We start from the raw sequence: 56,092 nt of genomic DNA, 5'->3' as shown, positions 1-56,092 counted from the left end.
CGGCCGCGATTCATGGACCCGGCCGGGCTGCTTCCAGTCCCTCACGGGGTAGCGAAAATACGGGTTGTATTGAACGGCCGGCGCGGCTTCGTCGGCCGGGGCCTCGCCCTTCTCGCGGATTACCAGTGCCGCTTCCAGGTAACCCAGGCCCAGTTCCTCGAGCACCCGGTTCATGTCGTCGAGGCTCGGTACCCGGCGCTTGCCCAGCCAATGGGCAACACCGCCCTGGGACATGCCCAGGCGCGTGGCCAGTTGGTTTTGCGTGACCTGGCGGGCCTTCATGTTGGCTTTGACCAACGCTATCCATTTATCCATGGGGCATGACAATACCGGGTGTATTCGCGGCGACAATAAACAGTTTGTAGTAATCAATCAAATGACATAAATACAGATCGTATTATTATCAGCTCCACCTGTTCACCTTCCCACCCAGAGCACCGACCACATGACCACAACCCCGGATCACCTGCCTGGTACACCTGATGACGATGAAATTAAGTGCTTGCAGGGCAGCGACGCAGCCCGGCGCGCCTTGGACTACTACTTCAAAGAAGACGCCGAGCCCACATCGGACGATGTGGCCTGGTTCGAGGCCAGCCCCACTGTCAGCCATGAAGAAGCCCTGGTCCACGCTTCGGACCTGCTACGCAGCGCCGCCGCCATCGCGTATGAGCTGGCGAACAACAAGCTGGGGGGCACCCGGGACCTGGCGTTTTCGGTGGTGTATCTGATTGATATGGCCAAGGCCATGCTGGAGCGTCCACTGCAACTGGTCGGCGGGAAAACCCCTTGACCCGGTAGGCGTGCAGGAACAGAAGGAAAAATATTTCTATCTGGCAGATAAAAACATTTGACTTGCAAATGATAATGATTATTATTGCATGCAGCTGGTCGCGAGATCAGTCGATAGACCAAGGGACCTTAGGTCGGACTCTTGGAATATCTCCTCATCAGGCTAATCACGGTTTTTGACCCGGCTCTTTGGCCGGGTCTTTTTTTTGCCAGTTATTCTGGCGTGGCTTCAGGCTAATGAAGACTGTGTGTTGCTTGATGGCGCGCATGGTAGCAAAAGACCATCGCCGAAAGAAAGCCGATAAAGCGCTCTAGCCCGGATCTTTCCAAATTAGCACTTGAGAATCAATCTCATAGACTCTAAGCTGCTGCAGCGTCAAGGATGACGCCCCCTTCTTTTTCGCATTAATTTGCGTCCAGATTTTACCCCGCGCCTGTGTAAACTGCCCGCCACACCATTTAAATTCAGGCAAGCAGACTATGACCGTGGCCTTGACCTCCATCAAAATCAGCAGCGACTTCGACAGCGGCAATATCCAGGTGCTCGACACCAGCGATGCCCATCAGTTGCTGCTGGCAATCAAGCCGGATACCCGCAGCCAGCACTTCCAATGGTTCCACTTCAAGGCCGAAGGGATGCACATTGGTCATACCCATACCTTCCGCCTGAGCAACGCTGGCCAGTCTTCCTACAAACATGCCTGGAGCGGCTACAACGCCGTGGCGTCCTATGACCATATCAACTGGTTCCGGGTGCCGACGCGCTTTGATGGCGAAACCTTGCACATCGAATTGCAAACCGAGCAAAAACACGCCTGGCTCGCCTACTTCGAGCCCTACAGCCGCGCGCGCCACGCCTGGTTGATCGACCAGGCGCTGAACCGCGCCGGTACGCAACTGCTGGCCACCGGCAAGAGTGTCGAGGGCCGTGATATCCCCCTGCTCCGCCGTGGCAAGGGGGACGCGGGGCAGCGCAAAGTGTGGATCATTGCCCAGCAGCACCCCGGCGAGCACATGGCCGAGTGGTTTATGGAAGGCATCATCGAACGCCTGCAACAGGACGGTGATGATGAGCTGAAAAAACTCCTGGCCACCGCCGACCTGTACCTGGTACCGAACATGAACCCGGATGGCGCGTTCCATGGCCATCTGCGCACCAACGCCATGGGCCAGGACCTCAACCGCGCCTGGCAGAGCGCAAGCCAGGAACTGAGCCCGGAAGTGCTGTTCGTCCAGCAGCAGATGGAGAAGTACGGCGTAGACCTGTTCCTGGATATCCATGGCGACGAGGAAATCCCCTACGTGTTCGCCGCAGCGTGCGAAGGCAACCCCGGCTACACCCCGCGTATCGAAGGCCTGGAAAAACACTTTCGCAGCCACTTGAGCGAGCTGACCCGCGACTTCCAGACCACCCATGGCTACACCCGCGACCTGCCTGGCCAGGCCAATATGACCCTGGCTTGCAACAGCGTGGGCGAGAAATTCGACTGCCTGTCCCTGACCCTCGAAATGCCCTTCAAGGACAACGACGATGCGCCCGATCCGCGTACCGGCTGGTCTGGCAAACGCTCCCGGCAACTGGGCAAGGACGTGTTGAGCACCGTGGCGGACATAGTCAACGTACTGCGCTGACCCTGCCCCAATAAGTATCGCTAACCCTAAGCCTCGGACTGCGCCGCCACCCGCAGGCAGTCCTGAGGTCCGAGCACCCGGCCATCCGCCGCATGCACCTGCAAAGCCTGCAGCGGCTGACCGTGCTCACGGTCCAACAGCACCGAATGGGCCTCGCCTTCGGCGTAGAAAAACCCCTCGCCCCATTGCCGCAACCCAATGATCACCGCAAACAGCCCCCTGCCCTTTTCCGTCAACACGTACTCCTGATAAGCGCTGCCATCCGAGGCCGGGACAATCTCGAAAATTCCGTGACCGACCAGGCTGCGCAAGCGCGTGGCCAGTATGTTCTTGGCCATGCCCAGGCTGCGCTGGAACTCGCCAAAGCGGCGGATGCCATCGAATGCATCGCGAATGATCAGCAGCGCCCAACCATCGCCAATCGCCTCCAGTGAGCGCGCCACCGGGCATTCGGCAGTTTCAAAGCGGGTGAGTCTGACCATGGGTAACGCCTGCCTGACAAAAAATGTAGTTGCAATATAAAACCGCAATACCTACCGTACAACCAGTTTCATTTAGCAACCACATTGAGAATTGAGCATGCCCCCATCATCGTTAAGCGCCGCCGTGGTGCTGCTGTTTGCCATTGCCTGTGGCCTGTCGGTGGCGAATGTCTATTACGCCCAACCCCTGCTCGATGCCATGGCCATGACGTTCGCCATGGACCCCGCCACCGTCGGCATCGTGATCAGCCTGACCCAGGTTGGCTATGGCGTTGGCCTGTTACTGCTGGTGCCGCTGGGCGATCTGCTCAATCGCCGGCATTTGATCGTCGGGCAGTTACTGCTGTCCACCGGTGCGGTGTTGCTGGTCGGCCTCTCCAACAGCCTCGTCGGGTTTCTGGCCGGCCTGCTGCTGACGGGCCTGCTCGCCGTGGTGGCCCAGGTGTTGGTGGCCTACGCCGCCAACCTGGCGCGGCCCGAGCAACGGGGGCATGTGGTGGGCCTGGTGACCAGTGGCATCGTGGTTGGCCTGCTGCTGGCGCGCACGGTGTCCGGGATCATGGCGGACCTGGCCGGCTGGCGTTCGGTGTATCTGCTGTCGGCGGGCTTGACCCTGTTGATGGCACTGCTGCTCTGGCGTGTCTTGCCCACCACCGAGCAGCCTCGGGCGTCAGGCTCCTATCGCCAGTTGCTGGTTTCAGTGTTCAGCCTGTTACGTGAGGAAAAAGTGCTACGCGACCGCGCAGTGCTGGCGTTTCTGATTTTTGCCGCGGGTACCGTGCTCTGGACCCCGCTGGTGCTGCCCTTGAGCGCCCCACCCCTGTCGTTGTCCCACACCCAGATCGGCCTGTTCGGCCTCGCCGGTGCCGCCGGCGCATTGGGCGCGGCCCATGCCGGGCGCCTGGCAGACCGCGGCCTCGCCCAGTGGACCAGCGGCGCGGCCCTGGTGCTGATGCTGCTGTCATGGCTGGCCATCGCCTTGACCCAGTCTTCGTTGTGGGCTCTGCTGCTTGGGGTGATTACCTTCGACCTCGGCCTGCAAGCCGTGCATGTCACCAGCCAAAGCCTGATCTACAGCGTACGCCCCGAAGCCCAAAGCCGCCTGGCAGCCGGCTACATGCTGTTCTACTCGGCGGGCAGCGCCCTGGGCTCGCTCGGCGCGACCCTGATGTACGCCTGGGCCGGCTGGCTCGGCGTGTGTGCCTTGGGCGCCGCCATCAACCTGCTGGCGCTGGTGTACTGGCGGGCGACCCTGGGGCCTCAGTCCTTGCCGAGCATGCTTTGCAGCACGCCATCCCGGCGAACCCAACCATGGAACAACGCCGCCGCCAAATGCAGCAGCACCGTGAGGAACAGCAAATAAGCGAGATACCCATGGGCCTTGCGCAGCACCGCGAACAACTGCGCGTTGGCCGGCACCCACGAAGGCAACTGCAGCGCGCTGGACAGCATCACCGGGTCACCCGCCGCCGAAATCATCGCCCAGCCCAGTAGCGGCAGCACCAGCATCAAGCCGTACAGCAGCAGATGCGACGCCTTGGCCGCCAACACCTGCCACGCCGGTAAATCGGCAGGCAACGCTGGCTGACGGGTAGAAAAACGCACCGCCAGGCGCACGATCACCAACAGCAGAATCGCAATGCCCAACGGCTTGTGCAGGTGCAACAACCATTCATGGCGCTGGGACACCGAAGCCACCATGCCAGCACCGATAAACAGCATGGCGATGACCATCAGCGCCATCAGCCAGTGCAGCAGGCGCGCCAGCGGGGCGAAAAACCGCGGTTGGGCATTCATGGCCGGGACTCCTGAGGGGGGTTGGGCAACTGGCTGACTTCACCGGTACGGCGCAGGTATGAACTGGCATAGGCAGCGGAACGTGCCGCCAGCAGCGGGTCATTGGAGGCTTCGATACCGCTGGGCAGGATCAGCGGGTCAAAGTTGATATCGCGGCAATCGCCGTCCAACTGCGGCTGGCTACGTTCGAGCACCAGGGTGCCGGCGTTCAACACCGTGTGCGCGCCGGCCCAGGCCTTGCTGGCGTCATCCACCGGGTCCGCGGGGTTGGCCAGGGTGATCTGCAATTGCCAGCGCAAGGGTCCGGCCGCCAACCGCTGCTCCAGGTCGGCCTGGAGAAAATCCGCCCCTCCTGGCGCAACGGCGCCACTGACGTCCTGGCTCATCGGCACCACGCCCCAGCGCACGGCCTGGCGTTGCCCGTTGGCGCTGACCAGGTAAAACGCATTGATGCCGTTGTAACTTTCGCTGGCATAGCTGGCCGAAGGCCTGGCGGTCTTGACCCAGGCCAGGAACGGCGCGGTCTCGGGATGACTGGCAAAAAACGCCGGCAGACTGGCCGGGTTGGGCTTGCCGGTCGCAGGGTCCGCAGCCCCCGCCTTGAGCATCTGGTAGAAGGCCTCGGGGGTGCCCACCGGGAACACCGGCATGCTGTTCATCCCGCTGCGCCATTGCTGGCCGTTGGCCTGGTTGAACTGCACGGCCAGGCTGCGGATCGGCACGCTGCTGTCCGGGGCATAGGGGTTGCCGCTGGGTAGGGCGAAACGCCCGATCACCGGGGTGCGCGCTTCACTGAATACCTGCGCGCTGGAATAGGCACGCGCCGCAGGGCTGCTTTCGAAATAACCCGCCACGCATACGCCCTTGGCATGGTTGCGCCGGTAGCCAGGGTGCAGGCCGTTGTTGGTTTCCAGGGCATTGACCAGGGTCTTGGGGCGCAACCGCTGTGGGTCGAGGGTACCGTTAACGTAGGCAAAGGCCCCGGCAACGACGCCGACGACCACGCCGATAGCGGCCAGGCGCAGCACCAGGCTGGCGCGCCCCAACGGCGTGCGGGGTGGCGATGGATGATCTGGCATGAAGTGCTCCGAGGCCAACGGCCACAGGTGGAAGGTGCAATGAGACGCCGCTCACGCAGGCTTATTCCACCAAGGCCGTAGGCTTTTTCGCAGCGGGTGATTCAGGAGTCCCAGATCGCGCCATAGGCCGGGATCCCCCGCGCCTCCATTTGCGCCACCACCCGGCGCGTCAACGCCTGGTTGGCGATACAGATCACCGCTTCGGCACCAAAATCCTGCACCGCCGCGTACGCCAACTGCACCAGGTCTGGCTTGCCGCGCACGTCGGTGTCCCAAATCACTGCGTGCGGTTGCGCCCGCAGGATTTCGGCGACCAGCTCTTCACCATAGGTCTTTGCCGGGCTGCGGGTGGACCACACCAACTGGATCGGCACCTGCCCGGCCAGCAAGTGCGGCATCACCGGGCCAATCCCGCTGCCGGTGGCGATATACACCACCGACTTGAACAACGTCTCGATATTCGCCACGCCCGCCGTGGTAATGCCCTTGACCCAGACATGGGCTGGCATGTGCTCGATAAAACGCCCCGTCCAGTCCCCGGCCCTGGAAATAATCAGGCGAAAGCCCGGCTGGCCCGGGGTCGGGATATTGGCAAACGAGTGCCACTCCAGCAGCGGCTGCAGGCTGATCGCCGTCGACGAGCCGGCAAAGGGCGTGGTGTGGCGCAATGTGGTGATCACCGCATGAGCGCAAGGCCGCTGATGACTGACTGCCACTTTGCGCAAGCGCAACCAAGGCAGGGCAATGCTCAAGGTCAGCACCAACAGCATCCCGAATGCAACCGGATGAGCCTCGGCCAGCAGTGCCTGCACCCAGAACAACAGCAAGGCCCCCACCCCGCAAAGCGGTGCACGCGCTCAAAGCCATTGTGAAAACGCCTGCGAATCCCCGGCTGCGCCATGACCACCATCAACAGCAACACTCCCAACAGCGCCGCACTGACCAACAACCACGGCGCAGAAACACTCTGCGGCTGTTGCAGGTAACGCCAGCCCTGGCTGGCGACCAACAGCGCGAACCACAGCGTCGCCGCCAGCGCACCGCCGCTGTGCAGCCCGCCCAGGTGATAGACCTTGGCAGCATGGCGACGCAGGTACAGCGGCCAGCTCAGCGGGATGCGCGTGGCCAGCCAAAACAGCCCGTTGATCACGTACTGCTGGCGCACCAGGATCGCCAGGGACAGGTTGATCATCACCAGCATCGACAGTTGCTGCGCATCGATCACGGGCAGCTTCAAGCCAGACAGTGCAAACCACCCGTTGCCCAGCAGCACCAACGCCACCAGCCGGTTGTAATGGGAAAATATCGGCAAGCCACGCCACCGCCGCCACCCGCCAGGCAGGGCGGGCACTACCGTCGCCATCCACCGCTCAATCATGCTCGGCCCCCTGCTTTGAGGGCGAGTTGGCGACCCTCCTCGCTGTCACAGGCCCATTGCCGCAGCAGGGTCTTGTCGATCTTGCCGCGTGCCGTCAGGGGCAAGTGCTCCAAGGCAAAAATCACCGCCGGCACACAGTAGTAGGCCAGCCGCTGCGCGCAGAACTGCCTGGCTGCCGCAATGTCCGCCGTGGCCGGTGTGACGAATGCCACCAGGTGCTGACTGTCGAACTTCAACGCCACCGCCCGGCTACAGGCGCCACTGGCCTCCAGCGTGCTGGCCAGCGCGTCCAACTCCACGCGAAAACCGCGCACCTTGACCTGATCGTCGACCCGCCCCAGATGCTCCAGGGCCCCATCATCCGTCCAGCGCCCCAGGTCGCGGGTACGGAACATCATCCGCCCCGCCCCCAGGAACGGATCAGGCCGATAGCGCTGCGCAGTCAACAACGGGTCATGCAGATAGCCCGCCGTCACCCCGTCGCCCCCGGCCCACATCTCGCCCACTTCCCCCGGCGCGCAGGCCTGGCCGTGTTCATCCAGCACATACACGGTGTTGTTGGGCGTCGGTTGGCCGATGGTCAACGGCGCCCCTGGTACATGCCGGTGCAAGGTGTTGACGATGGTGGTTTCCGTGGGTCCGCAACCGTTATAGAAGGTGCAATGGGCCGCCCAGCGATCCGCCAGGGCCTGCGGGCATGGCTCGCCCGCCACTGCGACCACCTCAAGCGTGGCGCACTGTCGTGGGTCCAGGGTGGCGAGAATCGACGGGGTGGCGATCAGCACTTGGCAATGGCGGGCCGTTTCGCCGATATCTTGCTGACGGATATACAACGTCGCCCCGTGGGCCAGGCAGCCGAGGATTTCCCAGGCGGCCATGTCAAACGCGATATTGAGGATTTGCCCAACCCTCATGCCCGGCTTGATGCCCAGGTTGCCCGGTGCCGTCAGCACGATGTTGCACACATTGCGGTGCGTCACCCGCACCCCATTGGGCCGCCCTGTGGTGCCGGAGGTGAACAGCACAAAACACAGGCTGGCGGGGTCTGGCGCGGCGACATTCAGCTCGCAGGCCTGCGCCACCCACGGCTGTTGCGCCAGGAACTCGTCCAGGCACACGCACAAATGCCCCGCTGCCAGCGGCAATTGGTCCTTGAACCCCGACAAGGTCAGCACCACTGCACTCGACAGCGCCTCAAGGATCATCGCCAACTGCGCCGGCGGAGTGATCCTGGCATCCTGCGGCACATAGGCCGCGCCGATCTTCAACACCGCGAGCATCCCCACCAGCATGGGGATCGACCGCTCGACAAACAACGCCACCGTATCGCCCGCCATCACCCCCTGCGCGAGCAGGTGCCGGGCCAGCCGATCGGCCTGGCGGTTCAACTGCTCATAGCTGATGCTCTGGCCCGAGCAGAGCGCGGCGATCCCATGGGGGGTTGCCGCGGCGTGCGCCTCGAATGCCTGGTGGATACACGCGTACGGCAGCGCCCGCGCCGGCCCGCAGCCCCAGGTTTGAAGGGTATGACGTTGGATGATGGGCAAATGGCCCAGTGCCTTGGTGCAAGCAAAACCGCTATCCGCTGCTGTCGTCGATATCATGGGTCAACTCCTCAACTGGCCCCTGCCTCACACTGTTCGGGCAGGCAGGGGCCTTGACTGAGGACCATTCACGGCATTACAGGGCTGCGAGAGCCCACAAAAGACAGAGACCAAGGCTATCTACAGCGCTTATTTTTCCCACAGATGGAATAACCTTTGCCCCTAGGCGTCTTCCTCAACACCGCCCACGACACGCAGGCCCTCCATGCACGAACTCGACGACCAGTTGCGTGAACTCCTCCCCAGGCTGCGGCGCTTTGCCCTGTCCCTGACGCGCAACCCCAGCAGCGCCGACGACCTGGTGCAGGCCAGCCTGGAGCGCGCCATCGTCAGCTGGCGCCACAAGCGCGTCGACGGGGATTTGCGCGCCTGGCTGTTTTCGATCCTCTACCGGCAGTTCCTCGACGCGCACCGGCGTTCGCGGCGCTATGCGCGGATGCTGGAGTTCTTTACCGGCCGCGATGACGCGCAACCGTCAGTCGAACGCACGGTGATCGCGCAATCGACCCTGCAGGCCTTCGACCAGTTGAGCAGCGAGCAACGCGCCCTGCTGCTATGGGTCTCGGTGGAAGGCTTGAGCTACAAGGAAGTCGCCCATATCCTCGACGTGCCCATTGGCACCGTGATGTCACGCCTGTCCCGCGCCCGCCAGGCCTTGCGCCAGCTCAGCGACGGCGATATCACCCGCCCTACCCTGCGGATACTCAAATGATCAGCCTGCCCCCCAATGAACGCGACCTGCACGCGTACGTCGATCACCAGCTCAGCGAGCCGGATCGCCGCCAATTGCAGATCTGGCTCGCCGCCCACCCCGAGGTCGCGGCCCAGGTCCACGCCTGGCAACAGGATGCCCAGCACCTGCGCGCGGCCATCGGTGCGCCGCCAGCGGTCAACCCCGAGCTGGATCCGGCGCTGCTTCGCCAGCGCCTCAAGCGCCAGTCGCGCCGCCACCTGGCCACTGCCGCCATGTTGCTGGTCGCCATCGGCCTGGGCGGCCTGGGTGGCTGGCAAGCGCGGCAGGCCACCCTGCTCGCCAGCAGCCTGCCGATGACCGACGCCATGCAGGCCTATCGCCTGTTTGCCCAGAACCCGATCATGCCCGCCGACTACCAGGTGCAGGGCAATGGCGATATGCAAGCCTGGCTCGACCGCTACTTCGCCCAGGCCCATCGCCTGCCAGACCTCAGCCAGGCCGGCTTCAGCCCAGTCAGCGCGCGCCTGCTCAGCACCGACCAAGGCGCGGCGGCGATGGTGCTCTACGAGAACCCACAAGGCCGGCGCATCAGTTTCTACATTCGCCCGCCGGGCCCGCAGAACACCCTGCTGCCAAGGGGCAGCCGCAGCGCCGAGGGGCTCCAGGCCGAGTACTGGTCCAGCCCCGGCTACAACTATGCGATGGTCAGCCAAGAGGACGAGCCGACCACCCCATTGCTCAAGCAAACCACTCGGTTCTAGGACTCCACCGCCATGCCTTTTCGAGATAGCCGCCCGCGTCGCCTGCCCTTGCTCAGACGCCTGTTCGGCAAAACAACCGCCAGTGACAGCGCGCCAGCCATTCAGCGGTTCTTCGCGGACAAGGCCCGGCAACAGGGCTACACCCTCAGCCCCAGCCAATTACAGGTGATCGACGCCATGGCCCGGCAGACCGCGTACCTGCTGGACCGGCGCCCGACCCGCAGCCTGTACCTGCACGGCGCCGTCGGCCGGGGCAAAAGCTGGCTGCTGGACGGGTTTTTCCAGGCCCTGCCATTGCCTGACAAGCAGCGGGTGCATTTCCACGACTTTTTCGCCCGCCTGCACCGTGGCATGTTTGCCCACCGCCAACAGGCCGATGCCCTGGGCGCCACCCTGGCCCAGTTGCTCGACGGCTGCCGGGTGCTGTGTTTCGACGAATTCCATGTGCATGACATTGGCGATGCGATGTTGATCACTCGTCTGTTCAAGGCCCTGTTCCAACGGGGCATCCTGGTGCTGGTCACCTCCAATTACCCGCCCCAGGGCTTGCTGCCCAACCCGCTGTATCACCAGCGTTTCAAGCCGGTGATCGACTTGATCGGCGCGCACATGGACGTCATGCAAGTCAGCGCGCCCCAGGACTACCGGGGCCTGGCGCAGAACCACCAGCAGCAGCGTTTCACCCACGGCCAATACGTGTGGCCCGGCACCCCGGCCCAGCGCCGCGAACTGGCGCTGCCCGCCACCGCTGGCCCGCCCCTGGCGCTGGCGGTCGGCTCGCGGCAACTGCAAGTGCGCTGGCACCAGGCGCGCAGCCTGGCCTTGACCTTCAACGACCTGTGCGAACAGCCCACCGCTGTGATGGACTACCTGTTGCTGTGCGAGGATTTCGACCACTGGATCATCGACGATCTGCCGCTGCTCGGCGAATGCCCGATTGCCGTGCAACAGCGCTTTATCAACCTGATCGACGTGCTGTACGACCAGGACAAGCACCTGACCCTGCTTGGCCAACAACCCCTGGATACTGCCCTGCAAGGCCAGGCAATTGACCTGGCGCGTACCCGCAGCCGCCTGGGGCAGTTGCAACAAGTCAGCCCGCTGGCGCTCAAGTCGCTATCATGAGCGCCTTTGACCTTGTCGAGTGACCTAAGCTGTTCATGGATACCCTTGCCCAACTCAAGGCCGGCCAACTGGCTGGCATCAAGCGCCTGGACCTGTCCTGCGGCCTGACGCAGTTCCCCCGGGAAATCTTCGACCTGGCCGACTCCCTGGAAATCCTCAACCTGAGCGGCAATGCCCTGCGCAGCCTGCCGGACGACCTGCACCGCCTGCCCCACCTGCGCGTGCTGTTTTGTTCGGACAACGCCTTTACCGAGCTGCCCTCGTGCCTGGGCCTGTGCCCGCAGTTGAGCATGGTCGGCTTCAAGGCCAACCAGATCGAGCAGGTGCCCGCCGCCGCGCTGCCACCGCAGTTACGCTGGCTGATCCTCACCGATAACCGCATCCGCCAGTTGCCGGACGCCCTCGGTGAGCGGCCACTGCTGCAAAAACTCATGCTGGCCGGCAACCGTCTGGAGCAACTGCCCGCGAGCCTGGCCCAGTGCCATAACCTCGAACTGCTGCGCATCGCTTCCAACCGCCTGACTCAGTTACCCCACTGGCTGCTGACACTGCCGCGCCTGACCTGGCTGGCCTATGCCGGCAACCCGGTGGAAAGCGCGGTGGACGTGGCAACTGATGACGCGACGCCGAACATTCCCTGGGCCGAACTGGAACTGGGCCAGGTGCTGGGCGAAGGCGCCTCGGGGGTGATTCGCAAGGCACTGCGCAAACCGTCGAACGAGCCAGTCGCGGTCAAACTCTACAAGGGCACCATCACCAGCGACGGCTCGCCGCTGCACGAAATGCAGGCCTGCATTGCCGCCGGGTTGCATCCCAACCTGATCAAAGTGCAAGGCCGCGTGGTCGGCCACCCCGATGACCAGGCCGCGCTGGTGATGGACCTGATCGACCCGAGCTACCGCAACCTCGCCGGCCTGCCCAGCCTGGCGTCCTGCACCCGGGACATCTACGACCCCGCCACCCGTTTCAGCGTGGAGGTAGCGTTGCGCATGGCGCGCGGCATCGCCTCCGTGGCCGCGCACCTGCACCGGCACGGCATCACCCATGGCGACCTGTATGGCCACAATATTTTGTGCAATGCCCAGGGTGATTGTTTGCTTGGGGACTTTGGCGCCGCGTCGTTCCATGCCACGGCCGACACCCTGGAGACCAGGGCATTGCAGCGCATTGAAGTGCGGGCGTTCGGGGTGTTGCTGGGGGAGTTGCTGGAGCGGATTGACGCGGGTTTGAGCGCTGAACAGCGCCAGGTGCTGGAGACACTGGGTGACAGTTGCTGCCAGCCGCAGGTGCTGGCGCGTCCGGCGTTCGAAGAGATCGAGGCACTGCTGTCCTCACTCTGAAACGCCCTGTAAATGTGGGAGCGGGCTTGCCCGCGATAGCAGTGGGTCAGCCAGCTGATGTGCCATCTGATACACCGCTATCGCGGGCAAGCCCGCTCCCACACAAGTCTGCGCCCATAATTCCAGGCCGGGTTTAGCCCGCCAGGCCGACGAACATATCCTGCACGTCGTCATGGTTGTCCAGGCCTTCGAGGAAGGCTTCGACTTCAGCCATCTGCTCATCGCTCAAGCCGCTGACCGGGTTTTTCGCAAGGTAGCCCAACTTGGCCGACAACACGGTAAAACCCTGCTCCGGCAAAGCCTTCTGCACCGCGTCCAGGTCGGTGGTCTCGGTGATGAACAGGGTCGTGCCCTCTTCTTCACCTTCTTCAAAGTCCTGGGCGCCGGCTTCGATGGCGGCCATTTCCGGGTCGGCGTCCGGGGTATCCGGCGAGGCTTCGATCAGCCCTACGTGGTTGAAGTCCCAGGCCACGGAGCCCGAAGCCCCCAGTTGCCCCTTGCGGAACGCCACGCGGATTTCCGCTACGGTGCGGTTGATGTTGTCGGTCACGCACTCAACGATCAACGGCACCTGGTGCGGGGCAAACCCTTCGTAGGTCACGCGATGATACTGCACGGTCTCGCCCAGCAGGCCCGCGCCTTTCTTGATCGCGCGCTCGAGGGTTTCCTTGGGCATCGAGGCCTTCTTGGCCTGCTCGACCACCAGACGCAGGTGGGCGTTGGTCGCGGTGTCCGCACCGTTACGGGCGGCAATGGTGATTTCCTTCACCAGCTTGCCGAAAATCTTGCCCTTGGCATTGGATGCCGCTTCTTTATGTTTAACCTTCCACTGTGCGCCCATGACTCACTCTCTTGATATCCGTGGCGCCGAGACGTCTACTGGCCGGCGCTTTGGCCGCAGAGTTTATAGGGCAAGAACCCATCGTTCCACCAAAAAACCGGCCAGCGTTGCAGGGGCCTCAGGTGCGCAGGGGTTTGATCGCGACGGAACGATCCGGCACAAAGTCACCCACTTGCGCCAGAACCGCAGGCCGCGCGTTCCAATAGGGCATCAGCACCAGCGCCGAAAACAACGCGGCGCCGGCGAACACGATAAACACCGTCACCGTGTCGAAGTAGCCCGGCAGCAGGCCACCGAGGATCGCCCCCACCGAACCGCAGCCGTTGACGAAGCCCGCTGCCGTGGCGCCCGCCTTGGCCGTACCGAAGTCAATCGCCGCCGTGCTGCTGATCATCGAGTCCGGCCCGTACAGGGTCAGGCCCATCACAAACAGCAAGGCCATCACCAACAGCACGCTACCGGTATGCAAGGCCCCCATGAACAGCGCCAGCGACACCGTCAGCGCCAGCAGGCTGAGGACACAGGCCGGCATGCGCCGGGCGCCGAACAGTTTGTCGGACGCCAGGCCAATCATGATCGGCCCCAACAACCCCGCCAGCTCGAACGCCGTCGGCACAATCGCTGCGCCGACCTTGCCCACCGAGGGCATCTGCTCATAGACAATCACCGGGCCCCACAACAGGATCGCGTAGCGCGCCGGTTTCAACAGGAAGTACGCCAGGCCCAGGGTCAGCACCGTGCGGTTGCGCAAGATCTCGCGCAACGGCTCAAGGATGCTGATTTTTTTCGCCGCTGCCTGCTCTTCAGCGCTCATTGCCGGCTCGGGTTCCACTTGCGGCAGGCCGACGTCCTGTGGCGTGTTGCGCTGGAAGATAAAGAACAGCACCGCCACCACCGCCACCACCGCGGCACTGGAGATAAATGCCGCGTGCCAGCTGCCAATCAGGGTGTAGGCCCACCAGCCGGCAAATGGCGATGCCACCAGCCCGCCAAACGCGTAACACGAGCTCCACAACCCCAACACCCGCCCGCGCTGCTGCGCCGGGAAGAAACTGCCAAGGTTCTTGCACAGCCCCGACCAGCCGGTGGACTGCGCCAGCCCCTGGATCAACATGCAGGTGACAAAGATCGGCAAAGTGGCAAACGTGCCCATGACAAGGGCGGCGGCCGCCGAAATCACCAGCCCGCCCAACACCACCACCCGTGGGCCGAAACGGTCGGCAAGCATGCCCCAGGTGAACTGGCCAACGGCATAGGCCGCCAGGTACAGGCCATCCAGGTTGGCCATCATCATCTTGTCCAGCGGGAAACTGGGGTCGTCGACGAGCCCCAACTTGGCCACGGAAAACGCTTTGCGGGTGAAATAGAAGGCGGCATATGCCAGCCAGGTGATGGCGAAAATCTGCATGCGCCAACGCTTGATGCTACCCATAGGGATATTCATGGTGGTTCTGACCTCAGGTGTGAGTGTGCCGGCAGAATCGAGAAGCAATTGCCTGTGTTTTTATTGTTTTGCACTGCAGTACCGGGGCGCAGGGCGCTGGGTACTGGTCAGATGAGTCCTGCAAGGGTGCACGCAAGGGCCCATGATCGCCGAAGTTGTAGGACTCAACCTACGGCGACTGAGCGCTATCAAAGCAATGGCTGACTAATAGGTAAAATCGATTTATCGTATTTCAAATATAAGCTTAGCTTGTAAGAGGTCGTGCCATGTCGGTTTCCCATGCCCAACTCAAAGCCTTCCATGCCGTGGCCGTCCACGGCAGCTTTACCGCGGCGGCGCAGCGGCTGTTCCTCACCCAGCCGGCCATTTCCGATCAGGTGCGCAAGCTTGAAGAGCGTTTTGGCGTGCTGCTGTTCCATCGCAACAAGCGTTCGGTACGCCTTACCGACCTGGGGGAGCGCCTGCTGAGTATCACCCAGCGCCTGTTCGTGATTGCCGCCGAAGCCGAGGAACTGCTGCAAGACTCCAAGGCCCTGCAGACCGGCAGCCTGACCCTGGCCGTGGACGCGCCAGTGCATGTGCTGCCGCAGATCGCGCGGTTTTGCGAACGCTATCCGGGGATCACCGTAAGGATCGAGACCGGCAACACCGATGATGCGCTGTATCGCCTGCACAACTATCAGGCTGACCTGGCGCTGGTGGGGCGCGATGTCGACGATGAGCGCCTGCTCTCGATCCCCCTGCGCGATGACCCGATGCTGGCGTTTGTCGCACGTAACCACCCATGGGCCGGGCGCGAGTCCATCGACCTGGCGGACCTGGACGACACGCCCCTGGTGCTGCGGGAAATCGGCTCGGTGACCCGTCAGACCCTGGAGCGCGAGATGCATCAGGCCGGGCTGCGCATCCGCCCGGCGATCCAGGTGGAAGGCCGCGAAGCCGCGCGTGAGGCGGTGGTGGTGGGGATTGGCGTGGGGGTGGTCTCGGCGTCGGAGTTCGGCGCGGATTCACGGGTATATGCCATGCCCATCCGCGACTGCACCCAGCGCATGAAGGAAACGCTGGTGTGCCTCAAGGAGCAGAGTTCGCGGCGGGTAGTGGCGACTTTCCTGGAGATTGTCCGGGAAAGCCTGCGCGACGATTAGCTGAGTAATTGCATTGAGTTGACCCGTGCACAGGCTGTCGATGGCTGGCCAGACTCGACCCAACCTCGTTCCTGAGCCTGCACGCCATCATGAGCGTGACTAATACTCTTTTGAAATCAATTCGTTTTTGTTCATGTAGCCTCCTTGCTTAAAATACGTGCAGCTCTTCACGCTGGCCGATCTACAAGCCGTCGAGTGAAGAAACAGCATGTTGATCAAATCTGAAAGAGGCCAGGCGCCATTTCAGGTTTGTCCAAAATACGGGTGCAGGTCACGATGAACAACGAATTCACATTTGCTATCAAGAGCATTTGTTTTGATGAGAATTACTTTCCTTCAGACAATACGCGCATCACGACCAACTTTGCCAATCTGGCGAGGGGGGAGAGTCGTCAGGAGAATCTGCGCAACACGTTGAAGATGATTGATAATCGCTTTAATGCGTTGGCGCACTGGGACAATCCTACGGGTGATCGTTACACGGTCGAGTTGGACATTATCTCCGCTGAAATGAAAATTGATACTGAAGGTCGCGGCCACGCTATTCCTTTGATTGAGATTTTGAAGACCACGATTGTTGATCGAGAAACCAATCAACGCATCAGTGGCATAGTGGGAAATAACTTCTCATCCTACGTACGAGACTATGACTTCAGTGTGCGGCTGCTGGAGCACAACAAGAACCAGTCACAATTCAGCACCCCACACGACTTTGGCGATTTGCACGGCAAACTATTCAAGTGCTTCGTCAACTCCAGCGCTTACAACGAGCACTTCGACAAGCCACCGGTCATCTGCCTGAGCGTATCCAGTACCCGGACATACCTGCGAACCGAGAACCAGCACCCTGTGTTGGGCTTTGAGTACCAACAAGATGCCTACTCTTTGACAGATGAGTACTTCAGGAAAATGGGCTTGAAGGTTCGCTATTTCATGCCGCCGAACAGTGCCGCGCCACTGGCTTTCTACTTCTCGGGGAATTTGCTCGGTGATTACACCGATCTTGAGTTGATTGGCACCATTAGCACCATGGATACGTTCCAGAAAATCTACCGCCCTGAGATTTACAATGCAAACTCCGTAGCTGGAAAGTCCTACCAGCCTAGTTTGAAGCATCAGGACTATTCATTGACTCGAATTATTTATGATCGAGAAGAGCGAAGCCGACTGGCTACTGAACAGGGCAAGTTTGCCGAAGAGCAATTCATCAAGCCCTACAAGGTCATTCTTGATCAATGGTCTATTAGCTGCGCGCTTTAATTAATTTCAAATCAAGGTCTTCTTTAATGAAAAAGCTGTTGCCTACTTCGACCGCTGGGAGCTTGCCTAAACCTTCCTGGCTTGCACAACCTGAAACGCTTTGGTCGCCCTGGAAATTGCAGGATGAAGAACTGGTTGAAGGTAAACAGGACGCTTTGCGCCTCGCCTTGCAGGAGCAGCAGTTGGCCGGCATTGATATCGTCAGTGATGGCGAACAGACCCGTCAGCATTTTGTGACGACCTTCATCGAGCATCTCGAAGGGGTCGATTTCGAGAATCGTGAAACCGTCCGGATTCGTGATCGCTACGATGCCAGCGTGCCGACGGTTGTGGGTGCCGTTTCTCGGAAAAAGCCGGTGTTCGTGGAAGATGCCAAATTCTTGCGCCAGCAGACGAAGCAGCCAATTAAATGGGCCCTGCCCGGCCCCATGACGATGATTGACACCCTCTACGATGCTCACTACAAAAGCCGTGAAAAACTGGCCTGGGAATTCGCGAAGATTCTCAATCAGGAGGCCAGAGAGTTGGAGGCTGCCGGGGTAGATATCATCCAGTTCGATGAGCCTGCATTCAACGTGTTTTTTGACGAGGTAAATGACTGGGGTGTGGCCACCTTGGAGCGAGCAATCGAAGGGCTCAAATGCGAAACCGCCGTGCATATTTGCTATGGCTATGGCATCAAGGCCAACACCGACTGGAAGAAGACGCTGGGTTCGGAGTGGCGCCAGTATGAAGAAGCGTTCCCCAAGTTGCAGAAATCCAGCATCGATATCGTCTCGCTCGAATGTCACAACTCTCACGTCCCGATGGATCTGATCGAGCTCATCCGGGGTAAAAAAGTGATGGTGGGCGCCATTGATGTGGCAAACCATGCCATCGAGACGCCCGAGGAAGTCGCCAATACCCTACGCAAGGCACTTCAGTTCGTAGATGCCGACAAGCTCTATCCTTGCACCAACTGCGGCATGGCTCCGTTGCCTCGCCAGGTGGCAAGGGGCAAGTTGAATGCGTTGAGCGCAGGCGCAGAGATCATTCGAAAAGAGCTGTCGAACTAGGAACCGCGATGTCACTCACTGCCACTACCACTGCTACTTCCATCGAGCCCCTGAGCTTTCGTCAGGCGCTCGGGCACTACGCTTGCGGTATCACGGTGATTACATCGCACACCGGTGATGAGCCGATTGGCTTTACTTGCCAGTCGTTTTATAGCGTATCGATGAACCCGCCACTGGTCTCGTTCAGCGTCATGTGCAGCTCGGCCAGCTATCCGAAGATTCGTGAGGCAGGTCGATTCGCAGTCAATATTCTGTCCGGTGAACAGGTTGGGATTTCCAACCAGTTCGCTCGCCGAGGCACGGATAAGTGGCATGGAATCGAATGGCAGGAATCACCGCTAGGTAATCCCGTCATTGCCGACAGCCTGCACTGGCTCGACTGTGAAATCCACGCTGAGCACGTCGCAGGCGATCACGTGATAGTGATTGGTGAGGTGAAAGCCATGGATCTGCAAAAGGCCGATACCGCACAGCCATTGCTGTATTTCAAAGGGCAGTATCGCAACCTGGCGGCGCATGGCGCAGTTTGAGCGACGAGGGTTTTCCTGCGTAAACGCACTGGCCACAAGCCACTGCGTTATGTTGCGTTAACGCACACTAGACACCTACAGCCCTGCGAGAGGGGTACGGGGCCAACTCGAAGTCGAATGCAAACGACTGGTCAAACGGGGTGCAACGTCCCAATCAGCTTGAGGCCAACTCGAAAAACGCCTGAATCAAGCGCAACTCGCGGCGTCGTTCCATGCAGCCGAGCATGTGCTGGTTCAGCAGCCCATCGCCACGGATCGCAATCGCATGCACCCGCGGGTCCCGGCTGACTTCCATGGAGGACACCACCCCCACCCCCAATTCGGCGGCCACCGCTTCCGCCACCGCTTCGCGGCTATCGAGTTCCAGCAACACCTTGGGCTGCACGCCGGCCTTGGCACACGCCTCGTCGAAAGTGCGGCGGGTGATGGAACTGGGCTCGCGCAGCACCATGATCACCTGATCCAACTGCTCCAGGCGAATACCCGCCGGGTCCGCCAGCCACGGATGGCCAGCCGGTACCAACGCGCAGATACGTGACTCGTTCAACGGCTGCAGGTGCACGCCCTTGCGCGGCTCGACTTCGGTCAACACCGCCACATCCGCATGCTCGGAGAGCAGCGCCGCCAGGGTTTCCTGGGCATTGCCCAGGCGCAGGTTGACGGTGATCCCCGGGTAACGGGCACGCAGCTTTGCCAACATCGGCATGACCATATGCGGGCCATCCGCCGCCACCTCCAGGCGTCCGGTGAGCAATTGGCGGTTGGCTTCGAGCAGGGTCTGCGCTTCATCCACCAGGCCGAAGATGCTGCGGGTGATGGCCGCCAGCTTGATGCCCTGCTCCGTCAACTCCACGCGCCGCGCGGTACGCCGCAGCAGGGTGATCTGGTAGTGCTCTTCCAGCGCCTTGATATGCCCGGTCACGGCTGGCTGGCTGATAAACAGGCGCGCGGCGGCACGGGTAAAACTGCCGTCCCGGGCCACGGCGTCAAATGCACGGAGTTGGAAAAGATTCATAGCTATCGGCCTCACTGATGGCTGGCATAACAACAAACAATTTGATTGATGACAAGCCAAACTGCAATTTATGTCCCGTAGCGTCATCCCACTGCTTTGCGAGGACAAGAGAATGAGTACTGCCGCGCCGATCCTGCTCACACCTGGGCCCCTGACCACCTCTGCCCGCACCCGCCAGGCGATGATGGTTGACTGGGGTTCGTGGGATGACCGCTTCAACCAACTGACCGCCAGCCTCTGCGAGCAACTGCTGGTGATCATTAACGGTGGCGACAGCCATCACTGCGTGCCCTTGCAGGGCAGCGGCACGTTCGCCGTCGAAGCCGCCATCGGTACCCTGGTGCCCCGCGATGGCAAAGTGCTGGTGCTGATCAACGGCGCCTACGGCAAGCGCCTGGCGAAGATCTGCGAAGTACTGGGCCGCCCGTTCAGCACCTTCGAGACCGCTGAGGACCAGCCCACCACCGCCGCCGATGTCGACCGTCTGTTGCAGGCTGACAGCAGCATCACCCATATCGCGCTGATCCACTGCGAAACCAGCACTGGCATCCTCAACCCGCTGCCGGAGATCGCCCAGGTCATCCAGCGCCATGGCAAGCGCCTGATCATCGACGCCATGAGCTCCTTTGGCGCGCTGCCCATCGACGCCGCCCAAGTGCCGTTTGACGCCCTGATCGCTGCCTCCGGCAAATGCCTGGAAGGCGTGCCCGGCATGGGTTTTGTCTTTGCCAAAAAAGACGCACTGGCCGCCGCCCAGGGCAACAGCCATTCCCTGGCCATGGATTTGTTCGACCAGCACGCCTACATGGCCAAGACCGGGCAATGGCGCTTTACCCCGCCGACCCACGTGGTAGCCGCCCTGCATGAAGCGCTGCTGCAATACAACGAAGAAGGCGGCCTGCCAGCCCGTCATCAGCGCTATGCCGCCAACTGCCAGACGCTGCTGGACGGCATGGCCGACCTGGGTCTGCGCAGCTTCCTGCCGGCCGCGATCCAGGCGCCGATCATCGTCACCTTCCACGCGCCAAACGATCCGCGCTATCAGTTCAAGGAATTCTACGAGCGGGTCAAGGCCAAGGGTTTCATTCTGTATCCGGGCAAATTGACCCAGGTAGAAACCTTCCGCGTGGGCTGCATCGGTCACGTCAACCAGGCCGAGATGCAAGCGGCGGTGGCGGCGATTGCCCAGGCGCTGCAAGAGATGGAAGTGCTCGAAATCTGACTCCCTTCGGCGATGGGGCCTTCAGGGCCGCTATCGCCGGCAAGCCGGTTCCTACACATTATTTACAGGATTTGAACCATGAACTATCAGAACCCCAACACCCTGCAGGCCGCCATCCTTGATTGGGCCGGTACCGTGGTCGACTTTGGCTCGTTTGCCCCCACGCAGATTTTTGTCGAGGCGTTTGCCGAGTTCGACGTGCAGGTTTCCATCGAAGAAGCCCGTGGCCCGATGGGCATGGGCAAGTGGGACCACATCCGCACCCTGTGTGATCAGCCGCAAGTGGCCGAGCGCTATCGCAAGGCCTTCGGCCGCACGCCGACCGATGATGACGTGACCGCCATCTACGAGCGCTTCATGCCGTTGCAGATCGAGAAGATCGCCGAACACTCGACGCTGATTCCCGGCGCCCTGGAGACCATCGCCGCGCTGCGTGCGCAAGGGATCAAGATCGGCTCCTGCTCCGGCTACCCCAAGCAAGTGATGGACAAGGTGGTCGAACTGGCGGCTACCAACGGCTACATCGCCGACCATGTCGTGGCCACCGACGAAGTGCCCAATGGCCGCCCATGGCCGGCCCAGGCCTTGGCCAACGTGATCGCCCTGGGCATCGATGACGTGGCGGCCTGCGTGAAGATCGACGACACCGTGCCGGGCATCCTCGAAGGCCGCCGCGCCGGGATGTGGACCGTGGCGCTGACCTGCTCGGGCAACGCCCTGGGCCTGACCTACGAGCAGTTCCGCGCCCTGGACCCGGCGACCCTGGCCAGCGAACGCAAGCGTATCGAAACGATGTTCGCCGGCTCGCGCCCGCACTACCTGATCGACACGATCACCGACCTGCCCGGCGTGATCGCCGACATCAATCAGCGCCTGGCACGTGGTGAAATGCCGCAAAGCGCCTGATCGAGATCAATACATCGCCCCTCACTCGGGCAAACCTTGCATAACAGGTTTAGGCTTTAGGGACTCCGTCGCCAAAGAACGGAGGTTTGCCCCTGATGAGTGAGGAAAGACGCGATGCCGTGGAAAAACAGCGAGTCCCGTTACAGTACGATGTCCATCGCCTTGCACTGGCTGATGCTAGTGCTGCTGGTGGCGGTCTACGTCACCATTGAATTTCGCGGGATTTTCCCCAAAGGCAGTGGCGGACGCACGTTAATCAAGGAACTGCACTTCATGTTCGGCCTGACCGTATTCGTACTGGTCTGGCTGCGCCTGTTTGCCCGCAGCCTTGGCGTGGCGCCGAAGATTTTGCCCGCGCCGCCGCAATGGCAAGCGCTACTGGCGACCTTGATGCACGTGGCGCTGTATGTGTTCATGATCGGCATGCCGATCTTTGGCTGGCTGATTGTCAGTGCCGAAGGGCATTCGGTGTGGTTCTACGGGATCGAGTTGCCACCGCTGATCGGTGAAAACAAGGACCTGGCCAAGCAGATCGAAGGCTGGCACGTATTGGGCGGCACCATCGGCTACTGGCTGATCGGCCTGCATGCGGCGGCGGGTCTGTACCACCACTACTTCATGCGGGATAACACCGTGTTGCGCATGTTGCCCAAGCGTTAATCCACAAAACCCCGGCGGCCCTGCAAGCCGCCGGTGTGCACAAAGACCAGGCGAGTGCCGGGGGCAAAGCGCCCGGCCTCGATCTGCTGCTTGAGCGCCAGCAGCGCCTTGCCGGTATAGAGCGGCTCCAGGGGCAAGCCACTGGCCTGCTGCGTGGCGTCGATGAAGGCCAGCAATGGCGGGTCGACTTTCGCAAAACCGCCACGACTGGCGTTCAACAGTTCATACCCGCCCTGCACGATGGCCCGCACGTTCTGCACGACACCGTGGTCATCCGACACCGCCATGGCCCCGTAAACAGGATGCGCGCCCGCCTCCGCCAGCACCAAACCCGCCAGGGTGGTACCGGTGCCGGCTGCCAGCCACCAGGCGTCGTAGTCGGCCCACCCCAGGGCGGGCAACTGCCTGCGCACCTGCTCGACCAACACGCCACAGCCCAACGCCCCGGTCATGGCGCCGCCGCCCTCGGGTACGGGATGAAGGTGCGGATACCGCTCGCGCCAGGGCAACCAGAAGTCCGGCGCATGACGCGCACGGTAACCGCCGTAGCCCAGCCAGTGCAGTTGCATGCCGAAGGCTTGCAGGTCGAGGACCGTCGGGGTGTCTTGCGGGTGCCCGCGCAACAGGCCGACGGTGGCAAAACCGAAGCGTTTGCCGGCCGCCGCCAGGGCATGCAGATGGTTGGAGTAGGCGCCGCCCAGGCTGATGATGCCGCTGGCACCCGCCTGTCGCGCCTGGGCCAGGTGCCCGGTGAGCTTGAACCACTTGTTGCCGCTGATCAGCGGGTCGATGCGGTCCAGGCGCAGCACGGCCACCTCGACCCCGTTCAGCCAATCCAACTGCAAGGGTTCAAGGGGCGCGTGGGGAAGCCAATCGAAAGGACCCATCAGGGCATGTCTGCATGAAAAAAGGGGCGGTAGTCTAACACCGCCCCTGCGCGGCCCTTACAACTCGGCGGCCAGGCGCGAGCCCTGGTTGATGGCGCGCTTGGCATCCAGCTCGGCGGCCACGTCGGCACCGCCGATCAGGTGCACGTTCTGGCCAGCGGCGACCAGGCCGTCCTGCAGTTCGCGCAGCGGGTCCTGGCCGGCGCAGATCACAATGTTGTCCACCGCCAGCACCTGCGGCTCGCCCTCGGCACCAATACGGATATGCAGGCCCTCATCGTCGATCTTCAGGTATTCAACGCTATTGAGCATCTGCACCTGCTTGTTCTTCAGGCCGGTACGGTGGATCCAGCCGGTGGTCTTGCCCAGGCCGTCGCCAACCTTGGAAGCTTTGCGCTGCAACAGGTAAACCTCGCGCGCCGGGGCGTGGGGCTGGGGTTTGATCCCGGCCACGCCGCCGCGGGCCTGCAACAGGGTGTCGATGCCCCACTCCTTCCAGAACGCTTCGCGGTCCAGGCTGGTGGACACGCCCTGGTGCACGAGGAACTCCGACACGTCAAAGCCGATACCACCGGCACCGATCACGGCAACGCGCTTGCCCACCGGCTTGCGCTGCAGGAGCACGTCCAGGTAGCTGAGCACCTTGGGGTTTTCCACGCCAGGAATCGCCGGGGTACGTGGCGCGATACCCGTGGCGAGGATGATCTCGTCATAACCGCCAGCCACCAGTTGCGCCACATCCACCCGGGTGTTGAGGCACAGCTCGACATGGGTGGTCTGCAGCTTGCGCTTGAAGTACCGCAGGGTTTCAAAAAACTCTTCCTTGCCCGGCACGCGCTTGGCCACATTGAACTGGCCGCCGATCTCGCTGGCCGAATCGAACAGGGTCACCTGGTGCCCGCGCTCCGCCGCCACGGTGGCAGCGGCCAGTCCGGCTGGGCCGGCGCCGACTACGGCGATTTTCTTGATCTGCTGGACCGGCAGGTAATTGAGCTCGGTCTCGTAGCAGGCGCGCGGGTTGACCAGGCAGGTGGTCAACTTGCCGCCGAAGGTGTGGTCCAGGCAGGCCTGGTTGCAGCCGATGCAGGTATTGATCTCATCGGCGCGCCCAGCGGCGGCCTTGTTGACGAACTCCGGGTCGGCGAGGAACGGCCGGGCCATGGACACCATGTCGGCATCGCCCTCGGCGAGGATCTGCTCGGCCACTTCCGGGGTGTTGATACGGTTGGTGGTGATCAACGGGATCTGCACCGCGCCACGCAGCTTGGCCGTGACTTTACTGAACGCACCGCGCGGCACCTTGGTGGCGATGGTCGGGATGCGCGCTTCGTGCCAGCCGATACCGGTATTGATAATCGTCGCGCCCGCCTGTTCGATGGCCTTGGCCAACTGGACGATTTCTTCCCAGGTGCTGCCGCCCTCCACCAGGTCGAGCATCGACAGGCGGAAGATGATGATGAAATTCGGCCCCACGGCTTCGCGCACCCGGCGCACGATTTCCACCGGCAGGCGCATGCGGTTCTCGTAGGCGCCGCCCCAGCGGTCGGTGCGGTGGTTGGTGTGGGCGGCGAGGAACTGGTTAATGAAATAACCTTCGGACCCCATGATTTCGACGCCGTCGTACTCGGCGACCTGGGCCAATACCGAGCAGGTGACAAAGTCGCTGATCTGCTTCTCGATGCCTTCCTCGTCCAGCTCCTTGGGCTTGAACGGATTGATCGGCGCCTGGATCGCGCTGGGGGCGACCTGCTTGGGGCTGTAGGCATAACGCCCCGCGTGGAGGATCTGCATGCAGATCTTGCCACCGGCCTCATGCACGGCCTGGGTGACGATCTTGTGCTTGAGCGCCTCGGCTTCGGTGGTCAGCTTGGCGGCCCCGGAGTACACCCCGCCTTCATCGTTCGGGCCAATACCGCCGGTGACCATCAGGCCCACGCCGCCACGGGCGCGCTCGGCAAAATACGCCGCCATGCGCTCGAAGCCGCCAGGTTTTTCTTCAAGGCCGGTGTGCATCGAACCCATCAGGGTGCGATTGCGCAAGGTGGTAAAACCCAGGTCCAACGGGGCCAGCAGGTGCGGGTAGGCAGCAGCGGTCATGGTACAGCTCCACAACGGATCATCACGGGACGTGACAGGCTCGAATGGCCGGCCATCGGTTTATGTTCCACAGACTAAGAGCCACGCCGTTAGCGCTCAATGACTGAAACTGACAACTTATTGATCCAAATGCGCAACGCCCCTTGGCAAGCGTGGCGACGCGCCCTACCCTAGGGGCGAACCCTGCACACGGCCTGTTGTCTGTTCCCCCATGCGTAAATTACTTGCTTTGACCCTCACCATGGCCCTGGTCGCCGCCGTTTCCGCCTATCTGGTCTGGACCCAGGAGCGCCCCGTGGGGCATTACCTGTCGGACCTGCGGATCAACCTGGCTGTAAACGAGGGCACTCCCGCCGATCACGGCAACCTGCTGGGCATCCAGCCGGAGCTGTTCCCCGCTGACTACCAGAGCCTGGAACGCTTGCACCTCAAGCTCTCGGCCTACCTGCGCAATGCCCAGGAACTGGGCCTGCTCAATGATAAAACCATCGTGGTCCTGCCCGAACATGTCGGCACCTGGCTGATGGTCAGTGGCGAAAAAAACGAGCTGTATCAGGCGACTAACTTCAAGGAGGCGATGAACTGGCTGTCGGCGAGCAACCCTTTGCTGTTCCTGCGCGCATTGATCAGCGCCCAGGGCGATAACCGCCTGGACGATGCCTACCTGCGCATGAAGGCGCCGGCCATGGCCCGCGATTACCAGGTGCTGTTTGGTGGCCTGGCCAAGGAGTTCGGGGTGACCCTGGTTGCCGGCTCCATCGCCCTGCCCAACCCCAGTATCAGCCAGGGTCAACTGCAGGTCGGCCATGGCGCGCTGTACAACACCAGCCTGGTGTTCGACCGCGATGGCCTGCCGCTGGGCCAACCCCAGCGCCAGCTCTACCCGATCTTCGATGAGCGCGGTTTTATCGCCCCGGGCGACGAAAACGCGGTCAGCGTGATCGACACCCCGGCCGGGCGCCTGGGCATCCTGATCGGCAGCGACAGTTGGTACCCCGACAACTACCGCAAGCTCAACGAACAAGGCGCGCAGCTGGTGGCCGTGCCGGCACTGGTGATTGGCCGAGACACCTGGGACAAGCCATGGCGCGGCTTCAAAAGTGTGTCCACGCCCCCGGAAGTCAGCCTCAAGCCCGAAGAGCTCAGTGAAGGCGAAGCCTGGCATCGCCTGAGCCTGATCAGCCAGGCCCCCATCAGCCTGGCCGGTGCCGGCATGAGCGTATTCATGCGCGGGCAGTTCTGGGACCAGGGCACCAGCGGCCAGAGCTTTCTCAGTGCCAACGGTCAAGTCTTCGCCGACGGCAACGCACGTGGTGCGCGCCTGCTGAACGTGTGGCTATAAACCCATGAAGCCGGCACCGATGCGCCTCGGGGACTTATCGGTGGGCATCGTGCACACCCTGGCCGACGCCATCCTCAGCCATGGCCTGGACCCGCAGCCGTTGCTGTTGCAATACGGCCTGGACCCGGCGCGCTTGAGTGAACCCGGCGCGCGCCTGTCGATCCCGCGCTATATGCGCCTGGGCCATGCGGCCATCCAACTGACCGGCGACCCCGGCCTGGGCCTGCGCATGGGCCAGTTGAGCCGTATGAATCAACTTGGCCTGGCCGGCGTCACCGCCGCCCAGGCTCCCAACGTGCGCGAAGCGGCACGCACCCTGACGCGCTTCGAAGCCTTGTACGGCGCCAACTATCGTGGCCAGTCGAGCTTTCATGAAGACGCCCAGGGCGCTTGGCTGCGCTTCTATTCCATCAGCCCGTACAACGCTTATAACCGCTTCGTGGTGGACTCGATTCTGGCCGGCTGGCTGCATCAGATGGCGAACTTGTGCCAGCAGCCGGTGCTGGCCGAGCGCATCGAAATCGAATTCGCCGCACCGGACTACAGCGCCAGCTACAGCGTGCTGGGCGAGTGCCCGGTGCAGTTCGGCGCCGAGCTCAACCAACTGCGGCTGAGCCAGTACAGCCTGGGCCTGCGCAACCCGCAGCACTGCCCAAGTACCTGGCACTTGCTGGTGCAATTGTGTGAACGGGAGTTGGAACAACTGACCCGCACCCGCAGCCTGCGCGAGCGCATCATTCGTTTGCTGGGGCCGATGCTCAATGGCGGCCGGGAACCCGACCTGGAAGAAGTGGCGGCGCGCCTGAAGCTGCCAACCTGGACCTTGCGCCGCAAGCTGGCCGAGGAAGGCACGCAGTTTCGCGCGATTCTCAACGACACCCGCCGCGACCTGGCCATGACCTACATTCGCGACACGGAACTGGCGTTTGGTGAAATTGCCTACTTGCTCGGTTTTGCCTCAGCGGAGGCCTTTCAACGGGCCTTCAAGCGCTGGAACAGCCAGACCCCAGGGGAATTTCGCCGCAGTCAGCGGCATTCCGCCTGACGCCTGCCTACAGCTCGGTGGCGTCGTCGGCCGGGTGCGAAGGGTCCAGTTCAAATGCCTGGTATTCCAGCAGCTCTTCTTGATAATCGTCCATCGTCGACTCCTTGTGTCATCAAAGCAGGTTGTTCAAGTGACCTGCATCACCAGCCTAAAGTGCCGTGGTGACGAAAAAAAGACAGGGTCATGACATTCCTGCGCTCCAAGATTAAACGTAGCGACGGGCAACGGATTTAATTCATCAAACTTGACCTTCTCGGCCCGCGCGTAATTATTCGCCGGTAGCCGGCAGCGGTGGAATCACCTCTGTCGGTGCCGGCAGCACAGGCGTAGTCGGCACTTCTGCTGGAGCTTGCGGGGTAATGGGCACGGCCTCTACCGGCGGTGCAAGCGGTTCCGAGACCGCTGGCGCGACAGGTACCGGCGGCACTTCTTTCGGCGCTTCTACCTTGTCCACCGCCGGCGCGGGCTTGGGCTCCGGTACGCCGAGATCGGCCTTTGGCGCTTCGGGAATGTGCTCGGCGGCTTTCACTTCCTGGGGCAGGAACACATCCACCAAGGAAAAGTAGCGGTCATAGAACTTGGGCGAGGTGACCGTCTCGCTGGCCACCTTGACCATGGAGTCGTCGGTGGAGCCGATCGGCATCGACACCGAACCGAGCACGCCCACCCCCAGGCTGGCGGAGTTGTTGACTTTCTTCAGCGCGTAGCGATCCTGCAGGGCGTTAGCAAACATGGTGGCATGATGCTCGGCGCTGCCATCTTCGGCACACACCACGTTGAAACTGATCTGTAGATGGGTCTCACCGGTCTGCTGGAAACTTTTGTTACCGCTCACCAGCTTCGGGTCGCTGCTGGTGATGATGTAGCCCTGGCTTAGCAACGCCCGGCGTGCCGCTTCGCAGGCCGCGATATCGCTGACCGGGTAATTGCGCGAAAACGTACCGGAGTCGTCGAAGTTCTCATGTTCGTAGATAGCGGTCTTGGGCGACGAGCAGCCCGTGGCGCCTGCCAGCACCAGCGCGAGCGCGAGGCCACGCAAGTGAAATGAAGTCGACATTGATCATCCTGAGGAAAACGGTCAGGGCGGTATTGTGCAACAGATCACCGGCTGCGCGCGCGGATTCCTGTCGGTAAAACGTCACCAGCCGGCTCGACGCGCGGTGCAGGAAAAAGCCTGGCGCTCATATGATCGATAAACACCCGCAGTTTGGCCGAGGCATGTCGGCTCGACGGCCAGAGCATCCAGAAGCTGCCACTGTGCTCCAGGTAATCGTCCAGCACCCGCTGCAGGCGGCCCTGCTCGACGGATTCGCGGACCATGAAGTCCGGCAGGCAGGCAATCCCAAGGCCTTCGTGCACTACGTGCTTTAGCGACTCGATGGTCGTGCTGACCAACGGTGCACGCAGCACCGGCTCGGGTTCGCCCGGTAAATGGCGCAGGGGCCAGCTCTCCAGCTTGCCGGTGGCGCAAAACTTGTGAAGTAGGCATGCATGATGGTTGAGATCCGTAGGACAGGTCGGTACGCCGTGTAAAACGAAGTACTGCGGCGCTCCCACCAGCACCAACCGATAGTGCCCCAGCAGCCGCGCCGACAGCCGCGAGTCCTCGGGCTTGCCGGTGCGCACCACAGCGTCGAAGCCTTCCTCGATCACATCCACCATGCGGTCGGAAAAATCCACGTCCAGCTCAATCTCTGGATAGGACCGCATAAACTCGGTCAGCACCGGCATCAACAGGCCCCTGACCTGGGGCAAACTGATGCGCAATTTGCCACGGGGGGTGGTCGCTGCTTCAATCAACTCCTGCTCGGCCGCTTCAACCTCGGCCAGGATCCGCCGTGAACGCTCGAGAAACAGCGCGCCCTCGGCCGTCAGCGTGATACTGCGGGTACTGCGATGGAACAGCCGCACCCCCAGACGCTGCTCCATGCGCGCAATGCTTTTGCCCACAGCCGAGGACGACACCCCCAGCAGCCGACCGGCCTGGGTAAAGCTGCGGGTCTCCGCGACCTGCACAAACACCGACATACTGCCCAGACTGTCCATTGTCACTTCCTGCGAATTGCGGACATAAACGTCCGATAAGTTCGGAACCTTAGCCCATTTTTCCAAGCGGTTCAGCCCCCTACTCTGCCCCGATGTCCTGATGCCTTGAATACGGAGCCGAGCCACATGAATGACTGCAGTACACCGCAATGCCTGCCCAGCCAGCGCGAACGCCTGCCCATGGCGGGCTTGCTGGCGCTGGCCACCGCCGGCTTCATCACCATCCTCACCGAGGCGATGCCCGCAGGTCTGCTGCCCCAGATGAGCGCCGGCCTCGGGGTGAGCGAGGCGCTGGTCGGCCAGCTCGTCACGCTGTATGCCCTCGGCTCGTTGCTGGCCGCCATCCCCCTGACCATCGCCACCCGTGGCTGGCGCCGCCGCCCCTTGCTGATGCTAGCCATTGGTGGCTTCGCGCTAGTCAACAGTGTCACGGCACTATCAAGCGTGTATTGGCTGACCCTGGTTGCACGGCTGTTGGCCGGGGTGTTCGCGGGTTTGCTCTGGGCACTGCTGGCAGGATATGCCAGCCGCATGGTGGCCCCGCACCTACAGGGCCGGGCGATTGCCGTGGCAATGCTGGGCGCGCCCCTGGCGTTATCCCTTGGAGTGCCTGCCGGAACGTTTCTGGGCACTGCAGTGGGTTGGCGCTTGAGCTTTGCGATCATGAGCGGGCTGACAGTGCTGCTACTGGCGTGGGTACGCTGGCAGGTGCCGGACTTTGCCGGGCAACGTGCGCAACAGCGCCTGGGCTTGCGCCAGGTCCTGCGTTTGCCGGGGGTGCGACCGGTGCTGTGGGTGACCTTTACCTACGTGCTGGCGCATAACATTCTGTACACCTATATCGCGCCGTTCCTGGCGCCCGCCGGGCTTACCGCCGACATCGACCGGGTGTTGCTGGTATTTGGCCTGGCCGCGCTGATGGGGATCTGGATCGTCGGCCTGTTGATTGACCGCCTGCTGCAGGTCCTACTGGTGAGCAGCTGCACCCTGTTTGCCGCTGCAGCATTGGCCCTGGGGCTGTGGATCGCCTCTACCGAGGTCGTCTACCTGTCAGTCGCCATCTGGGGCCTGGCGTTTGGCGGCTTGCCTGCCTTGCTGCAAACCGCGCTGGCCAAATCGGCCGGTGACTCGGCGGATGCAGCCCAGTCGATGCTGGTGACGGTGTGGAACCTGGGGATTGCCGGCGGTGGGCTCCTGGGCGGCGTACTACTTCAGGGATGGGGCGTCATGTGGTTTCCCTGGGTCGTTGCCGCCTTGGCTACGCTGGCATTGATCACCACCCTGCAGCCTCGCCGCACCTGACAAACAGGCAAAAAAAGACCCCGGTTTCAGGCCGGGGTGTTTTTTTGAAACGGTATTAGTACATCAGAACCGCTTGATGTCAGCCTTGGTTTCCAGCTCCTTGCGGAACGCAGCGAAGTCCTGCTGACCGACCCGCGAAGCGAGGAAGCGACGATATTGCTCCTTCTCTTCATCGGTTGGCGCAGCGCCTTCGTTGACGTTGTTCAAGCGCAGGATCATCAAGCTGCCATCCGGCAGGGTCACGTCGGTGAAGGTCGGTTTGTCCTTCGCCGCCGGCTTGGCCATGCGGAACAGCGCTTGCAGCACGGCAGGCTCGACGCCTTCCTGGCCACGGGTAGCAGCTTCGGTGACTTTCCAGGCCTGGCCATCAACCGCCTGGTCCAATGCCAGCTTGCCGTCGCGCAGGTTAGCGATCAGCTCGTCAGCATGGGTCTTCGCCGCAGCGCTTGCACGCTCCTTTGTCAACTGGGCACGGATGGCGGTCGCCACGCTTTCCAGCGGCAGTTGCTCCGGCTTGCGGTGCTCCTTGGCGCGCAGGACCACGATGGTTTCCGGATCCAGCTCGATGGCGGTGCTGTTGGCACCCTCATCCAGCACTTCAGGGCTGAAAGCCGCCTGGATCACAGCACGGTTGGCCGCGATGCCTTCGCCACCTTCACGGCCAAACGGCGCCGAAGTGTGTACGGTCAGCTTCAGGTCCGAAGCTGGCTGGGCCAGGTCGGAGGCTTCGAATGCCGCATCTTCCAGTTGCTTGGTTGCCTCGACGAAGCGCTGTTCTACTTGCTGGGTCTTCAGCTCGCGGGTCAGCTTGTCTTTCAGGCTGGCGAACGAAGGCACTTCTGGCGCTTCAACACCCAGCAGCTTGATCAGGTGCCAGCCGAAGCTGGAACGTACCGGTGCCGAGACCTGGTCCTTGTTCAAGGCGTACAGGGCACTTTCGAACTCAGGATCGTAGACGCCAGGGCCTGCAAAACCCAGGTCGCCGCCGCTGTTGGCCGAACCCGGATCCTGGGAGAACTCCTTGGCCAGGGCCTCGAAGCTTTCGCCCTTGGCCAGGCGCGCCTGGACTTCCTCGATCTTGGCCTTGGCCTGGGCCTCGGTGACCTTGTCGTTGACTTCGATCAGAATGTGCGCGGCACGACGCTGTTCAGCGAGGTTGGCGGTTTCTTTCTCGTACAGGGCCTGCAGCTCATCGTCCTTGACCGCTACCTGGTCAAAGAACGAAGACTTCTTCAGCTCCAGGTAGTCGATGACGACCTGGTCTGGAGTCATGAACTCTTTGGCGTGTTGGTCGTAGTAAGCCTTGACCTCGTCGTCGGTGAGTTTCACGGCTGCCGGGTCGGCCTTGATGCTGACGGTGGCGAAATCACGGGTCTGTTTTTCCAGACGCGCAAAGTTCAGCACTTCCTGGTCGGTGACAAAACCGCTGCCGGCAATGCCTGCGCGCAGTTGGCCGATCAGCATTTCCTGGGTCAGCATCTGCCGGAACTGCATACGGCTGTAGCCCAGTTGACGGATCACCTGGTCGAAGCGTTCAGCGCTGAACTTGCCGTCTTCCTGAAACTCCGGGGTCTGCAGGATCACTTGGTCCAGTGCAGCTTCCGAGAAGGAGAACTTCGAATCGGCCGCGCCTTGCAGCAGTAGCTTGCGATCGATCAGGCCTTTGAGGGCCGCCTCGCGCAGCATTTTTTCATCCAGCAAGGACGCGTCGAAGTCCTTGCCCAGTTGTTGCATCAGCTGCCGACGTTGCATGTCGACGGCCTGGCTCAGCTCGTTTTGAGTGATTTCTTCACCATTGACCTTGGCCGCGTCCTGGCTGTTGGTCGTGGCCTGGAAAATGGCCTCGATACCGGTGAAGGCCATCAATACAACGATGAGCCCGATAATGGTCTTGGCAATCCAGCCTTGTGAATTGTCCCTGATATTCTGCAGCATGCGTCCCCCAGAAACGGTTGAACTTCAAAAATTAGGCAACCGTGGAGCGTGGGTAGAATCCGGATAGAAGAAAGGCGCATCCGAGGATGCGCCTTCTCGTAACTGGCGGAACGGACGGGTGTTGAACCCGCCCCCCGGCGTCGCGACCCAATGGATACTCAGGTCAGTTGCCGCTCCGCTGCCAGGCCAGACCTGCGTCCAGCCCGGATAGGCAAAGGCTTGAACGAAGCTTAGTTGACGGCTTCTTTCAGGGCTTTACCGGCTTTGAAACCTGGTTTCTTGGCAGCAGCGATTTGCAGTGCTTTGCCAGTCTGTGGGTTACGGCCAGTGCGGGCTGGACGATCGGTCACAGAGAAAGTACCGAAACCTACCAGTACCACGGAGTCGCCGGCCTTGAGAGCGCCAGTGACGGATTCGATTACTGCGTCCAGCGCACGGCCAGCAGCGGCTTTCGGGATATCAGCAGATGCGGCGATAGCATCAATCAGTTCCGACTTGTTCACTCTAAGTCCCCTTATATCTATTGAGTATGATTCTAAGTTTTTTGGTGAAAGCAAAAACCAGTGCTGAATGGCCTACAGGCACTTATAAGAGCCGCTTTATAACAAGGGCTCTAAAAAGCTGTCAAGGAAGCCACCAAGCTTAAACGTATTAATGCGTGCTAATTCTTTCCTTAGAGTCAGTCTCGCGTTTTTCGTCCTTCGCGACTATCTCGGGAGCCACATCCGGCAAGGGCTCCGGCGCGTATTGCAGCGCAATTTGCAGGACCTCGTCAATCCATTTAACCGGTTTAATCTGCAGATCCTGCTTAATATTGTCAGGAATTTCCTTCAAGTCGCGAACATTCTCTTCAGGAATGATCACCGTCTTGATACCACCACGGTGTGCAGCCAACAGTTTTTCCTTCAGGCCACCAATGGCCAGTACCTGACCACGCAGGGTGATTTCCCCGGTCATGGCCACATCGGCGCGCACGGGGATGCCGGTCAGGGCCGATACCAGGGCCGTGCACATGCCTACGCCAGCGCTAGGGCCGTCTTTGGGGGTCGCCCCTTCCGGCATATGGATGTGGGTGTCGTGCTTCTCGTGGAAGTCCAGGGGGATCCCCAGGCTGCGGGCGCGGCTGCGCACCACGGTCTGCGCGGCCGTGATGGACTCGACCATCACGTCACCCAGGGAACCGGTCTTGATCAGTTGCCCCTTGCCCGGGATCACCGCGGCCTCGATGGTCAGCAATTCGCCGCCCACCTGGGTCCACGCCAGACCAGTCACCTGCCCGACCTGATCCTGCTGCTCGGCCAGGCCATAGCGGAATTTGCGCACACCCAGGAAGTGCTCCAGCGCATCGGCCGTAACCTTCACGGAGAAGCGTTTCTCCAGGGCATGTTCTTTGACTGCCTTACGGCAGATCTTCGCCAATTGACGCTCAAGGCCCCGTACACCTGCCTCGCGGGTGTAGTAGCGAATGATGTCGCGGATCGACTCGACATCAAATTCGATCTCGCCCTTCTTCAACCCGTTGGCCGCAATCTGCTTGGGCGCGAGGTACTTGACGGCGATATTGATCTTCTCGTCTTCGGTGTAACCCGGCAGACGAATCACCTCCATCCGGTCCAGCAGGGCTGGCGGGATGTTCATCGAGTTGGAGGTGCACAGGAACATTACGTCGGACAGGTCGTAGTCGACTTCCAGGTAATGGTCGTTGAAATTGTGGTTCTGCTCGGGGTCGAGCACTTCGAGCAAGGCTGATGCAGGATCGCCCCGCATGTCGCTGCCCATTTTGTCGATTTCATCGAGCAGGAACAGCGGATTGCGCACGCCAACCTTTGTCATCTTTTGAATCAATCTTCCCGGCATCGAACCGATGTAAGTCCGGCGATGTCCACGGATTTCCGCTTCATCACGCACGCCACCGAGGGCCATGCGCACGAATTTTCGGTTGGTGGCGTTGGCAATCGACTCGGCCAGCGAGGTTTTACCCACGCCCGGAGGACCGACCAGGCACAACACCGGGCCACGAATCTTCTTCACGCGCTTTTGCACGGCGAGGTATTCGAGGATGCGTTCCTTGACCTCTTCCAGGCCGTAGTGATCGGCGTCGAGGATATCTTCGGCACGCGCCAGGTCCAGGCGCACCTTGGTCTGGGCTTTCCACGGCACCTGCACCAGCCAGTCGATGTAGGAGCGAACCACGGTGGCTTCGGCCGACATCGGCGACATTTGCTTGAGTTTGTTCAACTCGGCGGTGGCTTTGGTCAACGCATCTTTTGGCAGGCCTGCGGCATCGATGCGCTTTTTCAGCTCTTCGATTTCGTTGTGACCTTCCTCGCTGTCGCCGAGCTCTTTCTGAATGGCCTTCATCTGCTCATTCAGGTAGTACTCGCGCTGGCTGCGCTCCATCTGCTTCTTGACGCGACCGCGAATGCGCTTCTCGACCTGCAGCAGATCGATCTCGGCATCCAGCAGGGCCAGGACGTGCTCGACCCGGGTCGACAGGTCGATGATTTCGAGGATGTCTTGCTTCTGCTCGATCTTCAGCGCCATGTGCGCGGCCATGGTGTCGACCAGGCGGCTTGGCTCATCAATGCTGTTGAGGGAGGACAGGACTTCAGCCGGGACTTTCTTGCCCAGTTGCACGTATTGCTCGAACTGGGACAGCAGGCTGCGTACAAACACTTCGGATTCGCGCTCAGGCGCATCGACTTCGTCGATCAACGCCACTTCTGCACGCAGGTGGCCATCCACCTCCATGAAGCGCTCGACCGCACCGCGCTGCTCACCCTCGACCAGCACCTTGACGGTGCCATCCGGCAGCTTGAGCAATTGCAGAACGGTGGCAATGGTGCCGACGCGATACAGGGCGTCTTCGCCTGGATCGTCGTCAGCCGGATTTCTCTGGGCCAACAGCAGGATCTGCTTGTCGCCCGTCATCGCGGCCTCGAGGGCTTCGATAGACTTCTCGCGCCCCACGAACAGCGGGATAACCATGTGCGGATACACAACCACATCACGCAATGGCAAGAGAGGCAATTCAATGGTTGTCTTCATGATTTCGCCTCTATGACAGATGAAAGTAAGCTTGAAACAAAGATGGGGGCTGCGTGTAAAAAAAACAAGCTCAATGCTGGCAGTTACACACAGTAAAAATCCCTATGAAAAACAAAGGGGCCCCTAGAGGCCCCTTGTTTGTACCGAAACTGCGAAACGCTTACGCGTCTGGCGCAGCCTTGGCAGCCGGCTCACTGTTTTCGTAGATATACAGTGGCTTGGACTTACCTTCTATAACGCTTTCGTCGATCACCACTTTACTCACCTCGGACTGCGAGGGGATTTCGTACATGGTGTCGAGCAGTACGCCTTCGAGAATCGAGCGCAGGCCACGTGCGCCAGTCTTGCGCTCCAGTGCCCGCTTGGCCACCGATTTGAGCGCATCGGCACGGAACTCGAGGTCTACACCTTCCATTTCGAACAGCTTGGCGTATTGCTTGGTCAGGGCGTTTTTCGGCTCGGTGAGGATCTGAATCAGAGCAGCCTCGTCCAGTTCGTCCAGCGTAGCCAGGACCGGCAGACGGCCAACGAATTCCGGGATCAGACCGAACTTGACCAGATCGTCAGGCTCGACTTCACGCAGGGACTCGCCCACCTTCTTGCCTTCTTCCTTGCTGCGCACTTCTGCACTGAAACCGATGCCGCCACGGGTGGAACGGTTTTGAATAACCTTTTCCAGGCCGGAGAACGCACCGCCACAGATAAACAGGATGTTACGCGTATCAACCTGCAGGAATTCCTGCTGCGGGTGCTTGCGGCCACCTTGGGGCGGTACGGAAGCGACCGTGCCTTCAATCAACTTCAGCAAGGCTTGCTGCACGCCTTCACCGGAAACATCCCGGGTGATCGACGGGTTGTCGGACTTGCGCGAAATCTTGTCGATTTCATCGATATAGACAATACCCATCTGGGCCTTTTCTACGTCGTAGTCGCACTTCTGCAGCAGTTTCTGAATGATGTTCTCGACATCTTCACCCACGTAGCCAGCCTCGGTGAGGGTGGTGGCGTCGGCGATGGTGAACGGAACGTTCAGCAGGCGAGCGAGGGTTTCTGCAAGCAGGGTTTTACCCGAGCCTGTAGGACCGATCAGCAGGATGTTGCTCTTGCCGAGTTCGACCTCGTCACCTTTCTTGTCACGCTGGTTCAAGCGCTTGTAGTGGTTGTACACCGCTACGGCCAGAACCTTCTTTGCACGCTCTTGACCAATCACGTACTGATCAAGGATGCCGCTGATTTCTTTAGGCGAAGGCAATTTATGCGCGCTGCTTTCGGCCTGTGCCTCCTGCACCTCCTCACGGATGATGTCATTGCACAGGTCGACGCACTCGTCGCAGATAAAGACCGAGGGGCCGGCAATCAATTTGCGCACTTCATGCTGGCTTTTGCCACAGAAGGAGCAATAGAGCAGCTTGCCGTTGTCCTCGCCGTTGCGGGTGTCAGTCATTCGTTCGATCCAAATCCGATAGGCTTGCAACACAAGATGAAGGCTTATGCGGGCTTTTTCAAGCCCGCCGGTGGTCGGACATGCCGACCAGCCCTATTTTGAGCGGCTTATATTAAGCGGGGCGCTTGTCGATCACGGCGTCGATCAGCCCGTATTCACGCGCGGCTTCGGCACTCATGAAGTTGTCGCGGTTGGTATCGCGCTCGATTTCTTCCAGGGTGTGCCCGCTGTGCTTGGCCATCAGCGTATTGAGACGCTCACGGATAAACAGGATTTCCTTGGCGTGGATTTCGATGTCCGACGCCTGGCCCTGGAAACCGCCCAGTGGCTGGTGAATCATCACGCGCGAGTTAGGCAGGCAGAAACGCTTGCCTTCAGCACCTGCGGTCAGCAGGAATGCACCCATGCTGCAGGCCTGGCCAATGCACGTGGTGGATACGTTCGGCTTGATGAACTGCATGGTGTCGTAGATCGACATGCCCGCCGTCACCGAACCGCCTGGAGAGTTGATGTAGAGATGGATGTCCTTGTCCGGGTTTTCCGCTTCAAGGAACAGCAGTTGCGCACAGATCAGGTTGGCCATGTAGTCCTCTACCGGACCAACCAGAAAGATCACTCGTTCCTTGAGCAGGCGCGAGTAGATGTCGTAGGCGCGTTCGCCACGAGCAGATTGCTCGACAACCATCGGGACCAGGCCGCCTGCGGCCTGGATATCAGAGTTCTGCTGAATATACGAATTACGGAACATGCTCTGCAGTTACTCCCAAATAGTCATGTCTTGAATACGCATAAGCCAGCGCGAGGCTGGCTTATGGGTGTATTTTCAAACGAGTTGGACAATCAGTCGGCTTGTGCTGCTTCTGCCGGCTTGACTGCTTCTTCGTAAGAGACCGCTTTGTCGGTCACCTTAGCCTTCTGCAGAACAGTATCCACAACTTGTTCTTCCAGCACAACCGAACGGACTTCGTTCAACTGCTGGTCATTCTTGTAGTACCAAGCCACGACCTGCTCAGGCTCCTGGTAGGCCGAAGCCATTTCCTGGATCATTTCGCGAACGCGGTCTTCGTCAGGCTTGAGGTCGAACTGCTTGACCACTTCAGCCACGATCAGGCCCAGCACGACGCGGCGCTTGGCTTGCTCTTCGAACAGCTCGGCCGGCAGTTGGTCAGGCTTGATGTTGCCACCAAACTGCTGAACAGCTTGTACGCGCAGGCGGTCCACTTCGTTGGACAGCAGAGCCTTAGGCACTTCGATCGGGTTGGCGGCCAGCAGACCGTCCATGACCTGGTTCTTGACCTTGGACTTGATGGCCTGGCGCAGCTCACGCTCCATGTTCTTGCGAACTTCGGCGCGGAAACCTTCGATACCGGTTTCCTTGATGCCGAACTGGGCGAAGAACTCTTCGTTCAGTTCTGGCAGCTTAGGCTCGGAAACACTGTTGACAGTCACGGTGAACTCGGCGGCTTTGCCAGCCAGATCCAGGTTCTGGTAGTCAGCAGGGAAAGTCAGGTTCAGAACACGCTCTTCACCGGCTTTAGCGCCAACCAGACCGTCTTCAAAACCCGGGATCATGCGATTGGAGCCCAGTACCAACTGGGTGCCTTTGGCCGAGCCGCCAGCGAAGACTTCGCCGTCAACCTTGCCTACGAAATCGATGTTCAGTTGGTCTTCGTTCTGGGCAGCGCGATCGGCCACTTCAAAACGGGTGTTCTGCTTGCGCAGGATTTCCAGCATGTTGTCCAGGTCGGCATCAGCCACTTCGGCGCTCAGGCGCTCGATTTCGATACCTTCGAAGCCAGCGACGGTGAACTCTGGGAACACTTCGAATACGGCAACGTATTCCAGGTCCTTGCCAGCTTCCAAGGACTTAGGCTCGATGGAAGGCGAACCAGCCGGGTTCAGCTTTTGCTCGACAACAGCTTCGTAGAAGGAAGCCTGGATCACGTCACCTACGGCATCTTGACGCGCGTCAGCACCAAAGCGGCGCTTGATTTCGCTCATCGGCACTTTGCCTGGACGGAAACCAGCGATCTTGGCCTTCTGGGCAGTCTGCTGCAGACGCTTGTTGACCGCAGTCTCGATGCGCTCTGCCGGCACGGTGATGCTCATGCGGCGCTCGATAGCAGTAGTATTTTCAACAGAAACTTGCATGGATATTCCTCGTTGCACAGACGTTAGCCGGCCGTTTCCGACCCAAGAATCAAGGGCATGCATTCTAGTGGGTCAAACTCAAGAAGTCACCCTACTGAAAACGGGTTAAAAAACAGCAGGCATTTTACAGGTACGAATGCACGAATGCTCCTCGCCCCAGTGACAAATACAGCCAATCACGCCAGGGCTCTGTACCAACCCTTCTATATATAGAAGAAGCTGCCAACCATCTCCCTGGCTGCCAACCTTGCGCACAAGGCCGGCGGGTAGTACGGCATCATCGAGAAACAAAAATACGACGAAGCGCCCACCCCTGCGACCCAGAACCTGCAGTCGCCGAATACGTAAACCGCTAAAACAAAAAAGGCGCCAGACTGTTAAATCTGGCGCCTTTCGGAATATGGGGTGGACGAAGGGGATCGAACCCTCGACAACGGGAGTCACAATCCCGTGCTCTACCAACTGAGCTACGCCCACCATATTGCGTGACAAAGAAGCCAATCGCCTTCTCTGTTAAGCACCAACCCAGCCCATGGCAAGGGTGACGCTGTATTTGGTGCGGATGAAGAGACTCGAACTCTTACGCCTCGCGGCGCTGGAACCTAAATCCAGTGTGTCTACCAATTCCACCACATCCGCGGCTTGAAGCTTTTAAAACAAAGGCGCCAGACCGTTAAATCTGGCGCCTTTTGAAATATGGGGTGGACGAAGGGGATCGAACCCTCGACAACGGGAGTCACAATCCCGTGCTCTACCAACTGAGCTACGCCCACCATCTTGCGCTACTTGTGCCAAAGCTGCCTAATGGCGCACCCGGCAGGACTCGAACCTGCGACCATCCGCTTAGAAGGCGGATGCTCTATCCAGCTGAGCTACGGGCGCCTGATTAATCTGTACTCTTGGAGGACTACAAACTAAATGCTTCCAGCCTCACCCAATAAAACCACTATTGCGCTCGACCTTCTTAACCAGTGCTAGGCTGTGCCCGACAAGTGCGACGAATAGTATAGACGCCCCCAGGGGCCGTCAAATCTTTTTTGAAAAAAATTCATTTTATTTAAGGGGTTAGGGGAATTTGCAGACCAAGCGCCTTTGCCCTCACGTCCTGGCGTGCGAGAATGCGCGCACTTTTCCTCCCCCTCTCGATGGTTAATCACGCGTAATGACTGCACAACTTATCGACGGCAAATCAATCGCCGCCAGCCTGCGCCAGCAGATCGCCAAACGTGTCGCCGAACGTCGCAAGCTTGGCCTGCGCACGCCGGGGCTCGCGGTGATCCTGGTCGGCAGCGATCCTGCCTCCCAGGTTTATGTCTCGCACAAGCGTAAAGACTGTGAAGAGGTCGGCTTTGTTTCCAAGGCCTACGACTTGCCTTCCGACACCACCCAACAGGCGCTGACCGACCTGATCGACGGCCTCAACGACGATCCGAACATCGACGGCATCCTGCTGCAATTGCCGCTGCCGGAGCATCTGGATGCCTCCCTGCTGCTGGAGCGCATCCGCCCCGACAAAGACGTCGACGGTTTCCATCCTTATAACGTCGGTCGCCTGGCCCAGCGTATCCCCCTGCTACGCCCCTGCACGCCAAAAGGCATCATGACCCTGCTGGAAAGCACCGGCGTGGACCTGTATGGGCTGGATGCGGTAGTCGTTGGCGCTTCCAACATTGTTGGCCGCCCGATGGCCATGGAACTGCTGCTGGCCGGCTGCACCGTGACCGTCACCCACCGCTTCACCAAGGACCTGGCAGGCCACGTCGGCCGTGCCGACCTGGTAGTGGTCGCCGCCGGCAAGCCGGGCCTGGTCAAGGGCGAGTGGATCAAGGAAGGCGCCATCGTCATCGACGTCGGCATCAACCGCCAGGAAGACGGCAAGCTGGTGGGCGACGTAGTGTATGAAACCGCCCTGCCCCGTGCCGGCTGGATTACTCCGGTGCCGGGTGGCGTAGGCCCGATGACCCGTGCGTGCCTTCTGGAAAACACCCTGTACGCGGCCGAAACGCTGCACAGCTAATAACCCGCCGCACTAAAGAAGCCCTGCCTTATGGCGGGGCTTTTTATTGCCCGCAAAAAAAGTCGTTTTTTCTTTGTTTTTAAGAGCTTTCGTCTGGTTTTAGAAGAACATTCGACAGTTTCTGGCCCATACTAATAATATGTAACGTCATTTTTCATAAAGCCGGTCGCACCCGGTATTTTTCTATCTTTTAGCGAGTCCATCCGCGTGAATATTCGTCTCTCTCTCGTCAGCCTGTTCTTCGCATTCGCAGGCACTGTCGCCAACGCCAGTGAAACCACCCTGGCCCCACGGGATACCTCGCAGCTGCATATCGCTTCGGGTAGCGCGATGCTGGTGGATTTGCAAACCAACAAGGTGATCTACGCCAGCAACCCCGACGTAGTCGTGCCGATTGCTTCCGTCACCAAATTGATGACCGGCATGGTGGTGCTGGACGCCAAGCAGAACATGGACGAGTACATCTCCATCAACATCAGCGACACCCCGGAAATGAAAGGCGTGTTCTCACGGGTCAAGCTCAACAGCGAGATGCCGCGCAAGGAGATGTTGCTGATCACCCTGATGTCCTCGGAAAACCGTGCCGCTGCCAGCCTGGCCCACCACTATCCGGGCGGTTATGCAGCATTTATTGCCGCGATGAACGCCAAGGCCAAGGCCCTGGGCATGAACAGCACGCGCTATGTCGAGCCCACCGGCCTGTCGATCCATAACGTGTCCACCGCCCGCGACTTGAGCAAGCTGGTGCAAGCCGCGCACAAATACCCGCTGCTCACGCAACTGAGCACCACCAAGGAAAAAACCGTGTCGTTCCGCAAGCCCAGCTACACCCTGGGCTTTTCCAATACCGATCACCTGGTCAACCGGGCCAACTGGGATATCAAGCTGACCAAGACCGGCTTCACCAACCAGGCCGGCCACTGCCTGGTGCTGGTGACGAGCATGGGCAATCGTCCGGTATCGCTGGTGATCCTCGATGCTTTCGGCAAGTTCACGCACTTTGCCGATGCCAGCCGCATCCGCAAGTGGATTGAAACCGGCAAGAGTGGCTCGGTGCCGGACGTGGCCCTGCAATACAAGGCCGACAAGAATCTCAAGGCCCGCCAGACCGGGGTCGCCCAGTCCCATTGATACACGATTGGCAGGTACAAAAAACGGCGCCCTCGGGCGCCGTTTGCTTTATGGCTGCTTCGGTCTTTCGGCCATCACCTTGAGTGCCTGGGCTGCCGCCTGCTCCTGGCCGGCCTGGGCGGTTGCGTTAGCGGCCTGCTGCCACCGCCCCGCATCCAGATTGGCCGGCAACTGGCTTGGGCGCTGGACCAGCACCGCCCACTGCCCGGCGCTGTTCCAGGCGGACTCGAAGTCGCTGAACGCCACCGGGCGTCGCCGGTCCCTTGCGACTCGCAGCAATACCGTACTGTTCTGCTGGTTAAAGCCCACCAGTACCGCATAACGCGGCTCGGCCCAGAGTGTCGAGCCCTCGGTGATGCGCACCATCACCGGATACCCCGCCGCCACCTGCGCCAACAGCGCGGTTAGCTTGGCATCCAGCGGATACACCAGCATCCCGTACTCACGCGCCAGTATCTGCATATTGCGCTCAAGGTCCGCTTCCCCACCCGGCAGGTGCAATGGCTTATCCAGCAAGCCCGGTGTAATCACAATGCCTTGTTGCGACAGCATGCTGGCCAAGGCGGCTGGGCCACCCTGGTAGGTGTCGCCACGAAACGCCGGCACACCGTTGAGCTCTACACGTTCGGGCAGACCGTGGATTTTCGAGGGGGTGGGATGCCCGGCACACGCGGCCAATCCGAGGACGCAGGCAGCCACCAGCGAGGATTTTTTGAGACTCGACCGTAAACGCAACTTCTTCACTCTCTTGATCATCTGCGGGCTGGGGCGTTGATCATAGGGCGCTCTTGGACGCCGGTATAGCCTTGGGCAGCAGTAAAAAGCCCGGGATAGAGCAAACAAGTTGGACGGACACGACCATTGGTCAATAGCACGCAACCGGGAGGCAGCTAGACTGTCCATTGCAAAGACAGTGTGTGCCCTGCACAGGGCAAAAGGAGGCACTCATGAGCCTGACAACCACGATTTTCCTGCTGGTGCTTGGCTGGCTGGCCGTCGCCGGCGCCATGTTGTGGGGGGTATTGCGCGTGACCCGCCGGCATCATCATCCACAGCCCAAGGCCGCGACACGCGCCAAGGCCCATAAGCCTGTCGCCCATCACGCCTGATAAATAATGTAGGAGCCGGCTTGCCGGCTCCTACAGGTTCAGGCCACCCGCTTGTTGGCCACGGCCGCCGAAGCCGCCACCATCGCCCGCAGCAATACCGCGCACCCCGCCGCCAGGTCATCCGGCGCCGCGTTTTCGATCTCGTTATGGCTGATCCCGCCCTCACACGGCACGAATATCATCCCCGCCGGCCCCAATTCGGCAACGAAGATCGCGTCGTGCCCGGCGCCACTGACAATATCCATGTTCGACAGGCCCAGGCCATTGGCCGCCTCACGTACAGCATCGACACACCCCTTGTCGAAATACAGCGGTGGAAAATCGGCGGTAGGCACCATTTCGAAGGTCAGGCCGTGCTTGGCGCAGGTGTCGTCGATCACCTGGCGCACCTGGGCAATCATCGAGTCCAGGCGTGCCGGCTCCAGGTGGCGGAAGTCCAGGGTCATGCGCACCTCGCCAGGGATCACATTGCGCGAGCCCGGGTAGGCTTGCAGGCAACCCACGGTGCCACAGGCATGGGGCTGATGGCCGAGGGCTGCTGCGTTTACCGCAGCCACCACTGCCGAAGCACCGACCAGGGCGTCCTTGCGCAGGTGCATCGGCGTCGGCCCAGCGTGGGCCTCGACCCCACGCAGGGTCAGGTCGAACCATTTCTGGCCGAGCGCCCCCAGCACCACGCCGATGGTTTTGCGCTCATCTTCAAGGATCGGGCCTTGCTCGATATGGGCTTCAAAATAAGCCCCTACCTTGTGCCCACTGACCGGTCGGGTGCCCGCATAGCCAATCGCATTCAGCGCATCGCCCACCGTGACGCCCTCGGCATCGGTTTTGGCCAGGGTGTCTGCCAGGGTGAATTTCTCGGCAAACACCCCGGAGCCCATCATGCATGGCGGGAAGCGCGAGCCTTCTTCGTTGGTCCACACCACCACTTCCAGCGGCGCCTCGGTTTCGATCTGCAGGTCATTGAGCGTGCGCAACACCTCCACTCCCGCCAATACACCGAAGCAGCCGTCGAACTTGCCGCCAGTCGGCTGGGTGTCGATATGGCTGCCGGTCATCACCGGCGCCAGCGCCGGGTTGCGCCCAGGGCGACGAGCAAAGATATTGCCCACACCATCGACGGTCACGGTGCAACCCGCATCCTCGCACCATTGCACAAACAGATCGCGAGCCTGGCGATCCAGGTCGGTCAGGGCCAGTCGACACACACCGCCCTTGGGGGTAGCGCCAAGCTTGGCGAGGTCCATCAACGACTGCCACAGGCGGTCGCGGTTGATGTGCTGATGGGTCGATTGTAGAACGTCGATGGCAGCGTTCATGGGGATCTCCTCGGGCAATATTTCTTATGATTGACGCGGTCCAACTGTGGGATCGGGCTTGCTCGCGAAGGCGGTGTATCAGTCAATATATCCATCACTGACCCACCGCCTTCGCGAGCAAGCCCGATCCCACAGTTGATTGCATTCCACATCGCTTACAGGGATGTCTTGGCAGCGACCGGGCTGGTTTTGCGCTTGCTGCACAGGCCGTAATACAACACCCCGCCCAACGCCGAACCGGTGAACCAGCCATAGCTGTAGAACCAACTGAATGCATCGCTACCCAGCGACAGCAAGGTCAGCACCACCGGCACGCCAAAGGCGATAAACCCCGCCACATTCCACGCCGGGTACACGTCATCGCGGTACAACCCCGCCAGGTCCAGTTGCTGGCGGCGGATCAGGAAATAGTCCACCACCATGATCCCGGCAATCGGCCCCAACAGGCTCGAATAACCCAGCAGCCAGTTGGAATACACGGTTTCCAGGCTGACATCGGACACGATCAGGCCGAGTTTTTTCAGCAGTTCATGGGCCATCAACGCCAGCCCCACCAGGCCGGTAAGCACCACGGCGGTGGCGCGGTTGATCAGCTTGGGCGCGATGTTCTGGAAGTCATTGGTGGGCGAGACAATATTCGCTGCCGTGTTGGTCGACAGCGTGGCAATGATGATCAACGCCATCGCCACCGCCACCCACACCGGGCTCTGGATGTGGCCGATCAGGGTCACCGGGTCGGAGACGCTGATCCCCACCAGCTTCACCGAGGCGGCGGTCATGATCACGCCCAATGCGGCGAACAGGAACATGGTCAGCGGCAGGCCAAAAATCTGCCCCAGGATCTGGTCCTTCTGGCTTTTGGCATAGCGGCTGAAGTCGGGAATATTCAACGACAACGTGGCCCAGAACCCGACCATCGCCGTCAGCCCGGCCATGAAGTAACCCGTCAGGCTCGCGCCTTCGGGCCGCTTGGGCGGAATCGCCATCAGCTCGCTGAGCGACACATTGGGCAACGCCCACACCAGCAGGCCGATACCCACCGCCACCAGCAGCGGCGCCGACAGGGTTTCCAGCCATTTGATCGACTCGGCGCCACGCAGCACCACCCACAGGTTCAGCACCCAGAAGATCATGAAGCCGATCACCTCGCCGGTGCCGCCCAGGCTCTTCCAACCCTCGAAAATCGAGCCGAGGAACAAGTGGATCGCCAGCCCGCCGAACATCGTCTGGATACCGAACCAGCCACACGCCACCAGCGCACGGATCAGGCACGGCACATTGGAACCAAGGATGCCGAAGGATGAGCGCAACAGCACCGGGAACGGAATGCCGTACTTGGTCCCGGGAAAAGCGTTGAGCGTCAGGGGGATAAGCACCACGATATTGGCCAGCAGGATCGCCATCAGCGCCTCGCCCACCGACAAACCGAAGTACGCGGTAAGCACCCCACCCAGGGTGTAGGTCGGTACGCAGATCGACATGCCGACCCACAGCGCCGTGATGTGCCACTTGTTCCAGGTTCGTTCGTGCACCTTGGTCGGTGCCATGTCGTGGTTGTAGCGGGGGCTGTCGAGGACGTCGCTGCCGGCGTCGAGTTCATACAGGCCGTCGCGTTCTATGACTTGCGATCTGTTCTGTTGCATGGCCGCTCCACGGTTTTTTTTAAAATTATTGTTGCTCATCCGGCGCTCAACGCTGGATGGCCGTAGTCCCGCATGGACAACATGACATCACGGACCCGGCCAACCGCCAGCGCACTCAATTACCGTGCCGCAAGCCGTCACCCCATCCGTACCGCTTATATAACTGGCTGATGTTTATCAGCTTTATTTTATTTACCGAAAAGTCCCACGGCACTTTCAACGTTACTCAGGCCAAATAACGCAGAAGTTGTCCGAACAATCAGGACTCAATCTGGTGCAACACAATTATTTTTATTACTACCCGCCGTCAAGAGGCAACTCTCAAGCGTCTGATTTGCAATAGGAAATGTTGCTCATATTGGGAACCTGTCAAGTGCGTCAAAATGGTGAATGGACGCTACATTTTGGTGATTTGAGATTTTTATCTATATATTTCAACAACTTAATCTGGATATATGTTTATAAAAAATAATCTTGATCATTCGAAAAACTCGGGCTAGTTTCTATTCCTGTCACAACTGACAAGAATAAATCTTGCACGGTGTGCAGCACTACAACACTTAGAACTGGCATAAGCCGGTCAAGCCTCTGAGGAACTCGGCATGTCTCTGTTGATCCGTGGCGCTACCGTTGTTACCCATGATGAAAGTTATAAAGCCGATGTCTTGTGCGCAGACGGTCTAATCCGCGCTATTGGCACTGATCTGGATATTCCCGCCGGCACCGAGATACTCGATGGCAGCGGCCAATACCTGATGCCCGGCGGTATCGACCCCCATACCCATATGCAACTGCCCTTCATGGGCACCGTGGCCAGCGAGGACTTTTTCAGCGGTACGGCAGCGGGCCTGGCGGGCGGGACCACGTCGATCATCGATTTTGTGATTCCCAACCCACAGCAGTCGTTGCTGGAAGCCTTTCACCAGTGGCGTGGCTGGGCCGAGAAGTCGGCGGCCGACTACGGGTTTCATGTGGCGATCACCTGGTGGAGCGAACAGGTGCGCGAGGAAATGGCCGAGCTGGTGAGCCATCACGGCATCAACAGCTTCAAGCACTTCATGGCCTACAAGAACGCGATCATGGCCGCCGACGACACCCTGGTCGCCAGCTTCGAGCGCTGCCTGGAACTGGGCGCGGTGCCCACCGTGCATGCGGAGAACGGCGAGCTGGTGTATCACCTGCAACGCAAGCTGATGGCACAGGGCATCACCGGGCCCGAGGCCCATCCGCTGTCGCGCCCCTCACAAGTGGAAGGCGAAGCCGCCAGCCGCGCGATCCGCATTGCCGAAACCATCGGCACGCCGCTGTACCTGGTACACGTCTCGACCCAGGAAGCCCTCGACGAAATCACCTACGCCCGCGCCAAGGGACAGGCGGTCTATGGCGAAGTCCTGGCCGGGCACCTGCTGCTGGACGACAGCGTGTACCAGCACCCCGACTGGCAGACCGCTGCGGGCTACGTGATGAGCCCGCCCTTCCGCCCACGCGGGCACCAAGACGCGCTGTGGCGCGGCCTGCAATCGGGCAACCTGCACACCACCGCCACCGACCACTGCTGCTTCTGCGCCGAACAAAAGGCCGCCGGGCGTGACGATTTCAGCAAGATTCCCAATGGCACCGCCGGCATCGAGGACCGTATGGCGCTGCTGTGGGACGAAGGGGTCAACACCGGGCGCCTGTCGATGCAGGAGTTCGTCGCGCTGACCTCCACCAACACGGCGAAGATCTTCAACCTCTACCCGCGCAAAGGTGCGATCCGGGTCGGCGCCGATGCCGACCTGGTGCTGTGGGATCCCCAGGGCTCGCGAACCATCTCGGCCAAGACCCACCATCAGCAGGTGGACTTCAACATCTTCGAAGGCAAGACCGTACGCGGCGTGCCCAGCCACACCATCAGCCAGGGCAAGCTGGTCTGGGTCGACGGCGACCTGCGCGCCGAGCGCGGTGCCGGGCGCTATGTCGAGCGGCCGGCGTATCCGGCGGTGTTCGAGCAGTTGCGCAAGCGTGCGGAGCATTCCAAGCCAGCCGCGGTGAAACGCTGACATCGCCGATCGCAGGCAAGCCAGCTCCCACACTTGATCGGGTTCACACAGTTCAAATGTGGGAGCGGGCTTGCCCGCGATGAGGCCAGTGCAAACAACAAAAAAATCAATGCCCGCCAGAGGCAAAAAACCGTGAGGACACTACCGTGATCCAGACCCTGAACCACCTCCCCCACCCCGACGAAGACAAGGCGACCCTCGCCAGCCATTTCACCGATCTGGCACCGCCCCTCAACGCCCGCCAGGCGCACCTGGAAGCCTCGCGCTGCCTGTATTGCTACGACGCACCGTGCGTCAACGCGTGCCCCAGCGAGATCGACATTCCGTCCTTCATCCGCAACATCCACACCGACAACGTCCAGGGCGCAGCGCAAAAGATTCTCTCGGCCAACATCCTCGGTGGCAGCTGTGCCCGGGTGTGCCCGACCGAAATCCTCTGCCAGCAGGCCTGTGTGCGCAACCACAGCGAAGAATGCGCCCCGGTGCTGATCGGCCTGTTGCAACGCTATGCCATCGACAACGCGCACTTCGAGCAACACCCGTTCCAGCGCGCCGCCCCTACCGGCAAGCGCATCGCGGTGGTCGGCGCCGGGCCGGCAGGTTTGTCTTGCGCCCATCGCAGTGCCTTGCATGGGCATGACGTGGTGATTTTCGAAGCCCGGGAAAAGGCCGGTGGCCTCAACGAATACGGGATCGCCAAATACAAACTGGTGGATGACTTCGCCCAGAAGGAGCTTGATTTCCTCCTGCAGATCGGCGGAATCGAAATCCGCCACGGTCAGCGCCTGGGTGACAACCTGAGCCTGAGCGACCTGCACCAGCAATTCGACGCGGTGTTCCTCGGCCTGGGCCTGGCCGCCAGCAAACACCTGGGCCTGCCCCATGAGGACGCCCCCGGCCTGCTCGCCGCCACCGATTACATCCGCGAACTGCGCCAGGCCGACGACCTCAGCCAACTGCCCCTGGCTGACCGCTGCATCGTGCTCGGTGCCGGCAACACCGCCATCGACATGGCCGTGCAAATGGCCCGCCTGGGCGCGCGCGATGTCAACCTGGTCTACCGCCGTGGGCTTGCCGACATGGGCGCCACCGGCCATGAGCAAGATATCGCCAAGGCCAACCAGGTGCGTCTGCTGACCTGGGCCCAACCCGACACGGTGCTGCTGGACGACCAGGGCCAGGTACGCGGCATGCGCTTTGCCCGCACGCGCCTGGAAAACGGCCGCCTGCACCCCACCGGCGAAACTTTCGAGCTGGCGGCAGATGCGATCTTCAAGGCCATCGGCCAAGGCTTCGACGACCAGGCCTTGCACGACCCATTGGCCCAGCAACTGCAACGCCAGGGCGAACGGATCTTTGTCGATGCGCAGCTGCAAACCAGCATCCCCGGCGTGTATGCCGGTGGCGATTGCGTCAGCCTCGGGCAAGACCTCACCGTCCAGGCCGTGCAACACGGCAAGCTGGCCGCCGAGGCCATGCACGCTCAACTCATGCTCAATGTGGAGGCTGCGTAAATGGCCGATCTATCGATTGTGTTCGCCGGTATCAAAGCCCCCAACCCGTTCTGGCTGGCCTCCGCACCACCCACCGACAAAGCCTACAACGTGGTGCGCGCCTTCGAGGCCGGCTGGGGGGGGGTGGTCTGGAAGACCCTGGGCGAAGACCCGGCGGCGGTCAACGTCTCGTCCCGTTATTCGGCGCACTTTGGCGCCAACCGTGAAGTGTTGGGTATCAACAATATCGAGCTGATTACCGACCGCTCCCTGGAGATCAACCTGCGGGAAATCACCCAGGTGAAAAAGGATTGGCCGGACCGCGCGCTGATCGTGTCGCTGATGGTGCCGTGCGTCGAAGAGTCATGGAAAAACATCCTGCCGCTGGTGGAGGCCACCGGTTGCGACGGCATCGAGCTGAACTTCGGGTGCCCCCACGGCATGCCGGAACGGGGCATGGGTGCGGCCGTGGGCCAGGTGCCGGAGTATGTGGAGCAGGTGACACGCTGGTGCAAGACCTACTGTTCGCTGCCGGTGATCGTCAAGCTCACGCCCAACATCACCGACATTCGCGTGGCCGCCCGTGCCGCATATCGCGGGGGCGCCGATGCGGTGTCGCTGATCAACACCATCAACTCCATCACCAGCGTCGATCTGGAGCGCATGGTCGCCCTGCCGATCGTCGGCACCCAGAGTACCCACGGCGGCTACTGCGGCTCGGCGGTCAAACCGATTGCCTTGAACATGGTCGCTGAAATTGCCCGTGACCCCCAGACCCAGGGCTTGCCGATCTGCGGGATCGGCGGCATCGGCAACTGGCGCGATGCCGCAGAGTTCATTGCCCTGGGCTGCGGCGCGGTGCAGGTATGCACGGCGGCGATGCTGCATGGCTTTCGCATTGTCGACGAGATGAAGGATGGCTTGTCGCGGTGGATGGACAGCCAGGGCTACAACAGCCTGCAGGATTTCTCCGGGCGCGCCGTGGGCAACACCACGGACTGGAAATACCTGGACATCAACTACCAGGTCATCGCCAACATTGACCAGGCCGCCTGCATTGGCTGCGGGCGTTGCCATATTGCCTGCGAAGACACCTCGCACCAGGCGATTGCCAGCCTCAAGCAGGCCGATGGCACCCACGTGTACCAAGTGATCGACGACGAATGCGTGGGCTGCAACCTGTGCCAGATCACCTGCCCGGTGGCGGACTGCATCGAGATGGTGCCGATGGACACCGGCAAGCCGTTTTTGAATTGGACGCAGGACCCACGCAACCCCTACCGAGAGGCGGTGTAGCCTTTTAAATCGCTATCGCAGGCAAGCCAGCTCCCACATTTGATCGGGTTCACACAATCAAAATGTGGGAGCTGGCTTGCCTGCGATAAGGCCCTCAACCGCACCACAAACTCAGGGCTCCAAGCCAATCCCCCGCAAAATCACACTGGTCACCGTCTGCACCGCCCGTTCGAACTGCATATCCGACAACGCCTGATGGTCGTTGAGGATCATCACCTGATGATCAAAGTCGGCATAGTGCTGGGTCGAGGCCCAGATCATATACAGCAGGCTCGACGGCTCCACCGCGAGGATGCGTTTGTCTTCCACCCACTGGCGGATTTTCGCTTCCTTCATCTTGGCCCAGTCGTACAGGCTTGCATCCAACGCTTCACCGAGAGTCGGCGCACCGTGGATGATTTCATTGGCCCAGACTTTGGAGCCATAGGGGCGACTGCGCGAATGCTGCATCTTCGCCCGGATGTAGCTGCTGAGGACCACCCGCGGGTCATCGAACATCTCGAAACACAGGGCGTCCTGCTTCCACACTTCCAGCAGGTCGAACAGCACCGCGCTGTACAACTCGCTCTTGGTGCTGAAGTAGTAATGCAGGTTGGAGCGCGGCAGTTGCGCCTGTTCGGCAATGTCGGCCATGGCGGTGCTGCCGTAGCCCTTTTCGGCGAAGACCTTCTCAGCCGCCAGCAGAATCTTTTCGACGTTGACCCGACGGATACCGATCTTGTGATTGCCCATAGGGGCTCCCTGACAACGACATGCCTTGAAGACTACCATCCGCTCTAGATCGGGGCGACAGCCCGAGTGGAAACTTCGTACACTGCCCACTCCTCCCATTGATAGGTAGTGCACGATGTTGATCAAGAAAACCCTGACCACGGTGACCTTGCTGGCCTCGCTGCTGGGCGCTTCGGCGGCTTTTGCCCATGCCCACCTGAAAAACACCACGCCGGCGGCCGACAGCACCGTCGCCGCGCCCGCCGACCTGCGCCTGGTGTTCTCTGAAGGTGTCGAAGCCACGTTCACCAAGGTTTCCCTGAGCAAGGACGGCACCGAAGTGGCGGTCAAAGGCCTGGAAACCCCGGACGCCGACAAGAAAACCCTGGTGGTGACCCCTGCCGCGCCGTTGGCTACCGGCACTTACAAAGTGGAGTGGCATGCGGTCTCGGTCGATACCCACAAGAGCGAAGGCAGCTACAGCTTCAAGGTCGGCCAATAACCCATGGCAACCCTGCTGGTGCTGTGCCGTTTCCTGCACTTTCTGGCGGTGCTGCTGATGTTCGGGGCTTGTGTGTTCCGGCCCGTGCTCCTGGGCAACAAACCCCAGCCGGCACTGGATCGGCAATTGGCGCGCATCACCACGCTACTGGCGTGGCTGGCCCTGGGCAGCGGCGTGGCGTGGTTGCTATTGATCAGTGCCAGCATGGCCGGCAGCGAACTGCTGGCGCTGGACCTGGCCACCGTGCAATTGGTGCTGGGCAAGACCTTCTTCGGCCAGGTCTGGAGCGCGCACCTGCTGCTCAATGGCTTGTTGGTGCTGGGCTTGCTGACGCCCTGGAGCCGCCTGCGCCTGCCACTGACGGTGCTGCTTTTGGCAACCCTGGCCCCGGTGGGCCACGGCGCCATGCTCAGTGGCCTGAACGGCCAATTGCTGATCCTCAATCAGGTGGTACACCTGCTCTGCGTCGGGGCCTGGCTCGGTGGGTTGCTGCTGTTGGTGTTGATCCTGCGCCAAGCGCAGCGCACCGCCCTGGAGGAGGTCCTGCGGCGCTTCAGTGGTGTCGGTTACGGGCTGGTAGCGGGTTTGCTGGTCAGCGGGCTGATCAATGTCCGCGTGCTTACCGGGCAATTGTGGCCTACCCCGCTGTTCAGCGGGTTTGCCTTGATCCTGTTGATCAAGGTGCTGCTGGTGGCGGGCATGCTGGGCCTGGCATTGCTCAACCGGCTACGGATCAAGGGTTGCCAGCAACGTCCGGGCCAATTGCAGGCCAGCGTGTTGCTGGAATGGCTGCTGGGCGCGGCGGCCGTGGCGGCCGTTTCGCTGTTGGGCACCCTGCCACCGATGCTCATGACCCCATAAACAAAACCTCTGCAGGAGCCGGCAAGTCGGCTCCTGCCAGGGGTCAGGGCGGGCTGTTCTTCAAGCGCCCCGCCGTGTCGATACTGACCACCACCGACAACCCCGGCCGCAAGCGTTCGCTCTGCTCCTGATCCGGGTCCACCGTGATCCGCACCGGCACCCGCTGCGCGATCTTGACGAAGTTGCCGGTGGCGTTATCGGCCTGCAACAGGCTGAACTCGGCTCCCGTGGCCGGCGAGATACGCTGCACCGTGCCGTGGAATTTGCGGTGGTTCAGGGCATCGACGGTGAACGTCACCGGCTGGCCCACCTGCACGTTGTCCATCTGGGTTTCTTTCATATTGGCGATCACCCACAGCTGGTTCGGCACCAGCGCCATCAACTGCGCGCCGGAGTTGACGTAGGCCCCCAGGCGCACGCCGATCTGCCCCAACTGGCCGTCCCTGGGTGCGAGCACACGGGTGTTCGACAGGTCGATCCGCGCCAACTCCACGGCGGCCTCGGCGCTGGCGACGGCGGCTTCCAGCGAGCCGCGATTGACGATCACCGTCTGCAGATCCTGGCGGGCGATTTCCAGGCTGGCCTGGGCCTGGGCCACGGCGGCGATGGTCTGCGCGTTGGCGGCGCGGGTCACGTCCAGTTCGCGGCGCGATACCGAGCCGTCGCTGATCAGTTCTTCGTTGCGGCGCAGGTCGGCGGTGCTTTTGCGCGCCTGGGCCTGGCTGTCGGCCAGGGCCGCCTGGCGCAACTTGATGGTCGCCTCGGCGCTGTTGCGCTGTTGCACCACGTTGGCCAGGGACGCCTGCTGTACCGCCAGTTGCGCCTGGGCCTGGTCCAGGCGCTGCTTGTAGATGCGATCGTCGAGGCGCACCAGCAGATCCCCGGCCTTGACGTACTGGAAATCCTGCACCGGCACCTCGAACACATAACCGCTCAATTGCGGGCCGATGATCGTTACCTGGCCGCGCACCAGGGCGTTCTCGGTGGTTTCGACGGCACTGCTGAAAGGCGGCAATTGCCAGGCGTACAACACGATCAACACGCCGACGATCGCAATCGCGGCAAAGCCCAGGGACGAGATGACACGCACCCCCAACGAACGCTGTTCGGTGACCGTGGCACCGGGCGGCGTGGTGCCCTCCGGGGTGGAAGCAATGGCATTGGTGGTCGTGGTGGTAGCCGTAGGTTCGCTCATGAAGGAAGTGCGCCGCTAGGTTGAACGGAAGGCGCTGCGCTGGCGGCAGCTTTCTTGGTGGTGCTCATCAGCCACAGGCTGCGGGTAAAAATCCACAACATGGTGAGGATCGCGATGATCGCGATCAGCATGAACACGTCGTTATAGGCCATGACATTGGCTTCACGGGTGGCCGCCGTGGCCAGGCTGCGAATGCCCATCAGGTTGCGCAGTTCCGGGTCGGCAATTACCGAGCCATAGGCCGAGCCACCGCTCTGCACCCGGGCGGCTACGCGCGGGTCCAACAATGTCAGGTGTTCGACAATCATGCTGGAGTGGAACTTCTCCCGCACGATCTGGAACGTGCCGAGCAACGCCGCCCCCATCAGCCCGCCAAGGTTCTGGCAAATACCGAATAACACCGAGAAACTCACGAGGTTGCGCGGGTTGGTCAGCACATTGCGCATGCCCAGCACCATGGTCGGGCCGAGGAAGAAGGTACCGCCAAACCCCAGCAAAAACTGGCTCAGGTACATGTTGTGCGGGCGAGTCAGGTTGCTGGAGAAGCTGTCCATCACCGAACCTGTGGCCATCAGGGCCAGGGATATCACCAGCGGCATCAGCAGGTGTGCCGGGTTGATGGTCAACGCGCTGATCACCAGGCCACTGATCGCCCCCAGCAGCATCACCAGGTACAAGGTGCGCATCTGCTCGCTGCTCATGTTCAGCGCCTGC

At 61.0% G+C, this 56,092-nt stretch carries 49 protein-coding genes, 4 tRNA genes and 1 pseudogene (2 of these 54 cut by a window edge); 25 read left to right on the top strand and 29 right to left on the bottom strand.

What is annotated here, in order from left to right:
- Nucleotides 1–315 carry the beginning of a LexA family protein gene (locus ACSSVH_RS10025; protein WP_169954375.1) on the bottom strand. 330 nt of this gene lie to the left of the window's left edge, so the window shows 315 of its 645 coding nt (coding positions 1–315); the start codon lies at nt 313–315; its stop codon lies off the left edge, out of view.
- Between the two features lie 130 nt (nt 316–445).
- Here ACSSVH_RS10025 and ACSSVH_RS10020 point away from each other — a divergent pair, with 130 nt between their 5' ends.
- Together ACSSVH_RS10020 and ACSSVH_RS10015 are read left to right on the top strand one after the other, a co-directional pair.
- The gene (locus ACSSVH_RS10020; protein WP_169954376.1) at nt 446–793 is read left to right on the top strand and encodes a DUF6124 family protein; all 348 of its coding nucleotides are present in this window, start codon (nt 446–448) and stop codon (nt 791–793) included.
- A 479-nt stretch (nt 794–1,272) separates the two neighbouring features.
- Nucleotides 1,273–2,424, top strand: coding sequence for a M14 family metallopeptidase (locus tag ACSSVH_RS10015; protein WP_170043119.1), 1,152 nt, complete (start codon nt 1,273–1,275; stop codon nt 2,422–2,424).
- Nucleotides 2,425–2,450: 26 nt separating this feature from the next.
- On the opposite strand, the gene ACSSVH_RS10010 is transcribed toward ACSSVH_RS10015, so the two are convergent.
- On the bottom strand, nt 2,451–2,906 hold the full coding sequence (locus ACSSVH_RS10010; RefSeq protein WP_170043120.1) for a winged helix-turn-helix transcriptional regulator: 456 nt from the start codon (nt 2,904–2,906) through the stop codon (nt 2,451–2,453).
- Nucleotides 2,907–3,003: 97 nt separating this feature from the next.
- On the opposite strand from ACSSVH_RS10010, the gene ACSSVH_RS10005 reads away from it, so the two are divergent.
- The gene (locus ACSSVH_RS10005) at nt 3,004–4,269 is read left to right on the top strand and encodes an MFS transporter (RefSeq protein ID WP_170058825.1); all 1,266 of its coding nucleotides are present in this window, start codon (nt 3,004–3,006) and stop codon (nt 4,267–4,269) included.
- Here the strand turns inward: ACSSVH_RS10005 and ACSSVH_RS10000 are convergent.
- The 4 genes and pseudogenes from ACSSVH_RS10000 to ACSSVH_RS09985 all read right to left on the bottom strand — a co-directional run bounded on the left by ACSSVH_RS10000 (nt 4,167) and on the right by ACSSVH_RS09985 (nt 8,764).
- Nucleotides 4,167–4,703, bottom strand: coding sequence for a cytochrome b (locus ACSSVH_RS10000; RefSeq protein WP_432755469.1), 537 nt, complete (start codon nt 4,701–4,703; stop codon nt 4,167–4,169). The genes ACSSVH_RS10005 and ACSSVH_RS10000 overlap by 103 nt on opposite strands.
- On the bottom strand, nt 4,700–5,782 hold the full coding sequence (locus ACSSVH_RS09995) for a catalase family peroxidase (RefSeq protein WP_492634434.1): 1,083 nt from the start codon (nt 5,780–5,782) through the stop codon (nt 4,700–4,702). The genes ACSSVH_RS10000 and ACSSVH_RS09995 overlap by 4 nt, the downstream gene beginning before the upstream one ends.
- 101 nt (nt 5,783–5,883) lie before the next feature.
- Nucleotides 5,884–7,160 (bottom strand): annotated as a pseudogene (locus tag ACSSVH_RS09990) (hypothetical protein).
- Entirely contained in the window at nt 7,157–8,764 is a 1,608-nt protein-coding gene (locus ACSSVH_RS09985) for an amino acid adenylation domain-containing protein (RefSeq protein ID WP_492634433.1), read from the bottom strand. Before ACSSVH_RS09985 ends, ACSSVH_RS09990 begins: the two are co-directional and overlap by 4 nt.
- Before the next feature lie 205 nt (nt 8,765–8,969).
- Between ACSSVH_RS09985 and ACSSVH_RS09980 the strand changes: the two genes are divergently transcribed.
- Genes ACSSVH_RS09980 through ACSSVH_RS09965 form a run of 4 tightly spaced genes read left to right on the top strand, consistent with a single transcriptional unit; the run spans nt 8,970 to nt 12,684 of the window.
- Nucleotides 8,970–9,476 carry a sigma-70 family RNA polymerase sigma factor gene (locus ACSSVH_RS09980; protein ID WP_169954384.1) on the top strand — a complete coding sequence of 169 codons (507 nt, stop codon included), beginning with the start codon at nt 8,970–8,972 and terminating at the stop codon, nt 9,474–9,476.
- Nucleotides 9,473–10,219 (top strand): anti-sigma factor family protein, encoded by a 747-nt coding sequence (locus tag ACSSVH_RS09975; protein ID WP_169954385.1) that lies wholly within the window; start codon nt 9,473–9,475, stop codon nt 10,217–10,219. The genes ACSSVH_RS09980 and ACSSVH_RS09975 overlap by 4 nt, the downstream gene beginning before the upstream one ends.
- A 12-nt stretch (nt 10,220–10,231) precedes the next feature.
- Nucleotides 10,232–11,344 carry a cell division protein ZapE gene (zapE, locus tag ACSSVH_RS09970; protein WP_492634432.1) on the top strand — a complete coding sequence of 371 codons (1,113 nt, stop codon included), beginning with the start codon at nt 10,232–10,234 and terminating at the stop codon, nt 11,342–11,344.
- A gap of 35 nt (nt 11,345–11,379) precedes the next feature.
- Nucleotides 11,380–12,684: a protein kinase gene (locus ACSSVH_RS09965; RefSeq protein ID WP_492634431.1), complete on the top strand. Its 1,305-nt coding sequence runs from the start codon at nt 11,380–11,382 to the stop codon at nt 12,682–12,684.
- A 133-nt stretch (nt 12,685–12,817) separates the two neighbouring features.
- On the opposite strand, the gene ACSSVH_RS09960 is transcribed toward ACSSVH_RS09965, so the two are convergent.
- Both ACSSVH_RS09960 and ACSSVH_RS09955 read right to left on the bottom strand, forming a co-directional pair.
- Nucleotides 12,818–13,525: a YebC/PmpR family DNA-binding transcriptional regulator gene (locus ACSSVH_RS09960; protein WP_057441529.1), complete on the bottom strand. Its 708-nt coding sequence runs from the start codon at nt 13,523–13,525 to the stop codon at nt 12,818–12,820.
- A gap of 118 nt (nt 13,526–13,643) precedes the next feature.
- Nucleotides 13,644–14,969, bottom strand: a complete 1,326-nt coding sequence (locus ACSSVH_RS09955) for an MFS transporter (protein WP_170057941.1) — start codon at nt 14,967–14,969, stop codon at nt 13,644–13,646.
- A gap of 266 nt (nt 14,970–15,235) precedes the next feature.
- Here ACSSVH_RS09955 and ACSSVH_RS09950 point away from each other — a divergent pair, with 266 nt between their 5' ends.
- The 4 genes from ACSSVH_RS09950 to ACSSVH_RS09935 all read left to right on the top strand — a co-directional run bounded on the left by ACSSVH_RS09950 (nt 15,236) and on the right by ACSSVH_RS09935 (nt 18,959).
- A complete protein-coding gene (locus ACSSVH_RS09950) occupies nt 15,236–16,114 on the top strand; it encodes a LysR substrate-binding domain-containing protein (protein ID WP_169954389.1) in 879 nt (292 codons plus the stop codon).
- 276 nt (nt 16,115–16,390) lie between these two features.
- Nucleotides 16,391–17,374, top strand: coding sequence for a DUF1852 domain-containing protein (locus tag ACSSVH_RS09945; protein WP_492634430.1), 984 nt, complete (start codon nt 16,391–16,393; stop codon nt 17,372–17,374).
- A 26-nt stretch (nt 17,375–17,400) separates the two neighbouring features.
- Nucleotides 17,401–18,429: a methionine synthase gene (locus ACSSVH_RS09940; RefSeq protein ID WP_076962641.1), complete on the top strand. Its 1,029-nt coding sequence runs from the start codon at nt 17,401–17,403 to the stop codon at nt 18,427–18,429.
- Nucleotides 18,430–18,437: 8 nt separating this feature from the next.
- Nucleotides 18,438–18,959, top strand: a complete 522-nt coding sequence (locus tag ACSSVH_RS09935) for a flavin reductase family protein (RefSeq protein WP_076962640.1) — start codon at nt 18,438–18,440, stop codon at nt 18,957–18,959.
- A 154-nt stretch (nt 18,960–19,113) separates the two neighbouring features.
- Here the strand turns inward: ACSSVH_RS09935 and ACSSVH_RS09930 are convergent, their stop codons facing one another.
- A complete protein-coding gene (locus ACSSVH_RS09930) occupies nt 19,114–19,974 on the bottom strand; it encodes a LysR substrate-binding domain-containing protein (protein ID WP_076962639.1) in 861 nt (286 codons plus the stop codon).
- A gap of 112 nt (nt 19,975–20,086) precedes the next feature.
- On the opposite strand from ACSSVH_RS09930, the gene ACSSVH_RS09925 reads away from it, so the two are divergent.
- The 3 genes from ACSSVH_RS09925 to ACSSVH_RS09915 all read left to right on the top strand — a co-directional run bounded on the left by ACSSVH_RS09925 (nt 20,087) and on the right by ACSSVH_RS09915 (nt 22,762).
- Nucleotides 20,087–21,196, top strand: coding sequence for a 2-aminoethylphosphonate--pyruvate transaminase (locus tag ACSSVH_RS09925; RefSeq protein WP_492634429.1), 1,110 nt, complete (start codon nt 20,087–20,089; stop codon nt 21,194–21,196).
- Nucleotides 21,197–21,274: 78 nt separating this feature from the next.
- The gene (phnX, locus tag ACSSVH_RS09920; RefSeq protein WP_492634428.1) at nt 21,275–22,102 is read left to right on the top strand and encodes a phosphonoacetaldehyde hydrolase; all 828 of its coding nucleotides are present in this window, start codon (nt 21,275–21,277) and stop codon (nt 22,100–22,102) included.
- 114 nt (nt 22,103–22,216) lie between these two features.
- On the top strand, nt 22,217–22,762 hold the full coding sequence (locus ACSSVH_RS09915; RefSeq protein WP_099169023.1) for a cytochrome b: 546 nt from the start codon (nt 22,217–22,219) through the stop codon (nt 22,760–22,762).
- On the opposite strand, the gene ACSSVH_RS09910 is transcribed toward ACSSVH_RS09915, so the two are convergent.
- A complete protein-coding gene (locus ACSSVH_RS09910; RefSeq protein ID WP_492634427.1) occupies nt 22,759–23,649 on the bottom strand; it encodes a 1-aminocyclopropane-1-carboxylate deaminase/D-cysteine desulfhydrase in 891 nt (296 codons plus the stop codon). The two genes, ACSSVH_RS09915 and ACSSVH_RS09910, sit on opposite strands and share 4 nt — an antisense overlap.
- 57 nt (nt 23,650–23,706) lie before the next feature.
- Nucleotides 23,707–25,746 (bottom strand): NADPH-dependent 2,4-dienoyl-CoA reductase, encoded by a 2,040-nt coding sequence (locus tag ACSSVH_RS09905; protein ID WP_169954395.1) that lies wholly within the window; start codon nt 25,744–25,746, stop codon nt 23,707–23,709.
- Nucleotides 25,747–25,957: 211 nt separating this feature from the next.
- Here ACSSVH_RS09905 and ACSSVH_RS09900 point away from each other — a divergent pair, with 211 nt between their 5' ends.
- A complete protein-coding gene (locus tag ACSSVH_RS09900; protein ID WP_169954396.1) occupies nt 25,958–27,088 on the top strand; it encodes a carbon-nitrogen hydrolase family protein in 1,131 nt (376 codons plus the stop codon).
- Nucleotides 27,089–27,092: 4 nt separating this feature from the next.
- Entirely contained in the window at nt 27,093–28,133 is a 1,041-nt protein-coding gene (locus tag ACSSVH_RS09895) for an AraC family transcriptional regulator (RefSeq protein ID WP_169954397.1), read from the top strand.
- A gap of 268 nt (nt 28,134–28,401) precedes the next feature.
- On the opposite strand, the gene ACSSVH_RS09890 is transcribed toward ACSSVH_RS09895, so the two are convergent.
- Nucleotides 28,402–29,190 (bottom strand): DUF2242 domain-containing protein, encoded by a 789-nt coding sequence (locus tag ACSSVH_RS09890; protein WP_492634426.1) that lies wholly within the window; start codon nt 29,188–29,190, stop codon nt 28,402–28,404.
- 44 nt (nt 29,191–29,234) lie between these two features.
- A complete protein-coding gene (locus ACSSVH_RS09885) occupies nt 29,235–30,179 on the bottom strand; it encodes a LysR family transcriptional regulator (protein WP_492634425.1) in 945 nt (314 codons plus the stop codon).
- A gap of 126 nt (nt 30,180–30,305) precedes the next feature.
- On the opposite strand from ACSSVH_RS09885, the gene ACSSVH_RS09880 reads away from it, so the two are divergent.
- The gene (locus ACSSVH_RS09880; RefSeq protein WP_492634424.1) at nt 30,306–31,481 is read left to right on the top strand and encodes an MFS transporter; all 1,176 of its coding nucleotides are present in this window, start codon (nt 30,306–30,308) and stop codon (nt 31,479–31,481) included.
- Nucleotides 31,482–31,544: 63 nt separating this feature from the next.
- Here ACSSVH_RS09880 and ACSSVH_RS09875 read toward each other — a convergent pair whose 3' ends face one another.
- The 10 genes from ACSSVH_RS09875 to ACSSVH_RS09830 form a co-directional block, all read right to left on the bottom strand.
- Nucleotides 31,545–33,416 carry a SurA N-terminal domain-containing protein gene (locus tag ACSSVH_RS09875; protein ID WP_170057933.1) on the bottom strand — a complete coding sequence of 624 codons (1,872 nt, stop codon included), beginning with the start codon at nt 33,414–33,416 and terminating at the stop codon, nt 31,545–31,547.
- Nucleotides 33,417–33,646: 230 nt separating this feature from the next.
- Nucleotides 33,647–33,919 (bottom strand): HU family DNA-binding protein, encoded by a 273-nt coding sequence (locus ACSSVH_RS09870; protein ID WP_003174819.1) that lies wholly within the window; start codon nt 33,917–33,919, stop codon nt 33,647–33,649.
- Nucleotides 33,920–34,067: 148 nt separating this feature from the next.
- Nucleotides 34,068–36,464: an endopeptidase La gene (gene lon, locus ACSSVH_RS09865; RefSeq protein WP_169954402.1), complete on the bottom strand. Its 2,397-nt coding sequence runs from the start codon at nt 36,462–36,464 to the stop codon at nt 34,068–34,070.
- A 160-nt stretch (nt 36,465–36,624) separates the two neighbouring features.
- A complete protein-coding gene (gene clpX, locus ACSSVH_RS09860; RefSeq protein WP_029298419.1) occupies nt 36,625–37,908 on the bottom strand; it encodes an ATP-dependent Clp protease ATP-binding subunit ClpX in 1,284 nt (427 codons plus the stop codon).
- Between the two features lie 112 nt (nt 37,909–38,020).
- Nucleotides 38,021–38,656 (bottom strand): ATP-dependent Clp endopeptidase proteolytic subunit ClpP, encoded by a 636-nt coding sequence (gene clpP / locus ACSSVH_RS09855; RefSeq protein ID WP_029298421.1) that lies wholly within the window; start codon nt 38,654–38,656, stop codon nt 38,021–38,023.
- A 92-nt stretch (nt 38,657–38,748) separates the two neighbouring features.
- The gene (tig, locus tag ACSSVH_RS09850) at nt 38,749–40,059 is read right to left on the bottom strand and encodes a trigger factor (RefSeq protein WP_029298423.1); all 1,311 of its coding nucleotides are present in this window, start codon (nt 40,057–40,059) and stop codon (nt 38,749–38,751) included.
- Between the two features lie 401 nt (nt 40,060–40,460).
- Nucleotides 40,461–40,536: transfer RNA gene (locus ACSSVH_RS09845), tRNA-His, on the bottom strand.
- A gap of 77 nt (nt 40,537–40,613) precedes the next feature.
- Nucleotides 40,614–40,698, bottom strand: a tRNA-Leu gene (locus ACSSVH_RS09840).
- A 58-nt stretch (nt 40,699–40,756) separates the two neighbouring features.
- A tRNA-His gene (locus ACSSVH_RS09835) sits at nt 40,757–40,832 on the bottom strand.
- A 32-nt stretch (nt 40,833–40,864) separates the two neighbouring features.
- Nucleotides 40,865–40,941: transfer RNA gene (locus ACSSVH_RS09830), tRNA-Arg, on the bottom strand.
- Nucleotides 40,942–41,221: 280 nt separating this feature from the next.
- Here ACSSVH_RS09830 and folD point away from each other — a divergent pair.
- Complete coding sequence (gene folD, locus ACSSVH_RS09825) at nt 41,222–42,076, top strand: bifunctional methylenetetrahydrofolate dehydrogenase/methenyltetrahydrofolate cyclohydrolase FolD (protein WP_169954403.1); 855 nt, start codon at nt 41,222–41,224, stop codon at nt 42,074–42,076.
- A gap of 207 nt (nt 42,077–42,283) precedes the next feature.
- Nucleotides 42,284–43,207: a D-alanyl-D-alanine endopeptidase gene (gene pbpG / locus ACSSVH_RS09820; protein WP_169954404.1), complete on the top strand. Its 924-nt coding sequence runs from the start codon at nt 42,284–42,286 to the stop codon at nt 43,205–43,207.
- A 48-nt stretch (nt 43,208–43,255) separates the two neighbouring features.
- Here the strand turns inward: pbpG and ACSSVH_RS09815 are convergent, their stop codons facing one another.
- On the bottom strand, nt 43,256–43,942 hold the full coding sequence (locus tag ACSSVH_RS09815) for a peptidase C39 family protein (protein WP_169954430.1): 687 nt from the start codon (nt 43,940–43,942) through the stop codon (nt 43,256–43,258).
- Nucleotides 43,943–44,154: 212 nt separating this feature from the next.
- Between ACSSVH_RS09815 and ACSSVH_RS09810 the strand changes: the two genes are divergently transcribed.
- Complete coding sequence (locus ACSSVH_RS09810) at nt 44,155–44,316, top strand: hypothetical protein (RefSeq protein ID WP_169954405.1); 162 nt, start codon at nt 44,155–44,157, stop codon at nt 44,314–44,316.
- Between the two features lie 38 nt (nt 44,317–44,354).
- Here ACSSVH_RS09810 and ACSSVH_RS09805 read toward each other — a convergent pair whose 3' ends face one another.
- Complete coding sequence (locus ACSSVH_RS09805; RefSeq protein ID WP_169954406.1) at nt 44,355–45,635, bottom strand: Zn-dependent hydrolase; 1,281 nt, start codon at nt 45,633–45,635, stop codon at nt 44,355–44,357.
- Nucleotides 45,636–45,790: 155 nt separating this feature from the next.
- Nucleotides 45,791–47,278 (bottom strand): NCS1 family nucleobase:cation symporter-1, encoded by a 1,488-nt coding sequence (locus ACSSVH_RS09800; RefSeq protein ID WP_170043141.1) that lies wholly within the window; start codon nt 47,276–47,278, stop codon nt 45,791–45,793.
- A gap of 602 nt (nt 47,279–47,880) precedes the next feature.
- Here ACSSVH_RS09800 and hydA point away from each other — a divergent pair.
- From hydA to preA, 3 genes are all read left to right on the top strand, one after another.
- On the top strand, nt 47,881–49,320 hold the full coding sequence (gene hydA / locus ACSSVH_RS09795) for a dihydropyrimidinase (protein WP_492634423.1): 1,440 nt from the start codon (nt 47,881–47,883) through the stop codon (nt 49,318–49,320).
- A 146-nt stretch (nt 49,321–49,466) separates the two neighbouring features.
- Nucleotides 49,467–50,834 carry an NAD(P)-dependent oxidoreductase gene (locus ACSSVH_RS09790; RefSeq protein WP_492634422.1) on the top strand — a complete coding sequence of 456 codons (1,368 nt, stop codon included), beginning with the start codon at nt 49,467–49,469 and terminating at the stop codon, nt 50,832–50,834.
- Nucleotides 50,835–52,109 (top strand): NAD-dependent dihydropyrimidine dehydrogenase subunit PreA, encoded by a 1,275-nt coding sequence (gene preA / locus ACSSVH_RS09785; RefSeq protein ID WP_172314171.1) that lies wholly within the window; start codon nt 50,835–50,837, stop codon nt 52,107–52,109.
- Nucleotides 52,110–52,220: 111 nt separating this feature from the next.
- On the opposite strand, the gene ACSSVH_RS09780 is transcribed toward preA, so the two are convergent.
- Nucleotides 52,221–52,841, bottom strand: a complete 621-nt coding sequence (locus ACSSVH_RS09780) for a TetR/AcrR family transcriptional regulator (protein ID WP_029298440.1) — start codon at nt 52,839–52,841, stop codon at nt 52,221–52,223.
- Nucleotides 52,842–52,956: 115 nt separating this feature from the next.
- On the opposite strand from ACSSVH_RS09780, the gene copC reads away from it, so the two are divergent.
- Entirely contained in the window at nt 52,957–53,322 is a 366-nt protein-coding gene (gene copC / locus ACSSVH_RS09775; protein WP_492634421.1) for a copper homeostasis periplasmic binding protein CopC, read from the top strand.
- 3 nt (nt 53,323–53,325) lie between these two features.
- Nucleotides 53,326–54,183, top strand: a complete 858-nt coding sequence (gene copD, locus ACSSVH_RS09770) for a copper homeostasis membrane protein CopD (RefSeq protein WP_492634420.1) — start codon at nt 53,326–53,328, stop codon at nt 54,181–54,183.
- 43 nt (nt 54,184–54,226) lie between these two features.
- Here copD and ACSSVH_RS09765 read toward each other — a convergent pair whose 3' ends face one another.
- Together ACSSVH_RS09765 and ACSSVH_RS09760 are read right to left on the bottom strand one after the other, a co-directional pair.
- Nucleotides 54,227–55,378, bottom strand: a complete 1,152-nt coding sequence (locus ACSSVH_RS09765; RefSeq protein WP_170043145.1) for an HlyD family secretion protein — start codon at nt 55,376–55,378, stop codon at nt 54,227–54,229.
- On the bottom strand, nt 55,375–56,092 hold the 3' end of the coding sequence (locus tag ACSSVH_RS09760) for an MFS transporter (RefSeq protein WP_169954414.1). The gene runs 944 nt beyond the window's last position; 718 of the gene's 1,662 nt are visible here — the last part of the coding sequence; the start codon falls outside the window, past its right edge; the stop codon is at nt 55,375–55,377. Before ACSSVH_RS09760 ends, ACSSVH_RS09765 begins: the two co-directional genes overlap by 4 nt.

Source organism: Pseudomonas sp. HC1(2025) (genome assembly GCF_058742075.1).
Note: the sequence above shows the minus strand (reverse complement) of the source record. Positions and strands in the feature narration are given on the sequence as shown.

Bases quoted from the DNA above. Each gene is read 5' to 3' on its own strand.
- ACSSVH_RS09910 (WP_492634427.1), bottom strand. From the start codon at position 23,649: ATGGGTCCTTTCGATTGGCTTCCCCACGCGCCCCTTGAACCCTTGCAG.
- ACSSVH_RS10020 (WP_169954376.1), top strand. From the start codon at position 446: ATGACCACAACCCCGGATCACCTGCCTGGTACACCTGATGACGATGAA.
- copD (WP_492634420.1), top strand. From the start codon at position 53,326: ATGGCAACCCTGCTGGTGCTGTGCCGTTTCCTGCACTTTCTGGCGGTG.
- ACSSVH_RS09950 (WP_169954389.1), top strand. From the start codon at position 15,236: ATGTCGGTTTCCCATGCCCAACTCAAAGCCTTCCATGCCGTGGCCGTC.
- ACSSVH_RS09780 (WP_029298440.1), bottom strand. From the start codon at position 52,841: ATGGGCAATCACAAGATCGGTATCCGTCGGGTCAACGTCGAAAAGATT.
- ACSSVH_RS09885 (WP_492634425.1), bottom strand. From the start codon at position 30,179: ATGGACAGTCTGGGCAGTATGTCGGTGTTTGTGCAGGTCGCGGAGACC.
- ACSSVH_RS09875 (WP_170057933.1), bottom strand. From the start codon at position 33,416: ATGCTGCAGAATATCAGGGACAATTCACAAGGCTGGATTGCCAAGACC.
- ACSSVH_RS09895 (WP_169954397.1), top strand. From the start codon at position 27,093: ATGAAGCCGGCACCGATGCGCCTCGGGGACTTATCGGTGGGCATCGTG.
- zapE (WP_492634432.1), top strand. From the start codon at position 10,232: ATGCCTTTTCGAGATAGCCGCCCGCGTCGCCTGCCCTTGCTCAGACGC.
- ACSSVH_RS09965 (WP_492634431.1), top strand. From the start codon at position 11,380: ATGGATACCCTTGCCCAACTCAAGGCCGGCCAACTGGCTGGCATCAAG.
- ACSSVH_RS10000 (WP_432755469.1), bottom strand. From the start codon at position 4,703: ATGAATGCCCAACCGCGGTTTTTCGCCCCGCTGGCGCGCCTGCTGCAC.
- hydA (WP_492634423.1), top strand. From the start codon at position 47,881: ATGTCTCTGTTGATCCGTGGCGCTACCGTTGTTACCCATGATGAAAGT.
- ACSSVH_RS09945 (WP_492634430.1), top strand. From the start codon at position 16,391: ATGAACAACGAATTCACATTTGCTATCAAGAGCATTTGTTTTGATGAG.
- ACSSVH_RS10010 (WP_170043120.1), bottom strand. From the start codon at position 2,906: ATGGTCAGACTCACCCGCTTTGAAACTGCCGAATGCCCGGTGGCGCGC.
- ACSSVH_RS09985 (WP_492634433.1), bottom strand. From the start codon at position 8,764: ATGATATCGACGACAGCAGCGGATAGCGGTTTTGCTTGCACCAAGGCA.
- ACSSVH_RS09810 (WP_169954405.1), top strand. From the start codon at position 44,155: ATGAGCCTGACAACCACGATTTTCCTGCTGGTGCTTGGCTGGCTGGCC.
- copC (WP_492634421.1), top strand. From the start codon at position 52,957: ATGTTGATCAAGAAAACCCTGACCACGGTGACCTTGCTGGCCTCGCTG.
- ACSSVH_RS09925 (WP_492634429.1), top strand. From the start codon at position 20,087: ATGAGTACTGCCGCGCCGATCCTGCTCACACCTGGGCCCCTGACCACC.
- clpX (WP_029298419.1), bottom strand. From the start codon at position 37,908: ATGACTGACACCCGCAACGGCGAGGACAACGGCAAGCTGCTCTATTGC.
- ACSSVH_RS09980 (WP_169954384.1), top strand. From the start codon at position 8,970: ATGCACGAACTCGACGACCAGTTGCGTGAACTCCTCCCCAGGCTGCGG.
- ACSSVH_RS09915 (WP_099169023.1), top strand. From the start codon at position 22,217: ATGCCGTGGAAAAACAGCGAGTCCCGTTACAGTACGATGTCCATCGCC.
- phnX (WP_492634428.1), top strand. From the start codon at position 21,275: ATGAACTATCAGAACCCCAACACCCTGCAGGCCGCCATCCTTGATTGG.
- ACSSVH_RS09805 (WP_169954406.1), bottom strand. From the start codon at position 45,635: ATGAACGCTGCCATCGACGTTCTACAATCGACCCATCAGCACATCAAC.
- preA (WP_172314171.1), top strand. From the start codon at position 50,835: ATGGCCGATCTATCGATTGTGTTCGCCGGTATCAAAGCCCCCAACCCG.
- ACSSVH_RS09995 (WP_492634434.1), bottom strand. From the start codon at position 5,782: ATGCCAGATCATCCATCGCCACCCCGCACGCCGTTGGGGCGCGCCAGC.
- ACSSVH_RS09765 (WP_170043145.1), bottom strand. From the start codon at position 55,378: ATGAGCGAACCTACGGCTACCACCACGACCACCAATGCCATTGCTTCC.
- ACSSVH_RS09960 (WP_057441529.1), bottom strand. From the start codon at position 13,525: ATGGGCGCACAGTGGAAGGTTAAACATAAAGAAGCGGCATCCAATGCC.
- ACSSVH_RS09930 (WP_076962639.1), bottom strand. From the start codon at position 19,974: ATGAATCTTTTCCAACTCCGTGCATTTGACGCCGTGGCCCGGGACGGC.
- ACSSVH_RS09800 (WP_170043141.1), bottom strand. From the start codon at position 47,278: ATGCAACAGAACAGATCGCAAGTCATAGAACGCGACGGCCTGTATGAA.
- tig (WP_029298423.1), bottom strand. From the start codon at position 40,059: ATGCAAGTTTCTGTTGAAAATACTACTGCTATCGAGCGCCGCATGAGC.
- ACSSVH_RS09975 (WP_169954385.1), top strand. From the start codon at position 9,473: ATGATCAGCCTGCCCCCCAATGAACGCGACCTGCACGCGTACGTCGAT.
- ACSSVH_RS10015 (WP_170043119.1), top strand. From the start codon at position 1,273: ATGACCGTGGCCTTGACCTCCATCAAAATCAGCAGCGACTTCGACAGC.
- ACSSVH_RS09905 (WP_169954395.1), bottom strand. From the start codon at position 25,746: ATGACCGCTGCTGCCTACCCGCACCTGCTGGCCCCGTTGGACCTGGGT.
- ACSSVH_RS10005 (WP_170058825.1), top strand. From the start codon at position 3,004: ATGCCCCCATCATCGTTAAGCGCCGCCGTGGTGCTGCTGTTTGCCATT.
- ACSSVH_RS09935 (WP_076962640.1), top strand. From the start codon at position 18,438: ATGTCACTCACTGCCACTACCACTGCTACTTCCATCGAGCCCCTGAGC.
- ACSSVH_RS09890 (WP_492634426.1), bottom strand. From the start codon at position 29,190: ATGTCGACTTCATTTCACTTGCGTGGCCTCGCGCTCGCGCTGGTGCTG.
- ACSSVH_RS09940 (WP_076962641.1), top strand. From the start codon at position 17,401: ATGAAAAAGCTGTTGCCTACTTCGACCGCTGGGAGCTTGCCTAAACCT.
- clpP (WP_029298421.1), bottom strand. From the start codon at position 38,656: ATGTTCCGTAATTCGTATATTCAGCAGAACTCTGATATCCAGGCCGCA.
- ACSSVH_RS09900 (WP_169954396.1), top strand. From the start codon at position 25,958: ATGCGTAAATTACTTGCTTTGACCCTCACCATGGCCCTGGTCGCCGCC.
- lon (WP_169954402.1), bottom strand. From the start codon at position 36,464: ATGAAGACAACCATTGAATTGCCTCTCTTGCCATTGCGTGATGTGGTT.
- folD (WP_169954403.1), top strand. From the start codon at position 41,222: ATGACTGCACAACTTATCGACGGCAAATCAATCGCCGCCAGCCTGCGC.
- ACSSVH_RS09880 (WP_492634424.1), top strand. From the start codon at position 30,306: ATGAATGACTGCAGTACACCGCAATGCCTGCCCAGCCAGCGCGAACGC.
- ACSSVH_RS09955 (WP_170057941.1), bottom strand. From the start codon at position 14,969: ATGAATATCCCTATGGGTAGCATCAAGCGTTGGCGCATGCAGATTTTC.